Here is a 55843-nt window from a genome sequence, read left to right as displayed (position 1 = left end):
TTAGCTTGATCGCGTTCGATAAAGTTGTTATGTCTGTAGCTGCTGCTAAGAAAATTGAGGTAGAACTCGGATGAACAACGAACGTATCTATCAAGTCCTACAAGGACCTGTATTCTCAGAAAAAGCACAAGTTTTAGGTGAAACTGCTGGTGTTCAAGTTTTTAAAGTTGCACTTGATGCAAACAAACTTGAAATCAAAAAAGCGGTTGAGCAATTGTTTGGTGTTCAAGTTGTTAAAGTTAACACAACGATCACTAAAGGTAAGACTAAACGCTTTGGTAAAACATTAGGACGTCGTTCTGATGTTAAAAAAGCATACGTCACCCTGAAAGCTGGCCAAGATGTTGAAATGGCTGACTTGGGCGATACCGCTGAAAGCGCAGCGGAATAAGGACGAGAATTATGCCAATTCAAAAATGTAAGCCAACGTCTCCTGGACGTCGCTTTGTAGAGAAAGTCGTTCACGACCATCTTCACAAAGGCGCGCCTTATGCTCCGTTGGTTGAAGCTAAAAAACGTACTGGTGGTCGTAATAACAACGGTCACATCACGACTCGTCACGTTGGTGGCGGTCACAAGCAGCACTATCGTCTAGTTGACTTCAAACGTAACAAAGATGGTATTCCTGCAACTGTAGAGCGTATTGAATACGATCCTAACCGTACAGCACACATTGCACTAGTATTGTATGCTGATGGTGAGCGTCGCTACATCATCGCGCCTAAAGGCCTTCGCGCTGGCGATAAAGTTCAATCTGGTAACGATGCACCAATTCGTCCAGGTAACTGTTTACCGCTTCGCAACATGCCTATCGGTTCTACTCTTCACAACATTGAACTTAAAATTGGTAAAGGCGCGCAATTAGCTCGTTCTGCTGGTACTTCAGTTCAGTTGTTGGGTCGTGACGGTTCTTACGCCATCGTTCGTTTACGTTCTGGTGAAATGCGTAAAATTCACGTTGAGTGCCGTGCAGTTCTTGGTGAAGTTTCTAACCAAGAAAGCAACCTTCGTTCACTTGGTAAAGCAGGTGCAGCACGCTGGCGTGGCGTTCGTCCTACCGTTCGTGGTATGGCGATGAACCCAGTAGATCACCCGCACGGTGGTGGTGAAGGTCGTAGCAAAGGTATTCAACCTGTAAGCCCATGGGGTCAAAAAGCTAAAGGGTACAAAACACGTACCAATAAGCGTACGACTAAGATGATTATTCGCGACCGTCGCGTTAAGTAACAAGTAAAGGAATCTGACAATGCCTCGTTCTCTGAAAAAAGGCCCATTCGTCGATGCGCACTTGTTCGCTAAGGTTGAAGCGGCTATCGCGGCTAATAACCGTAAGCCGATCAAAACTTGGTCGCGTCGTTCGATGATCCTCCCAGATTTTGTTGGTTTAACAATTTCTGTACATAATGGCCGTAACCATGTTCCAGTGATCGTATCTGAACATATGGTTGGTCACAAACTTGGTGAATTCGCGCCAACTCGTACCTATCGTGGTCACGGTGTTGACAAGAAATCTAAACGTTAAGGTGCTATGATGGAAGTTACTGCTAAATTACGCGGTGCCGCTATCTCGGCACAAAAAACTCGTTTGGTTGCAGACCTAATCCGTGGCAAATCTGTTGCTCACGCGCTTAATATTCTTAACTTTAGCAACAAAAAAGCTGCAGTTTTGGTTAAAAAAGCATTGGAATCTGCGATTGCAAACGCTGAACACAATAACAGTTTAGATGTAGACGACCTTAAGGTTACTACGATTTACGTTGATGAAGGCACTAGCCTTAAGCGTATTATGCCACGTGCTAAAGGCCGTGCAGATCGTATTACTAAGCGTACTTGTCACATTACCGTTAAGGTAGGGGTTTGATATGGGTCAGAAGGTTCATCCAATCGGTATCCGCCTTGGTGTTGTAAAACGTCATAACGCCAACTGGTATGCGAGTCCGAAACAATACGCTGAATACTTGCTTAAAGATCTTCAAGTTCGTGAGTTTTTAACTAAAAAACTTAAGAATGCGATGATCAGCAATATTCTTATCGAACGTCCTACGGGCGCTGCTAAAGTAACAATTAGCACTGCACGTCCTGGTATCGTGATCGGTAAAAAAGGCGAAGATATTGAGAAATTACAGCGTGAACTTACTCAGATTATGGGTATTCCAGCGCAAGTAAGTATCAATGAAATTGATCGCCCAGACTTAGACGCTCGTTTAGTTGCTGAAGCAATCGCTTCTCAATTAGAAAAACGTGTAATGTTCCGTCGTGCTATGAAGCGTGCGGTTCAAAACACAATGCGTGCTGGTGCTAAAGGTATTAAAGTTGAAGTATCAGGCCGTTTAGGTGGTGCTGAGATTGCTCGTACTGAATGGTATCGTGAGGGTCGTGTACCTTTGCATACACTTCGTGCAGACATCGACTATGCAACTATGCGTGCTGAAACGACTTACGGTACCATTGGTGTTAAAGTTTGGATCTTCCGTGGTGAGATCTTGGGTGGCATGAAACAAGTCATGAACCCAGCTCCAGCTGAAGAACGTCCAGCTAAACGTGGTCGTGGTCGTGGTGAAGGTCAAGAGCGTCGTGGTCGTCGCAATGATCGTTCTGCTGAAAAAGGAGAATAATCCATGTTACAACCTAAACGTACTAAATTCCGTAAAGTGCAGAAAGGCCGTAACACTGGTCTAGCTCACCGCGGTAGCTCGGTATCTTTTGGTACAATCGCACTTAAATCTGTTGAGCGTGGTCAAATGACTGCTCGTCAAATTGAAGCAGCGCGTCGTACAATCAGCCGTCGTATTAAACGTGGTGGTAAGATCTTTATCCGTGTTTTCCCAGACAAGCCGATTACTTCTAAGCCTCTTGAAGTGCGTATGGGTAAAGGTAAAGGTTCTGTGGAATACTGGGTTTGCCAAATCAAACCAGGTAAAGTCTTGTACGAAATTGATGGTGTTAACGAAGAATTGGCTCGCGAAGCGTTTACGCTTGCAGCTGCTAAACTTCCGTTTAAAACCACTATCGTGACTCGGACGGTAATGTAATGAAAACTAAAGATCTACGTGAAAAGTCGGTAGAAGAGTTGACAGCTTTGCTTGATGAGCAACAGCTAAACCAATTCCGTCTTCGTATGGCAAAAGCAACTGGTCAATTGGGTAAATCGCATGAAGTTGCGCTTACTCGTAAGACAATTGCTCGTATCAAGACACTCCTTACCGAAAAACAGGGGAACGGACAATGAGTGAACAAACAGTTCGCACGTTAACCGGCAAAGTAGTAAGCGACAAGATGGACAAGTCTATCGTAGTACTTATCGAACGCCGCGTTCAACACCCGTTGTATGGCAAATCAATCCGCCGTTCAACTAAATTACACGCTCACGATGAGAACAACACAGCTAAAACTGGCGACGTTGTGACTATCAAAGAAAGCCGCCCAATTTCTAAAACTAAGTCTTGGACTCTAGTTGAAGTTGTTGAAGCTGCTGCTGAGTAATTAGACGTATCTGTTGCATCATCGGTTAATTTCGAGTACTCTTTGAGCCTTTCGAAATTGTGACCGGTGATGCTCGGTTTTGGAGTAGGGCAATGATTCAAACCGAAAGTATGCTAGACGTAGCAGACAATAGTGGTGCTCGCCGCGTACAATGTATTAAAGTACTTGGTGGTTCACATCGTCGTTATGCTTCTGTTGGCGACATTATTAAAGTTACTGTAAAAGAAGCTATTCCACGCGCACGTGTTAAAAAAGGTGACGTGATGAATGCTGTAGTTGTACGTACAAAATTCGGTATCCGTCGTCCAGACGGTTCAGTGATTCGTTTCGACGATAACGCTGCTGTTATTTTGAACAACAACAAAGCGCCGATTGCAACTCGTATTTTCGGACCAGTGACTCGTGAACTTCGTACTGAACAGTTCATGAAAATTATTTCACTGGCTCCTGAAGTTCTATAAGAGGCAATCATGGCTAAGATTAAAAAAGGCGATCAAGTAATTGTGATCGCAGGTAAAGAAAAAGGCAAACAGGGTACTGTTCTGTCTGTTTCAAATGACCGTGTTATGGTTGAAGGCCTTAACTTGGTTAAGAAGCATCAAAAGCCAAACCGTGCAACAGGTGCTGAAGGCGCTGTCGTTACACAGGAAGCTTCGCTTCATATTTCTAACGTGGCAATTTTTAATGCTACAACCCAAAAGGCTGACCGTGTTGGTTACCAAGTGATTGATGGCGCGAAAACTCGTGTTTATAAATCAAATGGTGAATCAGTGGCGGTAGCGAAGTAATAGGTTGAAAAGGCAATGGCCAGACTTAAAACGCGTTACAACGACGAACTTAAGGCTCAATTACAAGAGACTTTAGGCGTTAAAAATGTGATGGATATTCCTCGCATTACTAAAATCACGATCAACATGGGTGTTGGCGCAGCTGCTGCTGACAAAAAACTCCTTGATGGTGCTCTTGCTGATATGCAAGCTATCGCTGGTCAAAAACCAGTTCTTACATTAGCTCGTAAATCAATCGCGGGTTTCAAAATCCGTGATGGTTGGCCGATTGGTTGTAAAGTTACTTTACGCGGCGAACGTATGTACGAATTCTTAGACCGTTTGATCTCGATTGCGATCCCTCGTATCCGTGACTTCCGTGGTTTCTCTTCGAAATCATTTGATGGTCGTGGTAACTACTCAATGGGTCTTAAGGAACAAATTATGTTCCCTGAAATCGATTTTGATAAGATTGATCGTATTCGTGGTATGGATATTACCATCACTACGACTGCTCGCACCGATGACGAAGGCCGTGCGCTTATGCGTGCATTCGGCTTCCCGTTCAAATAAGAGGTCGATATGGCTAAGAAAAGTATGATTAATCGCGAATTGAAACGCGAAGCTACTGTTGCTAAATACGCTGCAAAACGTGCTGAATTAAAAGCTGTTATTGCAAACGTAAATGCAAGCGACGAAGAGCGTTTCGAAGCGATGATGAAATTACAAGCATTACCACGTAATGCATCTCCAGTACGTTTACGTAACCGTTGTGGTTTAACTGGTCGTCCTCATGGTTACTTCCGTAAGTTCGGTTTAAGCCGTAACAAATTACGCGATACAGTAATGCAAGGTGATGTACCGGGCGTTGTTAAGGCAAGCTGGTAAGGAGCACTATAGATGAGTATGCAAGATACCGTTGCCGACATGTTAACTCGTGTTCGTAACGCACAAATGGCGAAGAAGCAAACTGTTTCTATGCCAAACTCTAAGTTGAAGGTTGCAATTGCAAATGTTCTTCAACAAGAGGGTTACATTTCAAATGTAGAAGTTGCTGATGCTGAAGGCAAAGCGACGCTTACTTTGACTTTAAAGTATTTCGAAGGCAAACCAGTTATCGAAACTGTGAAACGCGTAAGCCGTCCTGGTCTACGTCAGTATCGCGGTAAAGATGCACTTCCAAGCGTTAAGCAAGGTTTAGGTATTGCAATTGTTTCTACAAGCAAAGGCATCATGACTGATCGCGCTGCACGTGCTGCAGGTATCGGTGGTGAAGTTATTGCTTTTGTTTCTTAATAGGTGATTCCTCATGTCTCGTGTGGCTAAAGCCCCAGTAACTGTACCTAACGGTGTAACAGTTACTCAGAACGGCCGGCAGGTCGAAGTGAAAGGTAGCAAAGGTACTTTGTCTTTCACCCTGCATGCGCTGGTCGAGCTTAAACAGGAAGACGGTATTCTAGCGATTGCTCCAAAAGCTGAGTCGAAAGACGCTTGGATGCAAGCTGGTACTGCTCGCGCTGTGCTTAACAACCTTGTAAAAGGTGTGAGCGAAGGCTTCGAACGTAAGTTACAACTTATCGGTGTTGGTTATAAAGCTGCGGTTAAAGGTAACATTGTTAACCTTAACCTTGGTTTCTCTCACCCGATCGACTATACGCTTCCTGAAGGTGTAACTGCTGAAACTCCTACAGCAACTGAAATTATTCTTAAATCTGCTGATAAAGCACGTTTAGGTCAAGTTGCTGCAGATATCCGTGGTTACCGTCCACCAGAGCCTTATAAAGGTAAAGGTGTTCGTTATTCTGACGAAGTTGTACTTCGTAAAGAAGCTAAGAAGAAATAAGGCGCGAGGTTCTTATGAACGAAAAGAAACAATCCCGTTTGCGTCGTGCGAAAAGCACACGCTTGCACATTCGTGCATTGGGTGCGACTCGTTTGTGTGTAAACCGCACTCCGCGTCACATCTATGCTCAAGTTATCTCAGCAGATGGTGGCAAAGTTTTAGCGCAAGCTTCAACTTTAGATGCTACTTTACGTGCTGGTACAACTGGTAACGTTGAAGCAGCTACTAAAGTAGGTGCTTTAATCGCAGAACGCGCTAAAGCAGCTGGTGTTACTAAAGTTGCATTTGACCGTTCTGGTTTCAAATATCATGGTCGTATCAAAGCCTTGGCTGATGCTGCTCGTGAAAACGGCTTGGAGTTCTAATCATGGCTAAAGTTGAACAAAACGAAGGTCTTGTTGAAAAGCTGGTTGCCGTTGATCGTGTAGCCAAAGTTGTTAAGGGTGGTCGTATCTTCTCTTTCACAGCACTAACTGTGGTAGGTGATGGTAATGGTCGTGTAGGTTTTGGTCGTGGTAAAGCACGTGAAGTTCCAGCTGCTATTTCTAAAGCACTTGAAGCTGCTCGTCGCAACATGATTACTGTTGACCTTGTTAACGGTACTGTACAACACCCTATTAACGCGCGTCACGGTGCAAGCCGTGTTTACATGCAGCCTGCTTCTGAAGGTACTGGTGTAATCGCTGGTGGTGCTATGCGTGCAGTTCTAGAAGCTGTTGGCGTACGTAACGTATTAACAAAATGTTATGGTTCTACTAACGCTGCGAACGTAGTAAACGCGACTTTTAATGGTCTGCGTGATATGACTTCTCCTGAGAAGGTTGCTGCGAAACGTGGTCTTACAGTAGAACAAATTCAAGGGTAATCAATCATGAAAACGATTAAAGTTACCCAGACTAAATCTTCATCGCATCGCTTGAAAAATCACAAGCTTAGCCTTAAAGGTTTAGGTCTGCGTCGTATTGGTCATACTGTAGAAGTGCAAGATACGCCTTCTAACCGTGGTATGATCAACCAAGTCTACTATATGGTTAGTGTAGAGGAATAAGCCATGACTCTGCGTTTAAATGAGCTTGCACCTGCTGAAGGTGCAAAACGTGAAAATCGTCGTCTAGGCCGTGGTATCGGTTCTGGCGTTGGTAAGACTGGTGGCCGTGGTGTCAAAGGTCAAAATTCACGTAAGAGCGGTGGTACTCGTCCGGGCTTTGAAGGTGGTCAAACTGCGTTATATCGTCGTTTACCTAAATTCGGTTTCACTAGCCAAATCGCTTTAAAAACTGCTGAAGTACGTTTATCTGAGCTTACTAAAGTTGAAGGCGACATCGTTAGCCTAGAAACTTTAAAAGCTGCAAACGTTGTACGTAAAGATATGTTACGTGCTCGTATCGTACTTTCTGGTGAAATTACTCGTGCATTCACTGTTCAAGGTGTTGCTGTGACTAAAGGCGCTAAAGCTGCTGTTGAAGCTGCTGGCGGTAAAGTCGAGGAGTAATCGCTAGTGTCTATGTCTCCTAGTTCTTCAGGTCATGTCAATATGATGAAAGGCCAGCCATTTCATGTGAAATACCGTGAAATTATACGCCGTATGATGTTTCTCATCGGTGCATTATTGGTTTTTCGACTAGGAGCACATATTCCAGTACCAGGCATTAATAATGCCGCACTTGAAAATCTTTTTAATGCAAACCAAGGCACGATCCTTGGTTTGTTTAACATGTTTTCAGGTGGTGCATTAGAGCGTATGTCCATTCTTGCTCTTGGGATCATGCCGTACATTTCTGCATCGATTATCGTGCAGTTAATGTCTACAGTTATTCCTTCGCTGGAAGCTTTAAAAAAAGAAGGCGAACAAGGCAAGCGTAAGATTAATCAGTATACGCGACAAGGTACATTGTTCCTTGCACTTGTGCAGGCAATTGGGATGTGTGCTGGTCTGATCAGTCAAGGCATTACCTTAACTGCAGGTCTGGCTTTCTACGTACCAGCTGTAACCTCTTTGGTTGCAGGTACAATGTTCTTGATGTGGTTGGGTGAGCAAATTACCGAACGTGGGGTGGGGAATGGTATTTCCATGATCATCTTCGCCGGTATTGTTGCAGGATTGCCGAATTTGATTCTGCAATCACTATCATCAGTAGATAATGGTCAAACCAGTCTAATTGGCTTGGTTATTTTTGGTGTGTTATCTCTGGCTGTATTAGCTGCAATTGTGTTTATTGAGAAGGCGCAACGTCGTATTCCAGTAAACTATGCTCAAAAACAACAAGGACGTCGTGTGTTTACTGCACAACAGTCGCATTTGCCATTAAAAATTAATATGGCGGGTGTGATCCCGGCGATTTTCGCAAGTTCATTGCTTTTGTTCCCTGCGAGCTTAGGGCAATGGGTGGGTAGTGCAGATCCGAATGCGGGTATTATCAAACGTAGTTTGCAAGATTTGGCATTGGTGCTTTCGCCTGGTCAGCCGTTGTATTTGGTGCTCTTTGGTGCGTTAATTATCTTTTTCTGTTACTTTTATACAGCGCTTGTATTTAGCCCGAAAGAAGTATCGGAAAACTTGAAACGCAGCGGGGCTTATGTACCTGGTATTCGTCCAGGTGAGCAAACTGCTCGTTACTTAGATCATATTCTTAACCGTTTGACATTTATTGGTGCGATTTATATCACCATCATTTGCTTAATGCCGATGATTTTACAAAGCTCATTTGGTATTCCATTTTCTTTAGGTGGAACATCTTTGCTGATTGTTGTGGTGGTAGTGATGGACTTTATGGCTCAGCTGCAAGCACATCTCACCTCGCATCAGTACGATAATCAAACGTTAATGAGAAAAACGACTGCTCATCCTAAGGGATAAGCGCACTTGAGGTTTCATCATGAAAGTACAAGCTTCTGTAAAGAAAATTTGTGGTAGCTGTAAAGTTATCCGTCGTAATGGGGTTATTCGCGTAATTTGTAGCGCAGAACCTCGTCATAAGCAGCGTCAAGGTTAATCTGATCAAGACCTGTTGATTTCAGTAGGCTAATTAGGTTATTATCCGCCCCTCAAGATTTTTGTGGGGCGGTTGATTGTCTTAACTGCCTTTTTGGAGAAAATTGAATGGCTCGTATTGCCGGTGTAAACATTCCGGATAACAAGCATGCTGTTATCTCTCTAACGTACATCTTTGGTATTGGTCGCCACACTGCTAAGAACATCTTAGCTGCTGCAGGCATCGCTACTACTACTAAGATCCGTGAATTAGATGACGCTCAGCTTGATGCGATTCGTGCAGAAGTTGCTAAGGTTCCAACCGAAGGTGATTTACGTCGCGAAATTTCCATGAACATTAAACGTTTAATGGATTTAGGCTGCTACCGCGGTCTTCGTCATCGTCGCAGCTTGCCTGTCCGTGGTCAACGCACCAAAACTAACGCACGTACCCGTAAAGGTCCGCGCAAACCTATTAAGAAATAAGATTTCTGGAAGCTAAAAGATGGCTAAAGATACTCGCGCACGCAAGAAGGTCACTCGTACCGTCTCTGAAGGTGTTGCACACATTCACGCTTCTTTTAATAACACCATTGTGACTATTACCGATCGTCAAGGTAATGCACTGGCTTGGGCTACTTCTGGTGGACAAGGCTTCCGTGGATCACGTAAATCAACTCCGTTTGCTGCTCAGGTAGCTGCTGAAGTTGCTGGTAAAGCTGCTTTAGATTACGGTTTGAAAAACTTGGACGTCCTTGTAAAAGGTCCTGGTCCTGGTCGTGAGTCTGCGGTTCGTGCTTTAGGTGCAGTGGGTTATAAAATTAACAGCATTACCGATGTGACGCCAATCCCGCACAACGGTTGCCGTCCACCTAAAAAACGTCGCGTGTAAGGAGAAACATTCATGGCTCGTTATATTGGTCCAAAATGCAAACTCTCTCGCCGCGAAGGGACAGACCTGCAATTAAAATCTGGCGTTAAACCATTTGACGTCAAAACTAAAAAAGCTGCTAAAGCTCCTGGCCAACATGGCGGAGCTCGTGGTGGTAAACAATCTGAGTATTCACTACAATTACGTGAAAAACAAAAAGTACGTCGTATGTACGGTGTTTTAGAGCGTCAATTTAGTAATTACTATAAAGAAGCTGCTCGTGTTAAAGGCGCAACAGGTGAAAACTTGTTGAAATTGCTTGAAAGCCGTCTTGATAACGTCGTTTATCGCATGGGTTTTGGTTCTACACGCGCAGAAGCTCGTCAGTTAGTATCTCACCGCTCAATCACTTTGAATGGCCGTCGTGTTAACATCGCGTCAATCCAAGTTAAAGCTGGTGATGTAATTGCTGTACATGAAGGTGCTAAACAACAATTGCGTATCAAAAACGCAGTTGAATTAGCTGCACAACGTGGTATCCCTGCTTGGATGGAAATTGACCATTCTAAGTTGGAAGGTACGTTCAAAGCTGCACCAGATCGTTCAGATTTACCTGCTGAAATCAACGAAAGCTTGATTGTAGAATTGTATTCTAAATAATCCTTGAGGTAGCAATAATGACGCGTACTGCAAATGAGTTTCTAACTCCGCAAGCGATCAAGGTCGAAGCGGTTAGCGGGACCTCGGCAAAAGTTATTCTAGAACCCTTAGAGCGTGGCTTTGGTCATACTCTGGGCAATGCTTTACGTCGCATCCTTCTTTCTTCTTTGCCTGGCGCTGCTGTGGTTGAAGTTGAGATTGAAGGTGTCGAGCACGAGTACAGTACTTTGGAAGGCTTGCAGCAGGACATCGTCGAGCTCTTGCTGAACCTAAAAGGATTGTCTATTAAGCTGTTCGATCAAAATGAAGCTTATTTGACATTAGAGAAACAAGGTCCTGGCGACGTAACTGCCGCTGACCTTCGTTTACCTCATAATGTTGAAGTGGTTAACCCTGAACATTTGATCGGTACTTTAAGTGCTTCAGGCTCATTAAAAATGCGCTTGAAAGTTTCTCAAGGTCGTGGTTATGAAACTTCTGACTCGCGTTTCCCGGAAGGCGAAACTCGCCCTGTAGGTCGCTTACAGTTAGATGCTTCTTATAGCCCAATCAAACGTGTGTCTTACACAGTGGAAAACGCTCGTGTAGAACAACGTACAGACCTTGATAAATTGGTCATTGATCTTGAGACCAATGGTACAGTTGATCCAGAAGAAGCGATCCGCAAAGCGGCAACAATCTTGCAACAACAAATTGCAATTTTTGTTGATCTTCAGAAAGATCAAGCTCCTGTTGCTCAAGAACCTCGTGAAGAAGTTGATCCAATTTTGCTTCGTCCAGTAGATGATCTAGAGCTTACTGTTCGTTCTGCTAACTGTTTGAAAGCAGAAAACATTTACTACATTGGTGATCTAGTACAGCGCACTGAGGTTGAGTTACTTAAAACTCCTAACCTTGGTAAAAAATCGCTTACTGAGATCAAAGATGTTCTGGCTTCAAAAGGCTTACAACTCGGCATGCGTTTAGAGAACTGGCCACCAGCTAGTCTCCGTATGGACGATCGTTTCGCCTATCGTAGCCGTTAATTAAGTAGGACTATCACCATGCGTCATCGTAATAGTGGTGTGAAATTAGGCCGTACCAGCAGCCATCGTAAAGCGATGTTTCAAAACATGGCTAACTCTTTGTTTGAGCACGAGTTGATCAAAACAACTGTGCCTAAAGCAAAAGAGTTACGTCGTGTAGCTGAGCCTTTAATCACTTTAGCTAAAAACGATACTGTTGCAAACCGTCGCTTAGCGTTTGCTCGTACTCGTTCAGCAGCAACTGTTGGTAAATTATTTACCGTTCTTGGCCCTCGTTACAAAGAACGTAACGGCGGTTATCTACGTGTTCTTAAAGCGGGCTTCCGTGCAGGTGATGCTGCGCCGATGGCTTACGTTGAACTAGTAGATCGCGAAGTTAAATAATTTCGTAGAACTATTCAGTTGTTCTTAAAAAAAGACCGGTGTTTCACCGGTCTTTTTTATGTCTTATTGTTTAACAATTTTTTTATTTTGACCCGTATTGACATATTTTGTGGGAAATATGCTTAAACTTGACATTGTGTATTGTCAGCTTTGTGGTTTAATAAGAACAGAATATAAGACAGGATAAAAACAACATGGATAAGCACGTCGATTTACTGATTGTAGGTGCTGGTATTTCTGGTATTGGTCTTGCCGCACATTTAACCAAGCATTGCCCACAACGTTCTTTTGAGATTATTGAACGTCGCGATAGCTTTGGTGGTACTTGGGATCTATTTAAGTACCCCGGAATTCGTTCTGATTCTGATATGTCGACCTTTGGTTTTAATTTTAAACCATGGCAGCAGGCGAGTGTACTGGCTGATGGTTCGTCGATTAAAGGCTATTTATCCGAAGTGATAGATGAACAAAAGCTCAAAGAAAAAATTCATTTTAAGCATCGTGTTTTAAGCGCCAATTATGATTCTGCACTAAAGAAATGGCAGGTGGTGATTGAGAATGCGAAAGGTAAAAAAGAGAACTGGATTGCAAACTTTGTGTTTGGTTGCACAGGCTATTATAACTATGATCATGGTTTCCAACCTGAGTTTCCAAATCAACAAGCATTCAAAGGGCAGTTTATTCATCCACAGTTATGGCCTGAAAACTTAGATTATCGCGGCAAAAAAGTAGTGATCATCGGTAGTGGCGCAACAGCAATTACGCTAGTACCTGCGATGGCCAAGGGTGGGGCTAGTCATGTGACCATGTTACAGCGTTCGCCAACCTATATTGCTTCAGTGCCATCTATTGATTTTGTATATGACAAAATGCGTAAAGTGTTACCTGAAGATGTAGCGTATAAACTGACTCGTGCGCGTAACATTGGGATGCAACGTGGAATTTATGCACTCGCGCAGAAACAACCGAAACTGCTACGCCGACTGCTGTTACAGTCGATTAAGATGCAGCTCAAAGGTAAAGTGGATATGAAACATTTTACCCCTGACTATAATCCGTGGGATCAGCGCTTATGTGTGGTGCCAGACGGTGATTTATTTAAAATTCTTCGTTCAGGTCAAGCCAGTGTTGAAACAGATCAGATTGAGCGCTTTACTGAAACGGGTATTCAATTAAAGTCTGGTCAGCATTTAGAGGCGGATATTGTTGTCTCAGCGACAGGTTTAGAAATTCAAATCTTGGGCGGCATTCAAGCAACGATTGATGGCGAACCTTTAGACACATCTAAACATATGTTGTATCAAGGCGTGATGGTCAGTGATGTGCCGAATATGGCGATGATTATTGGTTATATCAATGCCTCTTGGACTTTAAAGGTGGATATTGCCGCAGAATACATTTGTCGTTTACTCAACTATATGGATCAAAAACAATGGACTGAAGTGATTCCTCAAGGGGATGCGACTGAGCTAATGCAAGATACGGTGATGGGAAGTTTAAGTTCTGGTTATATCGCACGTGCAGCAGGTGTTATGCCAAAACAAGGCAAGCATGCACCTTGGAAAGTGTCGAATAACTATTTAGCTGATCGTAAAGCATTAAAGAATGCTTCTTTTGAGGATGGTATACTGAAATTTGCTAAACGTGAGCTAGCATTGGATCAGAAACCCAAACTAGTGTCCTAACTTGCAAAACGACATAGATATGAAAGGAGCTTAGGCTCCTTTTTTAATGACTTGAGCAGTTCTCTTTTGGGGCTTTCTTTCAGGTTTGAACTATTAGATGATTTTGAACACTGAGAAAACAAAGAATAGGAAATGCGTTGAAAATCTTAGAAGAAGTCCATCAAATTCAATATACAGAATATAGGATTCACGCCAAAAAGTGGCAAACTGATTCGGGCGATCTATCTTTGGCACCCATAATTTTAATGCATGATTCATTAGGCTCAGTGAGCTTATGGCGAGATTTTCCTGCACAGCTGGCTCAGGCAACAGGCCGTGTGATTTATGCTTATGATCGACTGGGTTTTGGTTTATCCGATGCTCATCCGACTTCACTGGCATATAGTTTTGTATCCACGGAAGCCACACAGTGCTTTAAAGCAGTTTTGGATTATTTCTCGATACAGGATTTTATTATCCTTGGGCACAGTGTCGGAGGTGGGATGTCGATTGCGATTGCAGCAATTTATGCAGAATGTTGCCACGCCTTAATTACTATCTCTGCACAGTATACCGTTGAAGAGCTGACTCTAGCAGGCATTCGAGAGGCAAAACTAGGCTTTCAACAAGCAGGGCAAATAGAGCGTTTAGCCAAATACCACCCGAACAAAGCACAGTGGGTGCTTGATGCATGGACTGAAACATGGTTGGCCCCCGCTTTTCAGGATTGGAGTCTGGCTGAGATAATAGGCGGTGTCTGTTGTCCGACGTTGGTTATTCATGGTGAACTAGATGAATATGCAACCACGGCACAACCACAACAAATTTTTTCAGGGGTCACAGGACAAGCCGAATTACAAATTTTAGAGGGACTGCATCATATGCCGCATAAAGAGCAACCCGATTTGGTGGTTGCGTTGATTGCGGACTTTCTTGAAGCAAATATATAAATGCAATAGCCCATCTAGAGATGGGCTATTTGAGTTAAAGAGAACGTGAGATGAGTTCTTTCATGATTTCATTGGTGCCTGCGTAAATACGATTGGCGCGATTATCTAAATAGGCACGTGCAATTGGATATTCCAACATATAGCCATAGCCGCCATGTAGTTGCAGACATTCATCCACAACTTTAGAAAACATCTCTGAAATTTTATATTTAGCTGCTGCTGCTGCGTCAACCCCCAAATTATCTTCGAGTTGTAATTGCATACAACGATCCAGATAAGCCCGGCAAAAGTCAATTTCTGTACGCAACTCTGCCAGTTTAAAGCGGGTATTTTGAAAGCTAGAGATACTTTTTCCAAAGGCTTTACGCTCTTTGGTGTACTGAACAGTATGTGCCAGTGCTGCTTCTGCACCCGCTTGGCAAATAATCGCCACTAGCATACGCTCCCAAGCCAATTCCTTCATTAACATCATAAAGCCCATGCCTTCCAAACCGAGCAGGTTCTCTTTAGGGACTCGGACATGATCAAAAAATAATTCGCAGGTGTCTTGTCCTTTCATTCCAATTTTATTGAGAGGTTTGCCTTTACTGAAACCTACACGATCAGCTTCAACGATGATTAATGAGAGATTAGCTGAACCTTTCTCACTGTCACCCGTCTTACAGACCACAATCGCCATATCGCAGAGATAGCCATTGGTAATGAAGATTTTAGAGCCATTGATAATATAGTCATCTCCCTCTAAAACAGCCGTTGTTCGTACCGCTTGTAAGTCTGAGCCTGTGCCAGGTTCAGTCATCGCGATGGCTGTGACGGTTTCACCCGAAGCCATCCGCGTTAACCAATAGTGTTTTTGTGCTTCACTGCCAAAGTTATTGATATAGTTCGCGACAATGTCAGAGTGTAGTGAAAACCCTGTCGAGGAATCCATGGCATAGGCTTGTTCTTCAATCAAAATCATACTGTATAAACGGTCTACACCCGAACCACCATAAGCTTCAGGCATGGTGGCACACAGTAGTCCCATGGCGCCTGCTTTATTCCATAGCTCACGATCGACATGTTGTTGTTGTTCATATTTTTCAATATTGGGAACAACTTCTTTGGCATAAAACTTTCGCACAGTTTCTCGAAATGCCTCATGTTCAGCATTAAATAAATTACGCGGCAGCATATTGGTTAACGGGCGAATCGCGCCTGATTGCATGGAAGCTCATCCTGATGTTGTTATTTTGCTAGAAGATTAGTGAAAAGCAGGACATGCGACAATGGACTGAATGCTCAAATGCGGTTGATTTTTTGATGGGTTTTGCCAGTTGAAAAAATTGCGACATTTAACTAGTGGCGAGGGAGGTGTGATCGGTTAAACTAAGCCGTTGTAATTCATCTGGGGAATGTAATGACTGAAGAAATGAGCTTGGAAGAGCGTAAAGTAATCTACCGTGCACGTCGTGGTTTAAAAGAAATTGATGTGTACTTTGATCCTTATGTGAAAAATTATTATCTTCAGGCGGATCCTGCGGAAAAGGCCATGTTTGCAGCATTGGTTGAACAAGAAGACCCAGATTTATTGGACTGGTTCATGGAAGTGTCTGAACCACCGTACCCTGAAATGAAAACCTTGATTCAAAAGTTAAAGCATTATGTACATGGATAAGTGTAATGGATAATCGTCATTTTCAACTGAAACCTAGCCGTTTGGCTTATGTATTTCAGTTGTCAATTTATGCCATTTTAATGTTTGTACTCTATCAGCTATTGCCTTTGTGGTTATGGCTGATTGCTTTGGTCGCAGGTTTTATCTTATATCTGTTTTTTCTACGAGGGCCGCAACACTTTCAATTACAGTATTTGGATGGTCGAGATTGGTCCTTGTCGCATAAAACGCAAAGCGATGTGCAGCGTGTGCAGATCAGTCATATTATCGACCATCGTGCGTATATCGTGATCTATTTTCAACATTTCCGTGCCAAACCGATGTTGGTCTGGTGTGATCAGTTATCCTTGAGACAGTGGAAAGCGTTGAAAATACTCACCAAAATGCAGTAATTGTTGGACAATATTAGCTTTTATACTCTAACCAAACTATTGAAAAATAATAAATATAAACTGATTTCATCTCTCTTTGTCTGACAGTTCGGAACAAATTTAACGCTATTTTCAAATTGTCAGACAACATTCTTATAGTTTGTTGTTCTTAAAATGTACATTCAAATCACCAACAGCAAACAAGGATAATCTTATGATGATTCCAACTTGGATGTTTCTAGTAGTAGCAATTGTGTTAGCGATTGTTATAGGACGAGTAGGAACTGTGCTGAAGGAACGATTTGCACCAAACAAAGCCTAGCTAGGCTTCTCAGTTCATAAGTAGCATGTGCCGAACCGTCGCTATGCTACTTTTTTTTGCCTGAAAAAAAATATGGGTGTCATTTAAGTCAATTTTCCGCTTTTTATTTCATGGCAGAGTAGTAGTCGGATTTAGAGTAAATACTCTTTTCTTCGGAAATTGCTTCTGCTATGTTTGTCAGCACGGACGCATACAATTATACAAATAGAGGACAGGAAAATGTCGCAAGTCCAAAAAATAGGCCAAGGTATGGCTGTTGTAGCGATTACAAGTTTATTATTTTCGGGTTGTTCACAAGTGGTTAAAACAGGTGCTAATGTTGCACTTGGGTTTAGTGAAAAACATATTGTTCCGCCTATATTGGCTATGGAAGATGCAGAGATGGTCTGCAATTCAGGCAATGCTTTGACGCCTGCGATTATGTCGACCAAAGATATGGGCGCAGACCCAACACGTATTGCGGTTTTACTCTATTCGGCTTCAGGCATTTGTGCGGAGAATCAGGCGCTAGAGTCTGAGCTTCGTTATTTACGTGCCTCTAAAGCAGGTAATGTTTCTGAAGCACAGGATGCGCGTATTGAACAAAAACGTTGGGCTGCTATTGCTGCACAGCGTCAATATACAGGCTATCAATTGTTCCAAAACCGTTGGGAAAAAAAGTATAAAAAGCCACTGGGCGAAGGTTGCCCAAAAATGAACAGCGATTTAGATCAAACTGTATATATGCTGGGGATGTTGAGCGGTCTACAAGCGATGACCAATGATATTAACTCAGGTGGTGCAGTCAATGTTCCTAAAGACATTGCGGCTATTGTCGAGCGTGGCATGGTGTGTCTAGACAATGAAAAGTTTTGGGGTGCACCGAATGCAACACGTGCGGTGATTTGGACCTTGTTACCAGGTGCGGGTGAAGGTAAGCCTGATCCATATCAGACTTTAAAACAATCTATGCAAATCGGCGAGCAAAAAGGGGTGCGTTTAGCCCATGCGATGTATGCTATTGCAGCGCAAGCCAGTGGTGATGATGCGAAAATTCGTGATGCCTTGAAAAGTTATGCGGCTTCACATAGTGATGAAAAACAGACTAATCCACAGTTTAAGCTGATTGATAGTATGGCTTCGAGTATGGTACAAGGCATTTCTGATCGTTATTGGACTGAACATACAGGGACACGAACAGGTGATGGTGGTATGGCGCATTTCTGGGATGAAAAAGAAGATCGTTCAGAGTTGGATGAACTGTTTAATGAAAGTTAACCAATTTTAAACTGAGCCATGTAGTCAAAAAAATAACAATAAATAAATGAGTCACAGCATAAGGGCATGCGATGCAAGATCAATTTCTATATAGAAAAATCATTTTGATTGCGTTCGTCGTATCAATTTCGGCATGCCTACAGATTTTTAAAGATCAATTTATTTATTGGCGTGTGGATATTTTTCCTGAAGTTTGGCGTTTGTGGACTGCGCACTGGGTGCATGTGGGATGGATTCATTTTGCCCTTAATATGTTGGCATTTATGTGTCTGCCTTTTATTTTCCCACGCGTGCGTGTCTGGCATTTTGTGGCGTTATTGCTGATTTTACCGCCATTAATTAGTCTCAGTTTTTATTATTTTTTGGCGGATATTGAAGCCTATGCTGGGCTGTCAGGTGTATTGCATGGGATGTTCACTGCGATTGCCATCGTCCATTTGCTTTACCGTAAAGAGCGGATGTTTGCGAGTTTGGTGTTGTTTCTCATTTTAGGCAAACTGATTTGGGAAAATACCCTTGGGGCGAGTGCTACGGCTGAACTGATCGGGAGTCCAGTCTTAGTCGAAGCACATTTATTGGGTGTGATCTGGGGAATTGTGATTGCAGCTATGTATTTAATCGGGGTGAATCTATTTGATGAGTAATCTATTGACCTAAATTCTAAAAAGAAAATCCAGATTGTCATATTCAAAAATATAAATTTGATGCAAAGATAAACAAAACAAAAATCTAAAGGCATCGAGAAAGGACAAGCTCAAGCCGACAAAACGACAGGTTCTACAGCGTATTACGCCGAATAGAACTGCAAATAAAAATAGGAAACAACATGCAGAATCATGGACAGAGCAGATCAGGACTCGATCTGCTGAAGTATATATGGACGGAGTGGATTTCCACTTTCTTAATTCTGATTTTACTGTTACTTACGCTATTAATAGGTACAGGTGAAATGATTCATGGTCAGTTACTCCGTGTAGGTGAGCGTCTCTATGGTAGTGAAACGGCTGGAATGCAGTATTCTTTTTTAAGAGCTGAGCCTGTAAAGCCTGAGTGTAACCGCCATCCGAATATTGATTTACTAGTTCAGCAGCAAATGAAGTCTAATGCTGCCGATGAGTTTGCGGACATCTTTGGCACAGCTTCAGAAGCTGATGTACGTGCTTCTGTGATGGCTGGGCTACAACAGTGTGAGGAAAAGTATCAATTTTATGATAAAGCTACTCAATATTTGGACGAGCATCCAAGTATCCGAACTTATCGCACAATTGAAACCACCTTCTTCGGTATCTTTAAGTTTGGCTCTGAAAACCGTGTTTTAATTCTTTTGTTGATGGTATTGGTTGCAGCAATCACAGCTTCAGTCAAATATCACCATATTGGTTTACGTGCGCCGACAACTAAACTTGATTTCCGTGTGTATTCAATCTTTATGGCATTGGGCAATGGCTTGTTGACGTATTCAGTCTATAGTCAGTTCCAATCTGTACTGAACTCTGGAGTTGAGTCCACTTTTGAAACGCTGACCGTATATTGGCTCTGGATTATTCTATTTTCCAGTGTGACTGTAATTAGTATTCTTCAATTTTTTAGAACGCCTGAGCCGAAACAAGCAGGTACGGGCAATATTGGCTTAGCATTTTTAAGTGTACCGCTTTATGCTTATATGGCTTTAGTGACAGGCATTGCGTTTACCTTCTTTATGGATTACCCAATGGGGCAAGGTATTTATCTTGGTCAGTTGGTTGAGTTCTCTGGTATTTTCCTCAATTTAGCATTGTTTATTTGGGCGGGGATGTTACTGACCCAAACGCGTGTTATGGATTTATTCCTAGGTATTTTACGTCCTTGGAATTTGGCTCCTGAAACATTAACGTGGTTGATTCTAATTGCAGCAGCTATCCCAACTGCTTATACGGGAGCATCAGGAATCTTCGTAGTTGCAGCAGGTGCTATTATTTATAAGGAAGTATGGAACTCTGGGTCAAGACGTCAGTTTGCGCTTGCCGTGTCTGCAATGTCAGGCTCTTTAGGGGTTGTGATTCGGCCTTGTTTACTCATTATTTTAATTTCGATGTTAGATAGTCGGCATGTCACGTCTGATGAATTATTTGATCACGGTATTTATGTATTCTGGCTCACGGCATTTGTATTTTTAGGGATCTCTCTATACCTGGCTGAAACACGTTTCCGAGTCAACTCTCCACGTGTTGCGATACCGGGTATGTTGCGTGCCTTTGTACCAGTGATTCCATATATTGTGATTACGCTAGTGGTGATTGCTTTTTATAAATATGGTCTAGATACGCAAATGGATGAATTCACAGCACCTGTGGTTCTGCCGATTATTTTGATTGCCTATATTATGTTTGACCGTTGGTGGAGTGATCGCTTTAATCCTACACCTATAGATGCACATAGTGTATTAGCCTTAGAGCATGAAAAACACTCAGAGTTTTTACGCGAGCATGGTGGTCAGACCAAGCGCCGCGGTTTTGGAGGTTCAATTTGGTTTGCATCATCAGAGACAGTGGGACATATTGGAGCCTTAATTATTCTAATGGCCTTATCTGCGAGTGTAGGAGGCTTGATTGAACGAACGGAAGTTGTTGAATTATTGCCAACTCATTTAGGTAATATTTACATTTCATTGGCATTTATTGCTTTATTGTTGGCAATCATTGGAATGACCACGGATCCATTTGGTGCAGTTATTTTAGTTGCTGCAACGATCGCTCCCGTCGCTTACGAAAATGGTATTCACCCAATCCATTTCTGGATGATTGTGTTGGTCGCATTTGAGCTGGGTTATGTCACACCACCAGTGGCATTGAACCATTTGCTAACTCGGCTTTCAGTTGGGGATGACGAAGTTCGTGCAGCCGATGCGGAAGCCAAAGAAATGTACACTTCGTTTTACTATCGTTATGAACGTTGGATTTTACCGATTTTAGTCTTATTTCCCTCTTTGTTGATTGTGACTTATGCACCTTATATCTTTAAGTTATTCGGTTGGTATCACTAAGATTTAAATAAACTTGGAACATTAAAAAAGCATCTTCGGATGCTTTTTTATGCTTTGGATTTATTGGAGAGCTTGCTAGGGACGTAGTCGTCTTTGCAACAGAGGGCTACAAACCACAATTGCCAATAAAATCAGGGCAAAGCCAATCAAACTATAAAAATCAGGAGTTTCTCGCCAAAATAAATAACCCCAGAGGCCTGCAAAAATAATTGCGACATAATTTACAGGCCCAATTTGACCTGCAGGCGCCAGTCGATAGGCATGAGACATCACCAGTTGGCTGATATTGGCAAGTAGGCCCGCTCCAATCAGGAAGCTTAGTTCTGTCCATGTGTAAGGACGGATATGCCAAAACATGGGAATCATGGAAATCAGGGTACCAATAGAGCAGAAATAAAAGACAATGCGCTCAGGCGGTTCGGTTGCAGTAAGTGCACGTACTGTGACAAAAGCCATGGCCGCTAAAAAACTAGCACTGAGGCCAATGAAGGACAACTGATTCCATAAGCCAGCATCAGGTTTCGCCACACATAGGACGCCTAAAAGCCCAATCAACGCGGCAATCAGCATTGAGCGCGTGATTTTTTCTTTTAAAAATAGCCAAGCAATCAAAGGAATAAAAATAGGAGACGAATAAGTAAAGACCATGGCGTTTGACAGTTTTAAGTGAGCAATCGCGTAGAAAAAACCATACATCGCGACAAGCCCAACCATGGAGCGCCAAGTGTGCATCCACAGACGTTCTGTTTTAAAAAAGCCCAGTCCTCGCTGTAAAATCAGCGGTAAAAAAATAAATAAACCCACGAAGTTTCTGAAAAAAACAATGCTGGCATTATCCACTGTATGTGAAGCATAGCGAATACAAACCCCCATCAAAGAAAACAGCAGTGCTGAAATAATGAGTAGGGCTATGGCTTTAAGCACGCTAGATGAGGTGGTCTGAGTAGACATGATAAAAATACACTAGAGTATCGGTTGATATTCTAGCGTATTTAAAAAGTGCAAAGGGGGATTACTGTGTTGCCAGTTGGGCTTCTAACAGTTTAATTTGTTCTTCTTTGAGTTTCATTAATTCATCAGCATCTTTATGCTGCGCTTGCAAGGTAGTTTCTTGTTCTTTGAGTTGAGTTTGAATGTCGTCCAGTTTGGCTACTTCTTCTTTGGCTAAAGATGAATTTTCAGGCACAGGGGATGTTAAAATATCCTCTTCAACCAATTTTACTGTATTTTCTGCTGCTGCCTTTGATGCCGCATTTTGCACTTCTGGAATGGCTTTCACAGTGGGTTGAATCAATTCTGCTTGATGAGGGGGTGTTTCAGGTTCTTGTGAGGCAAAAATCCATTGATACAGCGCAAAAATCGCAATGATTGCGACCAGACCTGCTGTAATTCCCCAGAGCAATTTAGGATTGTTGTGTTGTACGGGTGACATTCGACTCGACCTTTTATTCTTTGGATTGACGCGGTTTAAATTGAATGACCCCAACTTCGTCTGGGGTAGCTGGGATCTGAGGCTCGTCTACATGGGTAGGTCGGTTCTCAGAATAACCACAGTCGATACATTCAATCCATTCATCGTCATTCGAGGTAAGCATAACGACACGATCCATTGCCTGACATTTAGGACATTTTGCACCTGCAATGAAACGGCGTTTAAGAGTCATTAGACTTACCTTCTGAACAATTTAGGCGCTTAGTTTACTCACATTTTTAGCGGTTCGTCCAACCTTGATGACGAAGTAAAGCATCTATTTTTGGCTCACGTCCACGGAAATTGATAAATGCATCAAGTGCAGTATCTTTTCCGCCAACTGCTAGAATAAATTGGCGAAATTCTTTGCCAGTGGCAGTATTAAAAATTCCTTCATTTTCGAAACGATCGAAGGCATCACTCGCCAAAACTTCCGCCCATTTATAAGAATAATAACCCGCCGCGTAGCCACCTGCGAAAATATGGCTGAAACTATGTTGAAAGCGGTTATAAGGCGTGGTTTCTAAAACAGCATACTGTGCACGGATCTCATTTAAGGTGGCTTGGATTTGATCCGCTTTTAAAGCAGGGGCTGTTTTATGAATGCTGAGGTCGAACAGGGCAAACTCAATTTGACGTAGACTTTGCATGCCAGACTGGAAGAAACGTGCATCCAGCAAGGCTTTGAGTAGATTTTCTGGTAAGGTTTCTTGGGTGTCAATATGAGCACTGAGTAAGTCTAAGCTTTCGGTGTCCCATGCCCAAAACTCCATGAATTGGCTTGGTAGTTCAACTGCATCCCATGCTACGCCGTGTGTGCCCGCAACTGCAATATTGTCGACTTCGGTTAACATATGATGTAAACCATGTCCAAATTCATGGAACAAGGTAATGACTTCATCATGAGTCAATAGTGCGGCTTGATTACCGACAGGTGGGGTAAAGTTACATACCATATAGCAAATCGGTTTTTGTAGGCCTTGCGTTGTTTGGGTGCGAGAGCGGAAACCACTCATCCATGCGCCACCACGTTTGCCCTGACGTGCATAAAGGTCAAAATAGAATCCACCAACCACAGTGCCTTGATCTTCGAGTTCAAAATAGCGTGCATCCGGATGCCACACTGGGGCTTCACGCTCCACAATTTGAATCCCATAAAGACGGTTCACAATACTAAATAAGCCCTGCAAAATTTTAGGTGCAGGGAAGTAAGGCTTGAGCGCTTCTTGAGATAAATTGAACTGTTGGACTTTCAATTTTTCCGAATAATACGTGCTGTCCCACGGTTTTAACTCTTCAAGGCCATCTTCAGCGGCAATAGCTTTTAGCTCTGCTACTTCTTTGAGCGCAGGGGCACGTGAATGTTCAGCCAAATCACGTAAGAATTGATCGACTGTGGCTACATTTGGCGCCATCTTGCTGGCCAATGAAAGCTCGGCATAATTGTTGAAACCTAACAGTGCTGCCATTTCCTGACGCAAACTTAAAATCTCTTCCATCACCGCGGTATTATCAAACTCAGCATGTTCAGACTGGTCAGATGCACGTGTAGTGTAAGCGCGATACAACTCTTCGCGTAAAGGGCGATTTTCCGCGTAGGTCATAATTGCCAAATATGACGGAAAGTCTAAAGTGGCAACGGGTTGATCAAGTTCGCGTTGTTGACCATATTGTTTTAAAAGTTCAACACTGCTTTGGGGGAGGCCTGCCAGTTCATCTTCCGTTAATGGTTTGAAGTAGGCTTGTGTTGCATCCAAAACATGGTTAGAAAAGTCCGATGACAGTTGTGATAAGCGAGCTGAGATTTCTGCATAACGTTTTTTCGCTTCACCTTCTAAAGCTACGCCCGACAGTTTAAAGTCGCGCAGTGCAAGTTTAATCGCACTTTGTTGGGCTTCTGAGAGGTGATCAAATTGTGCAGCATCATGAATGTGCTGATAGGTTTGATACAGTACGGTGTGCTGACCCAGTTCGGTATAGTACTCACTTAATGCAGGTAATAAAGACTGATAGAGCTCGCGGGTTTCAGTATTGTTCATCACGGCATTGAGGTGAGACAGTACGCCCCACGTTTCGCTCATATTGTTTTCTAGAGTATCGACTTGTTCTAAGACCGCAAGCTGTGCCTGAACCGATTCAGGGACTTCACTCAGGTCTTTTAAAAAACTTTGCCCCTGTTGAATGGCTTGTTCAATCTGTTGTTGGAGTTGTACTAAGGTGATTTGATCAAACTGTGGAACAGGCAAGGTTGCTTTTTCTAATGTCATGCGTTTAAGCCAAATTAAATGTTCAGATATCACTAGATGTAAGGGTGATGCCGTGGGAAATCAAGTTTTAATTGGTTTTGATGTTCTGCGCCGTTTGAAATTCAGTCCATGATGCATAGTGCAGGTCAATGTGTGAGGGCTGATAAAGCACTTTGGCAAAGTTACGGGTCATACATTCGGTTGTTAAGATTTCACCACTTTTATATTTTTCTTTACGGTGTCGCCATATTTCGTTTTGACGATAGTAATCCGTCCCGATTTTAAGAAAAGCATGCTGTTGTTCAAACACATGGTAGACATAGCCTAAATCGGCGGAACAGCGCAGTTCACCTTCTAGGCATTTCTCACTAAACCAAAGCCGAATTTGAAAGCTATGCGGAGTGGGGTTGTAAAATTGATAATCAATATAGTTATAAAAAATTGCAGCGCCGCTCCCAAAAGGGAGCACTCGACCATGATCTGGAAAAGGGTCAAAGGAATGCTGTGAACGTTGTACCACTTGTAACGGGCTATGCAAGACAAGCCAGTGGATGAGGTTGGCAATTTGGCAAATACCACCACCAATACCACCACGAGCCTGCCCAAAGCTGAGTTCCATTCCCTCGACATAGCCTTTTTGAGTTGTTGGTTGTCCTACCAACTGACAAAAAGAAAACGTTTGTTGTGGATGGACTAAAATCCCAGAAATACATGGACTGGCAATTTTGAGATTGATGACTTTATTGTGTTGCCAGTGTTGATCACTGTCGCCTAATTTACGAATCAGAACGGACTGATGCTTTTTGACGCGAAAAGCCAAAGGGACGTTAGAAAATGAATGTGCATAGTCTTTCCCATCTGTTTTCCACTGCCAATAGCGCATCATACGTCGGCTACGTGTAGCCATGAAATAAAGCAAGGGATGATATTGGCTGATGGGTTTGCTTAAAAATAAACGCAAAAAATTCATGTTGGTCCTATGAAAAAAGGTGCTAGAACATGAAGCCCTAGCACCTTTTACATCATTTACTCAGTTTTCGCTTTTGCGTTGGATTTTTTCTTTTTAGGTTTCGACTTTTTCTTCACTTTATCTTTAACCTTTGTTTCAGACTTTGATGAAGATTTTTTACCAGGCTTTTTGCTGTAGGAGCTAGGTTGGGATTTATCTTTTTTGCGTCGTATGGGCTGGTCTCCGCTGTTACTGGGAGAGGCGTTTGTCGACTCGCTAAAGACTTCTTCTTTACTTTCGCTTCGTGCTGTTTTGGCTTTGCCAACACGGGGTGCTCGACTTCGTATGGGCCGACCACCATGTGAGAGTTGTTGCAATAATTCAAAATCAATTTTTCGATCTTCTAAATTCACTGCTGCAACTTTGATTTTTACTTCATCGCCCAAACTAAAGCTTTGACCGCGTGCCTGCCCAATCAAGCTCTGACTTGGTTGGTCATAGACAAAGTAGTCATCGCCCAGTTGGCTGACATGGATCATGCCGTCAACATATAAATCTTTGAGCGTTACAAACAGACCAAATTCTGCTACGGCAGAAATGGTGCCGACAAACTCTTCACCCAAATGCTGCTGCATATAATGACATTTCAACCATGTGGTGACAGAACGGGACGCTTCATCTGCACGACGTTCAGTTGCGGAGAAATGTTGACCCGCATCATCCAAAGCAGCCCCTGAAAGAGGTGCAGGTTTATGTTTTAACTTGGCTTTAATGGCACGGTGTAACAACAAGTCTGGGTAACGACGAATTGGAGAAGTGAAGTGCGTATACGCTTCATAAGCCAAGCCAAAGTGACCTGCGTTATTCGCACCGTAGTAGGCTTGCATCATCGAACGTAACAGCACGGCATGGATACTAGGCGCATCAATCCGGTCTTTGGTTGCATCAATTACGGCCTGATAGTCTTTCTGAGTCGGCTGTTCTGGGAACGGTAGACCTAGTAGTTTGACAAAGTCACGTACCTTTTGAATGCGTGAGAACTCAGGTGGCTCATGAATACGGTATAGCATTGGCACGTCATGTTCGAGTGCATATTCAGCCGCGGCCACATTTGCCAATAACATACATTCTTCAATCAGCTTGTGAGCATCATTACGCGTACGCGGTAAAATTTCCTTAATCCCACCTAGCTCATCAAAGGTCATGTAGGTTTCAACGGTTTCAAATTCCATAGCATGACGTTCTGCACGTAAACCTTTGAGGACTTGATAAAGTTGGAACAGGGTGTTTAAGGATTTGCGCACATCACGGTCTTCTGGGATGGCACTGCTGTCACCTTCAAAGTATTGAGCAACGTTGGTATAGGTTAAACGTGCCTTTGAATGCATGACTGATGGATAGAACTCAAACTTGGTGACGCGACCTGCACGGGACAGGTTTAAATCACAGACCATACACAGACGGTCAACATGTGGATTGAGTGAACATAAGCCATTCGACAGGGCTTCAGGTAACATAGGTAAAACAAAGTGCGGGAAATACACCGATGTACCGCGTTCCTGGGCTTCATCATCCAACGGTTTGCCTGAACGGACATAATGGCTGACGTCCGCAATGGCTACCACGACACGATAACCTCCACCTGGACGTTTTTCTGCATAAACAGCATCGTCAAAGTCGCGTGCATCTTCACCATCAATAGTGACTAAGGCTAAATCACGTAGGTCAATACGACCTTCACGGTCTTGCGCTGATGGCTCTTTAAAACTTTCTGCTTCTTTAAGTACCTCTTCAGGAAACTCATACGGCAGACCAAACTCTAAAATGGTTTGTGGGATGATGATTTCGGTGTCTGCCTTATCCGCCATAGATTGTACAATATGACCAGTGGCGAGCTCTTCTTTGGTTGGGTAGTCATCAATTGCCACACGAACCGAATCGCCCACTTTGACTTGTGCGTGTTCGATTAACTCTTTTTCTAAGGTAATTGGTTGGTGCGCATTGGGATTTGCTGGCTGAATAAAGTATTCACCGTCATGTATCGACACTTTACCAATGATTTGCTTCACACGGTGTTGCACTACCTCGGTAATAAAGCCCCAAGCTTTACCTTTACGATCTACTGAGGTTTGGCGCACTTTAACACGATCACCATTAAAGACTTGACGAAGTTCACGCTCAGGGAGAAGAAGGTCTTCATGCCCTGTGATATTCGCCGTACCAAAGCCTTTACTATTAATGTAGACCGTTGCTTCATGTTCAGGTTGTTCTTCCGCAAGAAGGAACTTGAAACCATCTTTCATGAGTTGGCCATCACGAACCATTGCAATCAGGCGGTGGCTGAGCGCATCAATACTTTTTTGATCTGCAATTTCAAAAATCTCAACCAGATCCGCATGTGAAAGCGCCGTCTTTTTTTCTTCGATGGTTTCTAAAATGAGCGTGCGACTCGGAATAGGATTGTCATAACGTTCAGCTTCAGCTTTTGCTTCAGGATCGACCCAATTTTTCATAATGTCTTTGGCTGTATCTCAGTAGATAGGATTAGCATAAGTCATGCGAAGACAGACTGCACGCAAATGATTGCAATATTGTGTTTTATGTCGGCAATTTAGGATATTTGCTGTTTTATTCAGCACAGCGATGCGTTGAAAAGAAGAAATTGTGATGAATCAGCACTAAATTGTTTAAAAAGTATTTAATTGAACGAAAATATGCAAAAAAGGCAGCGTCTGTGCTTGCAGTGCTAGCATGAAGTTTGTATTATGGCGGCACGTTACGGTGAGATGGGTGAGTGGCTGAAACCACATCCCTGCTAAGGATGCGTACGGGTAACTGTACCGAGGGTTCGAATCCCTCTCTCACCGCCAACTTTACTTATGTCGCGCTCATAGCTCAGCTGGATAGAGCACTTGGCTACGAACTAAGGGGTCGGGAGTTCGAATCTCTCTGAGCGCACCAATAAGTAAACTGTATGTAACGTAACGCCTGAATTGGCACACAAGTAATGCGCTCATAGCTCAGCTGGATAGAGCACTTGGCTACGAACTAAGGGGTCGGGAGTTCGAATCTCTCTGAGCGCACCAACTTGAACAATCAACCGCACATGTTGCGGTTTTTTTGTGTCTGTAAAAAGTGAAATGCTTTGCTTGAGAAAGTGATTTATCAAGAAAGATTTGATATCAATAAAGCTTTAGTCTTGCATGATTGCCTATCTATTCTGCTATGGAACCTCAATTTGTTGATTTATACAGCATCTCGCACCTTTTGTGCTTAATAAGTGGGCGGTTGATCGACTTTTATGGAAATAAGACTTAACAAAAAATAGGATTCACGTATAATGCACCCCATCAAGACGTCGCGCTCATAGCTCAGCTGGATAGAGCACTTGGCTACGAACTAAGGGGTCGGGAGTTCGAATCTCTCTGAGCGCACCAACTTGATCAATATTGAAAAAACCGCTTAATTGCGGTTTTTTTGTGCCTATTGTTTTTGTTCACTTTAATATGCAAAACATAGGTTTCATTTCGCTACATTTTCTCTATTGTACGTGTGCGTATTGGTGCTTTTTATATTCATTCAGATTCTTTTTTAGAGTTAACCGCGTACTGCATGTGTACAACCAGCTCATTCAGCTGCGTGTATGAAAGTCCTAAGAAAATGCCAAATAGTGTTGTAGTATTGAGATCAATATTTTTAGTAATTTGATCTAGCCTTATGTCAGAGAACAAACCTGCATTATCGACACGTTATTTTCTCACTTTAGAAGAGTCGCAAGATGGTTTTGCTTTAGCGACCTTTGGTAAAAAGCAAATTACGCGCTTTATTACACCTCTGATTAGTATCGGGATTATTGTGTGGGGCTTTATGCTCGGCTTTACAGGTGTCGGGCGTTATTATGTGGCATTGGGTGTATTTTTCTTGGTTTTACAAATTCTCATGCGTTATTGGTTTCTTCCAATGATGTTTAAGCGTCAGTTTGTGAAATATCAGTTTGGTAAAAGTGAGCAGGGCATAGATTTATATCAAGATTATGCGGAAATTTATGCCAATGGCCGCAAGCAGGTGGTCCATTATAATGAAGTACAGAAATTTGCCATCGGCAAGTTAACTTATATGTTAGAGCTGAAAAACCGTACTGTGGTGATTGTGCCTAAGCGCGCACTCATAGAGAGTGCAGATCAAACGAAGTTTGAGAATACCTTTAAAAAATAAGCGTATTGACCGTAACACGATAAAATTATTCGCCAAGCAAGAGGAAGATCATGAGTACACGTCCATCTAAAATTGTCTGTGTCGGTCGTAGTTATGCAGACCATGCCAAAGAATTAGGCAATGCGATTCCTGATCGTCCCGTTTTATTTATCAAACCACCAAGTAGTCTGCTCAGTTTAGATGCGGGTATTTCTTGGAATCCTGCGTGGGGCAGTTGTCACTATGAATGTGAACTGGTTTTACGTATAGATCAACGTTTAACTCAAGAAGCTGACCCTCTCAAGGCTATTCAAGCGGTAGGTGCAGTGACCTTAGGCTTAGACTTAACCTTACGTGATTTGCAAGATGATTTGAAAGGCAAAGGTCAACCGTGGGAGCGTGCTAAAGCCTTTGATGGTTCGTGTGTACTGGCAGATTGGGTTGCTGTTTCCGATGTAGTACAAGATTGGAATGATGTGCACTATACCTTTCATGTTAATAATGAGCTGCGTCAAGCAGGTAATACGGCACATCTAATTTTTGATATTGGTACCTTGTTGGCTGATATTAGCCAAGTCTTCACTTTGGAAGCAGGCGATGTGGTTATGACGGGCACACCAGCAGGGGTTGCAGCATTGCAGCCGGGTGAACAGTTACAAATGACTTTGAACGGTAAATCTCAAGATTATACATGGACGACTTTTGTCAAAGCCTAATTGGTTTTAAGTGAAATATCTTAAAAAAAGATCACCACGGTGGTCTTTTTTTAGCGTTGTTGGTGGCTATGATACAGTTTTCGAAATTGATCGGGTGTATACACCATCCAGCGCTTAAACATGTTGATAAAGGCCGATGCATTGGCATAGCCCAAATCTAATGCAATACTTTCCACTTTTTTCCCTTCGGTTAGCATGCTCATGGCTTTCATGACTTTTAAGCGCTGCCGCCATTCATTCAAAGACATGCCGAGTTCTTTTTGGCTATAACGCGCAAGTGTGCGTTCAGTCATATTGTGCTGAACTGCCAGTTGTTGCAAAGCACTGTTGTCGGCAGGGTGTAAATGTAAAAAATCTAAAATACTCTTGAGCACAGGATGTTCGGAGTGTGGTAAATAACTACTCACCAATTCTGCATGGTGTAGTTGGTCAAGCAAGACATAAAGTAAGCGCAAATGCTCAGCTGAATCATCTGCCAAGTGGTACTGTTTTAAATGTTTAAAGAGCGCGGTGACTAAAGGTGAGCTCAGCATAATACCGGCTTGCTGTGGTAAGTGGCTGCATAAGCTTTCATGGATATAGAGCGTACCGTGAGAAACATCGGTACGGTTTAAACCGCTATGTGCGACATGGGGTGGTAGCCAAATTCCGTATGGCGGTGGAGTGAGATAGTCAACTTGATTAATATGGACTTCCATGACTCCATTAAATGCATAGACAAATTCACCCCATGCATGTCCATGTACGGGATAAACCGACTGAGCGGGATCATCGCGAAAATGAATCCACAATAATTTATCAATATGATCATTGGTCGGTAGTTGTTTGAGTGGCGCACTGTTTTTTTGTTGTTTGTAGGGCATGGCTGAAATTGCCTGAATAAGAAGATATCTTGTCTGTTTTAGATTATATATTTTATTTCAGACAAATTTATAGTATGGGTTCATCTTTTTTAGTGGAGCAGATCGTGAGCAGTCGTCAGGCGCTAGACGGAAAAGCCTCAGGTATTATGCTGGGGCTTTGCGTGTTATGGGGCTTACAACAAGTGGTGTTAAAACTTGCAGCCCCTGATATTTCTACAGTGATGCAAATCGCGCTTCGATCAGGTCTATCTGCATTGATGGTTTATCCCATGATTAAGCTAGCAAAGGGGGCTTCATTATGGGGGAGTGATTATTTGCCTGCAGGTATTTTGGTGGGGGTATTATTTGCAGCCGAATTTTTTTTAGTGGCACAGGCTTTACGTTTTACCTCTGCTTCGCATACCGTGGTTTTATTGTATACCGCCCCTATTTTTGTGGCATTGGGTTTACACTGGAAACTGCCGTCTGAGCGTTTGTCGGTCATACAGTGGTTAGGAATTGGATTAGCATTTTTTGGAATTGTAATCGCCTTTTTATTTCATCCTTCTGATTCTCAAGCTTTAGTGACATCGGCTTTATGGGGGGATGTATTGGCACTTTTAGCAGGGATTTTATGGGCAGCCACCACGATCGCTGTTCGGCTGACCAAATTGGCTGAAGCACCTGCGACACAAACCTTGTTTTATCAGTTGTTTATCGCATTTTTATTGCTCTTGCCGCTTTCTTTCTTTATGAGGCAGGCCACCATTCACTGGTCCGCACTGTCGATCAGTAGTTTACTGTTTCATACCGTGGTGGTGTCATTTGGTAGTTATCTGATTTGGTTTTGGCTATTAAGAAAGTATTTGGCTTCACAGTTGGGCGTATTTTCTTTTCTAACCCCGATTTTTGGGATGTGCTTTGGGGTGATGTTCTTAAAAGAACAGTTGGAGCTGAATTTCTTATTGGGTACGGGTTTTGTCTTGATGGGGGTAATGGTGGTGAGTCTACATCACAAGATTAAACAATACTTACAGGCCTTTAAAGCGGCTTTGCAGTAAAAAAATCATGTATATTTTGGACTAAGGTTAGGCTTTACCTGTGATGTATAAAAACCGTGTCTTATCTATATAGAAGAGATAAGACACGGTTTTATTAGGATTTATCATCAAAAATTTTGGAAAGTGGAATGGCGAGTTTGGCCGCCAAGTAATCATCTGACTCCACCAAGGCAGGACCAATTTTTTGCATCCAGACATCGTCAGGATGTACATTGCCTAAGTCCTGACGCTGTGGCAGTGGATAGGGAAGCCTGCTATAAAAACTCCAAAAATCAACGTGAGACAGATTGCGTACAAGAACATATTGATTGTCATCAGTACGTTTAACTAAATTCTGTGTTTCAAGCATGAGGACGTAACTTGGCCAGCGACCCAATTCATCTCGCCCCAAGATATCAAGCGCTTCATCGTCTGAAACACTTAAGCCTTGTTGCTGCTTTTTATAAAATAGTTCCAGTAAATCCATCAACATAATAACAGGATGGCGCTTTTGTTCTTTATGAGAGGTAAATGCAGTAAGTGCATAACTAATTTCAACCCCAATCAGGACGATATTCCATGATAGAAAAATCCACAGCAGGAAAATGGGAATTGCGGCAAACGCACCATAAATAATTTCATAACTGGTAAAGTTCGACATAATAAAACCGAACAAATGTTTCAGTAATTCAAAGACAATAGCACTAAATAAACCAGCAATGAGAGCCGATTTAATCGGCACACTTCGGTTTGGAATGGTCCAATTTAAAATAAAAAAACCAAGTACCGTTAAGGCGAATGAAATTAACCAAAATATAAAAGCACCATCTAACTCATAGCCTGCAAAATTATTGCTTAAGACATTTAAAGAGGCGACAGTAGAAGAAATAACAAAGGCACTACCGAGGAGAATTGGTCCTAAAGAAATAATGGTCCAGTAGCGCATAAAGCCAATAATGCCACCACGGGTTTCGCGCACTCGCCAAATTCGGTTAAAGACAGTTTCAATACTGGTCAGCATCATGACCGTTGTAACGAAGAGAAATAAGATTCCGATAATGGTCAAATTACTCGATTTATCGGTAAAAGCATTGAGAGCCTTATCAAAAGCAATGGTGGTTTTAGGTAAAAAATTACTATAAATCAATTGCTGTAATTGCTGACGTGCAGGTTCCAGTGCTTTGATGGACGAGATGATGACCAAGAAAACTGTCAGCATTGGTACGACTGCAAACAAGGTAGTGTAGGTCAGTGAACCTGCTTGTTCACGACAACGGTCGGCCTCAAAGCGCCGTACTACAAATAAGACGAACTGAAACCAAGTTTTCTTATAGAAAGGAAGTTTTTTTAAGTACTGTTCTAACATAGGCAAAGTATCTCTTTGTTTTCTTCATCTTTTCTACATTTTTCACTATAAGCTTAACCAAAAAATAGAAAAAATACCGTATAGTTTTATTTTTTCTGTCACCGAACTCTATTCATGCAAACCTATGTTTTAGTTTTATATTACAGCAAATATGGCAGTACCCGTGAAATGGCGCATTTGATTGCAAATGGAATTGAGGCGAGTGGTATAGCTGTAAAAATTCGAACTGTTCCAAATATTTCAACTGTGGTGAAAGAAGCAGAAGCCAGTATTCCTGCCGACGGTGATATTTATTGTAGCGTAGAGGATTTGGAAAACTGTGCAGGTTTGGCACTAGGCTCACCTACGCGTTTTGGCAATATGGCGTCTGAAATGAAATATTTTCTCGATCAAACCACCAGTCTTTGGCTCAATGGTGCTTTGCATGGCAAGCCTGCTTGTGTATTTACCTCATCAGGTTCGATGCATGGTGGGCAAGAAAGCACCTTGTTGACCATGCTTCCCCCGTTATTTCATCATGGCATGATGATTCTTGGTTTAAACAATGCTGTTCCAGCACTGTCGAATACAAAAACAGGCGGGACGCCTTATGGGGCGAGTCATGTCAGTGGTCCTCGGCATGACCAGAGTTTAAGCCAAGATGAAAAAGTGTTGTGCGAAGCACAAGGAAAACGTCTTGGCGAAGTTGTAAAGAAATTGCAAGCCTAGTTATTGCGACATGAAAAAGTCCATGAATGATGGGCTTTTTTATTATTCAATTGGTGTTAGGTGTTGTTCTTTAAATTTGGCACCACAGTTTAGGCATTTATAGTCGAGAAACACATTTTTATCGACAATCACACCTGCTTTTTTACCAAAGCGATGCCCTAAAAAACCACCTGTGACCCCAATACTGACTGCACCGACGAAGGTGCCAATGGTACCGCCCATAATGACTCCTAAAGGCCCAGCCGCTGCACCGATCGCTGCGCCTATAGAGGCTCCAGATGCTGCTCCCCCAACAGTACCTGCGGTTGCACCTGCAGAACTGAGCAATACGCCTCCAATTTTTGTCAGTTGTTGCTCATGATTTCTTTTTTCGATATCACTTGAGCCACACTTTGGGCAGAGAATTGTTTTTTCCATAGCTTATTTGACCTATAAGGGCTAGCTGTACTTAAAATATATAGCCTGATTATGGTGTTCATGACGCATGACAACCGTGTTACCTCAGATCTAAGATTTCTAAACATCTGAATCTAGAGTAAATACTAGCTGAATTTGAGTTGAGAATATTTATTAGACTTGTAATTTTCTGGGAATATCTACGCTGTTTCTGTAGAGTCTTACTCCATTGTTCTCGGCATTCAAGTTCATGGCTTAACTTAGTTGGCAAAGTGAATCCGATTTCGTCCCGCTTCTTTTGCACAGTAGAGGGCTTTATCTGCTCGTTTAAATACATCTTCGGCATCGGTATCTTGTTTGCCGACCTCTGCAACGCCTATGCTAACTGTAAAACATAGTATTTCCTGTTCATAACTGACTTCCATCGCTTCGATGGTTGAACAAATCCGTCGAAAGATTCGCATAGCCTCATCACCTAAGCAGGCAGGTAGAATAATGGCAAACTCTTCGCCACCAATACGGGCTAAAAAGTCTTCATCACGCAGTATGCTTCGTATTTTTTTCACCATTTTTTTGAGTACATAGTCACCCGCAGTATGCCCATAGCAATCATTTAGCTGTTTAAAGTGATCAATATCTAAAATGCCAATGCTAAACGGTACACGGGATTTGCTAAAATGCAGCATGGTTTGATGGCTTTCTTGTACAAATACTCTTCGGTTAAAAGTGCCTGTCAGTTCATCGGTAGAGGCTAAAATAGCCATCTCTTGAACTTGTAAATGTAGTTTGATGTTTAACGCTAACCATTTTGCAAGGGTTTGTAACAGGATGGCTTGCTGTAGGGTGTAATGATGTTTACGCACATCGGCCACATTGAGTGTACCAATACAAATATCATTATGAATCATTGGGGCATCCATACAGCTACCCATACCATGTTCAGAAAGCATTTGACAGTCGAGTTCATCCGACAGGCTTAAGTCATCGCAAATGATCAGTTGTGACTCAGCAAAAACTCGGCCTACAAAAGTTTGTCCAATTGGAATTTTAAAATCCATCGGAATTGCATGATTGCCCGAAATTGAGTATAGCTTGAGATAATCTTCAGTATCTTGCAGGGTGATGCTGGCCCGATCTGCATCGAAAACGTATGAAATCCAGTAGGCAATTGTATCTAATACTACCTGTAAAGAGCTGGCTTTACTTAGGTCGTGAATAAAGTCGACGGGAAGTTGAATGGAGTGAGCTCCATCAAATCCTGATAATTGATTTGGATCAAACGATCGTTCACTCGTTTCTTTCTTCTTTATCATTTGTGCGGCTTTCTCAATAAAAAAGTATTTCGTTTAATCGCTGTTTATTTTTAGTCTTAGAAAGTGGTTATGACCATTTAAATTTGATCATGCTATATAAATCATGTTTCTCCAACTTAAAAATGTAATTAAATTGATAAAAGACGATATATTTTTTACTTTAAATTAAAAGTAATCTACCGCGCAAATATGGCGCTTGTGTGTGGATGACCTGCGGGTCATGAATGTCATAAAAAAAGAGCATTTTAAAATGCTCTTTTTTTATGGAGGGTTCTGTGATTAGTCTCGTACAAACTCTACAGTGCCTTTTGCTAGTGACTTAACTCGAGCTAGAGATTCGATGCGATATCCCTTTTCAAGCAAAATATCGCGACCAGGCTGAAATGATTTTTCAATCACAATACCTACACCCACGACTTCTGCTTTGGCTTGATGAATTAGATCTATTAGACCAAGAGCAGCCTGACCATTAGCCAGAAAGTCATCAATCACAAGTACTTTGTCTAATGAGCTGATGTGTTTATTTGAAATGGCAATGGTGCTTTCTGTTTGCTTGGTAAATGAAAATACCTTTGAACGATAAAGCTCATCTTTTAAGGTTAAAGATTGGTATTTCCGCGCAAAAATAACAGATACGCCTAGTTCTAAACCTGTCATGATTGCAGGTGCAATCCCTGATGCTTCAATCGTGATGATTTTTGTGATGCCAGCATCTTTGAAACGGCGAGCAAATTCTTTGCCGATCAATTGCATCATCACTGGATCAATTTGGTGGTTTAAGAAAGCATCAACTTTCAGAACTTCATCAGATAGAACGATACCTTCGCTTAAGATTTTCTGTTCTAGTGCGTACACGGGAGAATCCTCTAAGGGCAGGTGCTTTTTCAAGCAAATGCGTATTTTAGGAAGCACCTGAAAAAATGCAAGTAAAATTCGTCAAAATGACTAATTGCTTGCACCTTTATAGCTCGTTAAGAGCAATCCATAAGATGTTTTCTTATCAACATGGCTGACTTTAACAGGAAGATAGTCTAATTTCGGAGCTAGCCAGAAAATGGTTTCACGGCCGGGCTTATCATGTTTCATGACTACTTTAATGGTCTCGAAAGTTCCATAATCTGTTTTGATAGATTCAGTACCTTGCTTCACAAATTTACGTGCTTCAACCTCTTTAGCATCGGCCAAATAGTAAGTTGATTTTAAACCACCATTTTTAATGTCTTCACGAATTTGCAATTCTGCATTGAGCTCATCTAAGACACCCGCTTTCCATGCAAATGAACGCGTTTCGTTGTCTTTCTTGGTATTGATGGTTTTTGCTGCTGGATTGAAGTTAATACTCATGGTGTTGTTATGCACCAAAATTTTACTGCTACGGCTAAAGCTATTGGACTGAATTTGTTTGCCATTTAAACTAAAGCGGCTACTTTCGGTTGCTGAGGCAATACCGCCTGCTTTGGCTGCAAAAACATAGTTCCAGTTATTACCTGACTTTGATAAAGTCCGAGTTGCAGAGCCTAAATTTTTGCCATTATAGTTAAATTGATAACTGGCTTGAAATGGACTCATGGCAAAGGTTTGGCTTGAGAACCCGACAAATAGCAAAGCGCTCATACTTGTCGCGATTGTGGCTGTTTTCAATTTTGATTTAGCCATAAGAAAAAGCTTCCTATTTAGTTGTAGGCACAAAATTTTTGCATATAACTATTATGCACATTGATTATGAAGAAAAAATTCGAAACATAAGGGGAACTGTAGTTTTATGTTTCATTTACATATTTGAAATTACGGTTTTGTCACCAAATGATCAGCTATTTTTGTCGAATGGGAGAGACTGTACTTTCATCCAAATTGGGTTCAATCAAATCATCAATCGAGGTTTGAGAGAATTTATTAAATAGTGCAGTTAAATTGACGTTACCAATCACGACCAATTCGGCTTCACGTAGCACAGCATGATTAACATGGACTTTGCCTAGCGTGTCGATGATTGAACGGTTTTTGCCTAACCAACGGTTCAAATTTAAATGTAGTAACTCATCTTTAACCTTAATCACATTCAGCTTTTCTAAAATCATACCTAAAGGATCTTGGTTCAGGATTTTTTGATAAAAAAACAGGGCACAGCGTACGCCCATTTTATGAAATACCGTTGGGTATTCAGCATCTAGCACACTGGTATCGCTGATTTGTTCGAACACAATCAATTGCGTTTTTTTATTCAACTCCATTTGCACCAATTTCAAGTCAACAGAGAGAGTCAGTTTGAGACCGTTATAATCGAGTGTGGCATATAAGCGTAACCAGTCATCATGTAAGTCTGCATGTAAGTCTTTTAACATTCTCACATTGTCGGTCACAAATCGTTGAAAGGTGGCGTTTAAAAAGACTTGAGACATTGGAAACTCGCGCTCATCCTCAATAAATCCTTCCGCCTTTTGATAAACTTGGCGTAAACGATTAGAAATACTGGAAATAAGCGTTTGCATAAGAGGCGTCCTAGCTAATCAGTGTTTTTGAGCGATCAGATCTCTGGTTGAAATGTTTGAAAAATACTGCTCATGAAGCTTGCAGTTTAGCAAAATTAATTGCACCATTTTCATGATTTTATGAAACAGTGAATCTACAGGGTACAGTGCCTCATTCTAAGCAATAAAATGAAAACTGTGTCTATTTTATACTGCGTACATACGCTTAGGGGAACAAGACAAATTGTCGGTTTGAAGTGATGTTCAAAAAAATAAATGTAATGCCTTTGGCGCATAATTGGTGGAAAGACCCAATTTTTACAGCAACCGTTGTGCTTGCAGCTTTTTTGCATCTGGTGATTTTGACTGTACAGTTTGCCATGCCTCAAGAAAATGATGCCGCAGTGAAAGAAATTGCAGTGACTTTACGCCCTTCAGATCAAAAAATTGAAGATGCGGATTTCTTGGCGCAAGCGGATCAACAGGGTTCTGGCACCTTTCGCGAGTCCCACCGGATGTCGAGTGATATGCCCGTGCCGATGCTTGAGCAAAGTGCTGGGGAACAACAGCGAGAAGCTTTAGAACAGGTCCAGCAAAAGCGTGAATTAAATTTTGAAGAAAAGTTGTTAATGACGACACTTAGCTGGCAAAAACAAGCGGAAGATAATCAGCGCAAAAAAGCCATGGAAGAAATGAACAGCCAGTTTCAGGCCAAAGCAGCCATGGTGGCAAGCCTTGAAGCGCAATATTTGCAACGTCAACAAAACTTTAGCCGTCAGCAAAAAATCAAAACAGTTGATGGTATTCAAGCCAAGCAAGATATTTCTGCTGCCTATCTTGAAAAGTTCCGTCAGAAAGTGGAATTTTATGGTAACCGTTACTACCCAGAAGTGGCTAAGCAGCAGCGACTGGCGGGTGAAGTGCGTTTAATGGTGATTTTAAATGCTTCAGGTGGTATCCGCGCCATTCGCTTGATTGACAGCTCAGGGCATGAGATGTTGGATGAAGCAGCAAAGGCATCAGTACGCAAAGCAGCCCCGTTCGGCGCTTTCGATACCAAAATGAAGGATATTTCTGAGTTACGCATTGTACGCACATGGCGTTTTGACCCAGCAGAGGCAGAGTTTGAAGTTCATTGATATTCTTGCTTCTTTATGGGAAATTATAATGATTAAATTAATTTATAAAAAAAACATGTAAAACAATGTCTTAACTTTTTATTCTGAGATTTATTTATTTTTTTTCAATAAAAACATAATCTTATATTTAAAGGTGAAAACTTGAATTGATAATAAAAATAATTATCATTTGCAGTATGTTTTTTGTTAAATATTTTAAAGCATTCGTAAATCTTTCTTAAAGCAAGTTAATGGGGAGGATGCATGCATGTTTTTTTAATATTTGATCCCTGTTATAAGGATATAGTTTCATGTATTACTCCCCAACTTTAAAGCGCTTCAAAGTCAGTCCACTGATATTGGCTATGGCAGCAGCCACAGTATTTCTCCCAACTTTGGGGTCTGCAGCACCCACTACGAGCGATGAAAGTGCACAACTTGAAACGATTACGAGTCAAGCCGAGGAAGAGAATCCATCTGTAACGGAAGGGACAAAGAGTTATACGGCGAAGAGTGCCAGTACCTCTACCAAATTAAATTTGTCACTTCGCGAAACACCGCAGTCGGTTAAAGTTTTAACCCGTGAATATTTAGATGATACCAATACAAATTCTTTGCAAGAAATGCTCAATAACGTGACTGGTATTACCACCAACCGTTGGGATGAACGTCAATATCCGACAGCACGCGGGTTTGATGTGGATTATTATTTATTTGATGGTGTACCAAGTACAGCCGAAGCAGATATTGCTAACGATCCAGACCTGAGCATGTATGATCGCGTGGAAGTGGTCAAAGGCGCTAATGGGCTAATGACGGGGGCGGGCAATCCTGCAGTTGCTATCAATATGGTACGTAAACATGCAAATTCTAAAGAATTAACAGGGACATTAAGCAGTTCTTATGGTTCGTGGAATGCATGGAACAGCATGGCAGATATTTCTGCACCCTTAAATGCTGATGGGAGTGTACGTGGACGAATTGTTGTCAAACATGAAAGTACAGACTCTTTTGCCGATTTGTATGAAAAAGAAAATAACTTATTTTATGGTGTGCTTGATGCAGATTTAACAGACAGCACTTATCTGTCAGTGGGTGCTAGTTATCAGAATTTAGAACGTTCTGGTATCAAATGGGGAGGCTTGCCAGCATTTTATACTGATGGTTCGTTAACGCATTTTGATCGTGATTTAACAGTGACCAGTGATTGGACATATTGGAATACTAATACAACTACTGCCTTTGCTCAGCTTAAGCAGAAGTTATTTAATGATATCACGCTGAATGTTAATTATGATTACCGCCAAATAGATGCAGAGACAGCATTGTTGTACTTATGGTCAGGATCAGTAGATAAAGCGACCAATAGTAGTGCTGGTTTATACCCATATACCGATACGTCAAAGACCACTCAAAATAATGCGGATATTTATTTTTCTGCGCCTTTTACTTTGGCTGGCTTACAACAAGAAGTTGTCGCTGGGTTTATGTATAATCAGAGTGAAAAAACTGATCGCTATTATGGAACGCCTACTCTAGATAACTATACGATTGATTTTGACAATTTCACACCATCAAAACTTCTCGGCTCTATTAATAATAATGTTGCAAGCCCATCTAATAAAACTACACAAACAGGTGCGTATCTAGCAGGTAAGTTCACTTTATTAGATCCTCTAAAACTTGTAGCAGGTGTACGAGTATCTAACTGGGAGTATGAAAGTGCTGATGGAGATGGTAATCGTAAGTTTAATAATAAAGTGACACCTTATGCTGGATTAATCTATGATTTCTTAGAAGATTATTCATGGTATGCCAGCTATACTGGCATTTTTAAACCAGAAGATAAGCAGAATGCGGATGGTCAATATCTTGATCCACGTGAGGGTAAAAGTTATGAAACTGGCCTGAAAGGAGAGTTTTTTGACAAACAACTTAATGCGTCGATGTCGGTATTTTTAACCAAGCAAGATAATGTAGCCGAGATCATAGGCACAGTTATGGATGGTGATGAAGTCAAAAATATTTATGGCAGCGCAGATGGTGTTGAGAGTAAAGGCTTCGAAATAGAATTAGATGGTAAATTGACTGACAAGTGGGATATGAGCTTCGGACTTGCTCATTTTAATGCAAAAGATGCTGACGGTAACAAAGTACAGACAACTGCAGCGAGAACGTCGGCCAATCTATTTACAAAATATACAATAAATAAGTGGAGCGTGGGTGGTGGCTTAAACTATAAGAGCAAAGCATATAAAGACGAGACTGCAGGGCGTATTACTCAAGATGCTTATGTGTTGGCGAATTTAATGGCTGCTTATCAAGTTGATCAAAATATTAAACTTCAACTGAATGTGAACAATTTATTTGATGAAAAATATTACGAAGGTTTAGGTGTGAATAGTATGGTGTATGGCGCACCACGCAATGCAACATTAACTTTCCGCTATCAATTCTAAAAAATCTTGAAAAATAAAAAACGGCTTATTAAAAGCCGTTTTTTTGTTGGAAATGTGGATAAGTCTAGGCTTATTCACATGCAATCTTGACTTGAGTAAGCGCGTTCAAAGTTTCAGACTTTAACTTTAAATGGCTGTATCATTGTTTTTCAGTTGTTATGCTATGTGGTCTTTGACCCAGCAGAGGCAGAGTTTGAAGTGCGTTGAGCTGTGCATTTCTAATCAGGTTTTGATTATGTGGGTGAACTCAGTTTATTGAGTTGCACGGACATAGGCGCCGTCTTGATGTCCACCCATCCAAGTTACGCTTAAATGAGACTCCTCTTCATCTAAGCGGATAGGAAAAATTTCTAAATGCTTGCTATATTTAGGCAAAGCTTTTAAACCAATACAGTTGCCATTTTTCCACCATGACCCTTCGGCATATTGGTCTAAAGAGCCAACAGCTAAATACCATTTAAATTTGCCGTCAGGTTCTAGTAGAAGCTCAGAACCAACCTCCATAACGCCCTGCAAATAATAATGTCCAGCCCAAGCCTGAGCTGAATCTAGAAACTTTACTTCCTGACAGGATGTTTGATTTTCATCATTGCTCTTGGCATAAAGTGGCGTGGTGCAGGATAGGGCGATCATGCAGAGTAGTTTTGAAATTGGTGTATGCATTTTTATAATCTCTTCATCTATTTTTTCATCTTGCTTTATTTTTAGCATAAATAAACCCGATACATCGAAATGAATCGGGTAAGTTTTTTCAAATCTAATAGTTACTGTGCTAAATAAGGGTTTTCAAAACCGAGTTTAGCCAAAATTTCAATTTCGATGCCTTCCATTTCTTCAGCATCTGCTTCTGATGTTTCATGGTCATAGCCCATAAGGTGCAAAGTGCCATGGACCAGCATATGAGTGAAATGCGTCAGTGGCGCTTTGTTTTGTTCTTTTGCTTCCGACAACACCACAGGAATACAAATGACCAAATCGCCAATGGGAAATGAGTCAAGAATCTGCGCCATTTCATCGGGCAAATCACTAGGGAAAGACAACACATTGGTTGATTTATCTTTGCCACGATATTCCAAATTCAATTTATGACTTTCATCATGGTCAACACAAGCAATACCAATTTCACAGTTACTCTGTGTGCCAATATGACGTAAAACAGTTTCTACAACTTTTTTGAGATAGCCACGTTTCAAGACCAATTCAGGGGCTTGAAAGTCCTGTTGTAGAGAAAGACTCAGTTTCAAAATAGATCCTTAAATAATGACATCTGCGGGCATTTTAAAATGCCCGCAGGCTTTAACTTAATGCTGAGCATCAGCAGCGGCATCATTTTCAGCCACTAAGGCTTCTTGACGCGCTTTGCGTTCAGCACGTGCTTCAGCGGTTAGGCGATGTTGTTCTGCATCCCATCCCTCATAAGCTTCAACAATTTTTTGCACCAGTTGGTGACGTACCACGTCACGTGAGTGGAAACGGGTGATGTGAATTTCTTTGATCTTGTCGATGATGCGCAAAGCATGTGCTAGACCAGATTGCTGGCCACGTGGTAAGTCGACCTGTGTGATATCTCCAGTAATCACTGCACGTGAACCAAAGCCTAAACGTGTGAGGAACATTTTCATTTGTTCAGGTGTGGTATTTTGCGCTTCGTCTAAAATCACAAAAGAGTGGTTTAAGGTTCGACCACGCATATAAGCCAGTGGTGCGACTTCAATCACCTGACGTTCAATCAGTTTGGCCACTTTTTCAAAACCAAGCATTTCATACAAGGCATCGTAGAGCGGACGTAAATAGGGATCAATTTTCTGGCTTAAATCACCTGGTAGGAAACCCAATTTTTCACCTGCTTCAACGGCAGGGCGAACCAATAAAATCCTTTGAATTTCATTGCGTTCTAGCATGTCAACTGCTGCTGCAACGGCGAGATAGGTTTTACCTGTACCCGCAGGTCCAATACCAAAAGAAATATCGCTTTGTAGAATACGCTGCACATAACGCTTTTGGTTGGCACCGCGTGGATTGATACGACCTTTACGGGTTTGGAGCCACACTTCATCTAAACCAGTGTGCTCTTGCCCATCAAGGTCTTCTTGCAATTCACGGTCAGTCTGACTGCCTTGAATCATGAGGTGTAAGGTGTCGGCACTGATTTGTACCGTATTTTCTGCTTCTTCATGCAGGCGATGGAGCAGACCTTCTGCTCTCTCAACTGCATCCATTTCACCATCGACATAAAATGCATCACCTCGATGGGAAATAGTGACATCTAAACGCTGTTCGATTTGTTTCAAATGACCGTTATAAGCACCGAGCATGCTCTTTAAACGTTCAATTGAAACCCCAGGAAAAGTTACTGTACGTCGAATCGCTGCAGTCAAGAGAATTCCTTTAAGTAGTCAGAATCTATTCTCTTACATTACGCCACGTCAGGCTCAAGATTCAAGAGTTCGCCATAAACAAAATTCAAAGTTTTAATCTCTGTCACTTCGATTTCTGCGAAACGTCCGACCCATGCTGCATCACCAATAAAACTCACATAACGAGTGTTATCCGCCGTACCAATCAGTAGGTTTGGATCTTTATCCGAAACTTTCTCGACCAAAACGCGTTGAATCGTGCCGAGCATGGCATCGGTCTTTTCAATACTCGATTGTTTAATCCACTTTTGGACTTTGGATAAACGTTCTTTTTTCACGTCTTCAGAAGTGGTGTCTTCAAGCTCAGATGCAGGTGTACCCGGACGTTTTGAGTAAACAAAACTATAGGAATGGTCGAAGTCCATGTCTTTGATAAATTGATAGGTTTCTTCAAAGTGTGCATCGGTTTCACCTGGGAAACCAATGATAAAGTCACTCGATAAATGCATGTCTGGGCGAACTTTGCGTAACTTGGCAATTTTGTCGATATAGACGTCAATGGTGTGGTTACGTTTCATGGCTTGCAACACATCATTTGAACCGCTTTGTACAGGCAAATGTAGATGCGATACCATTTGTGGTAAATCACGGTAGCACTGAATCAAGTCATCATTAAACTCAAGCGGGTGTGATGTGGTATAACGCAAACGACCAATCCCTGGGATTTCTGCAACAAGACGTAACAAGTCTGCAAAAGTACAGATATTGCCTTCGAATGTTTCACCGCGGTAACCATTCACGTTTTGACCTAATAGCGAAATCTCACGGACGCCTTTTTCGGCTAAGGTGGCAATTTCAGCTAAAACGTCATCCAGTGGACGAGAAACTTCTTCACCACGGGTGTAGGGCACCACACAGAATGAACAATATTTTGAACAACCTTCCATAATTGAAACAAAAGCCTTGTAACCTTCCACACGCGGTTCAGGTAAAAAGTCGAATTTTTCAATGTCAGGGAAAGAAATATCTACCAATTTGATTTTTTCTTTCTTGGGTTTTTCGATTTGATCAAAGTGCTGATCGAGCATTTGTGGTAAACGGTGCAAGGTTTGTGGACCGAAAATCATGTCCACATAGTTGGCACGTTTTTGAATGTTGTCGCCCTCTTGAGAGGCTACACAACCACCGACACCAATGATCAGGTCAGGGTTTTTGTCTTTCAGCTTGCGCCAACGACCCAGCTCAGAGAACACTTTTTCTTGGGCTTTTTCGCGAATCGAACAGGTATTCATCAGTAGAATATCGGCTTCTTTCGGGTCTTGGGTCAGCACATAACCGTGCGAGTCGCCCAGTAAGTCTGCCATACGGTGACTGTCATACTCATTCATCTGACACCCTTGCGTTTCGATATACAGTTTTTTAACTGATCCATCGGTGGCTGGGGTGTGCTGTGGCTGGGTGACAGTGTTTTCTGAGGCAGCTTGGGCACCATTTGGAATGAAGGTTTGAACCGTCATGTAGGCTCCTAAGGGGGGATAAATCTAGGTTTTTTGTGTCTGATCGGTATCTGTGGCGGCGAAAGCAGGGCTTGGCTAGCTACAAAAATGCTCGATCAAGCACCATTTGAAATCTACGAAAGGCGCATATTTTAGCAGGAAATCTGAATAAACTTATAGCTTTAAATCTGAAGCTAAAAAGATTGATTTGTGAAGTGAAAATACAGGAAAATTAATATTGTCTAATCATAAGGTTACATAAGAGAACAATAGAGTCTGTTATGAGTTATTAAACTAATCAAAATGATGAGACGAGACTAGGCTATACAAAGATGACAGAAGGCACACCCATGTTAAAACGATTACAGAATAAATATTATCAAGTGTTTGCGTTGGGTGTAGCTGCCTTGGGTTTATCTGCAGCGACACATGCCGCAGATGAACAATTCAATGATGCTTTACGCGCAGCCAATACGGGCAATGTCAGCTTGTTGCAAGAATATCAAAGCAGTATGCAGGGTGATGTCTTGGGCTATTACCCTGAATATTGGCTATTAAACAGTAATTTAGCGTTGCAACCAGCGGCCAATATCGTGGGCTTTGCACAGCGCTATCCTCAGTCCGCGATGGCTGAAAAATTGGCAGCAGACTATATTGAAGAAAAAGTCAAAATGGCTGACTTTACTTCCGCACAGCCAGTATTGGCGTATGTGTCTAATGCAGACCAAGCAGAAAGCTGTGCTATGGCGCAAGTCCGCGCCAAGTCGGGCGACCCTTTGGTTTTCGCCGAATATAAAGATGTTTGGCTCGCGACCAATTCACAACCTGAATCATGTACTGGGCTGGGACGCATGATGCTATCGAGCCCTCTCATGACGGAACAAGACAAGCAACAACGTCTATGGGCGCAGCTACGTGCAGGGCAGTCAGGTCAAGCGATTGCAACTGCACAAACCATCGGTATGAATTTGTCTTTGGCGCAGCTGAATAGCATTCAAGCTGATCCACTGAACTATCTATGGTCAGCACCGAAAGCATCGGCTGTAGATCAAGCATATTTAATTTATGCCATTGGCCGCTTAGCCGATAGTGATCTAAATACTGCATTGGCTTCGGTAAAGCGTGCTGCTGAGGGTACCCCTGAGTCGGTGCAAAAAGCGTTGTACCGTGCTGTGGGGTATATCGGTGGCACAACTGTCATGAAAAATAATTTTAATGTGGAGGTATTACAAGCCTTCGATCGGAGTTATGGTTTAGCACTGAGTGAAGAAGAAGCCGAAATTTATGCACGCCAAGCCATTCGCTTTGGTGCATGGGAGAGCGTGATTCGTGCTGTTGATGGTATGAGTGTGACGCAAAAACAAGAAGATCGCTGGCAATATTGGTTAGCCCGAGCTTCAGAACAACGAGGTGATGCAAAGTCAAAAGCCTTGGCGCGTGAGATCTTCAAAAAATTGTCAGTAGGTGACGATTATCATAACTTATTGGCAAAAGATCGTATTGGACAACGTTATCAGACCATTCCTGCGAATACCCAACCGAGCAATGCTGACATACAACGTTTGAATCAGGATATTCATTTTAGCCGTGCTTTTACACTGCGCAATGTCAACGCACCAGACAATTATGTCAACCGTGAGTGGAATTGGGCGGTCAGACAAGCTTATTTAAAACAAGATGATGGTTTAATTTTAGCTGCAGCAAAACGGGCAACGGAGATGGGGTGGTATGACCGAGCAATCTATGCGGCCGATCGAACAGTCAAGCAACATAACTATAGTTATCGCTATGCCATGCCACACCAAAGTTATGTGGTGAGTCACAGTCGTAATGCAGGCATAGATCCTGCATGGGCGTATGGGCTAATGCGCCAAGAAAGCCGCTTTGTCACCCATGCTCGCTCGCATGTCGGGGCAGGTGGCTTGATGCAAATCATGCCAGATACGGCAAAATTAGTCGCAAGACAAATGGGTGAAACCTATAATCCAGCCGCACTGAGTGATATGAATACCAATGTACGTTATGGCACTTTCTATCTGTCCATGATCCAAAGTCAGTTAAGCAATAATCCAGTGTTGGCGACAGCAGGTTATAATGCGGGTCCGAACCGTGCACGTCGTTGGCAGCCTGAAAATCAGGCCATTGCAGCGGATCAATACACGGAAAGTATTCCACTGACTGAAACCCGAGATTACGTCAAGCATGTGATGAGTAATGCCACGCATTATGGTGTTTTGCTTGGCCAAGGACCGCAGTCCATTACTCAGCGCATGCAAAATATTCCTTTTAAAAGTCAATAATAAAGGTCTAGACATTTTATGGTTTTGATGTCACTCCCATCAGTCTTAACGCAAAAACTACTGCAGATGATTGGTAGTAGTCTTGTTTTGGGATTTTTTACGACATCTGCTCATGCAGCACCGACGGTATTTGGTTATGTGATGGAAATTCAAATGACACCCGCCGTGTGTATGTTCGATAACCAAGGCTCGAAAAAACGGAAGTGTCTAGAGGGTTATTCACTCAATATTACGGGTTTATATCCTGAAACCACCACACGGGAGTGTCAGACCAATTCTTCTGCGGTCCTTTCTCCGCTTCAAACCAAAGTCGTGGCGAGAGTCATGCCTGATGAACATGCGCGCCGCCAGTTATGGGCAGAAATTGGCGGTTGTGTGCCGATGAATGCCAGTCAGTATTTCCGTAATGTGATTAATTATGCAGAGCGTTTAAAAATTCCTGCAGATTTGACTTCTTCTGAAAATAAAACCGCACAGCTCAATACACTGCGAGGGCAATTTCAACGTTTAAACCCAGGGCTACCTGCAAGTGGGCTACGTTTTAGCTGTCGGACACAACGACAAACCAACATTTTGACCGAAGTCAAGGTCTGTTATAAACCCAACGGTCAGTACAAAGCTTGTGCAGAGAATATTCAAGAAAACTGCCCAAGTTCCTTTGCGATCAAAGGTTCTTACTAATCTCTTTTTCTAAATTAATTTATATTTCCTATCATACTTTTGTTGGAATTCATTCTCTTTTACATGCATCTGCCAAAGTATTGGAGTACAATCTTTGCCGTTTATGATTATTAAGATTAGATAGAACAGCTATTTAATCATATCTAACGTTCCTCAAATGGAGATAAGTACATGAAGCAACCTGTTCGCGTTGCCGTTACTGGCGCAGCTGGTCAAATTGGTTACAGCCTATTATTCCGTATCGCTAGTGGCGAAATGTTAGGTAAAGACCAACCAGTTATTCTGCAATTGTTAGAAGTTCCTTTTGAGAAAGCTCAAGCTGCGCTTAAAGGCGTAATGATGGAATTAGACGACTGTGCTTTCCCATTATTGGCTGGCATGATCGGTACTGATGATCCTAAAGTTGCATTTAAAGATGCTGACTACGCGTTATTGGTTGGTTCACGTCCACGTGGTCCAGGTATGGAACGTGCTGACTTATTGAAAGTGAACGGTGAAATCTTCATTGGTCAAGGTCAAGCACTAAACGAAGTTGCTAGCCGTGACGTTAAAGTACTTGTTGTGGGTAACCCAGCAAACACCAATGCTTACATCGCAATGAAATCTGCTCCAGATCTTCCAGCGAAAAACTTCACAGCAATGTTACGTCTTGACCACAACCGTGCCTTGACTCAACTTGCTCAAAAAGCAGGTGTTGCAGTTTCTGACATCGAAGACATGACTGTTTGGGGCAACCACTCTCCAACAATGTATGCTGACTACCGTTTTGCAACTGTGAATGGCGAAAGCTTAAAAGACAAAATCAACGATGCAGCTTGGAACAAAGATGTGTTCCTTCCAACTGTTGGTAAACGTGGTGCTGCGATCATCGAAGCACGTGGTTTGTCTTCTGCTGCGTCTGCTGCAAATGCTGCAATCGACCATATGCGCGATTGGGCTCTTGGTACAAACGGCAAATGGGTAACAATGGGTATTCCTTCTGACGGTTCTTATGGTATTCCAGAAGGCGTAATGTTCGGTTTCCCTGTAACAACTGAAAATGGCGAATACAAAATCGTTGAAGGTCTTGAGATCGACGAATTCAGCCGTGAGCGTATCAACTTCACTCTGAACGAGTTAGAAGAAGAACGTGCAGCAGTTGCTGACATGGTTAAATAATTTAATCGAACTGATTAAGTTGAAAAAGCACTCCATTTCGGGGTGCTTTTTTTATACAAATGCTTTATTGAACAAAAAATAACATGCTGAGATATAGACACAACTGACTAAAAAATAAGCATACCTTAATCTGTAAAGGTATGATCAAGGGCTTGAGGAGAACAATGATGTTTGATCAACAACCGACTTTAGAACTTTTATTTGAGCAATTGGGGCTTGATGCAAGTGCGGATGCGATAAATCAGTTTATTGACACACATCAACTCACTTCAGATGTTCCATTGCATAAAGCACCTTTTTGGTCTAAAGCACAGCATGATTTTATTATCAGCAATTGGAAAAAAGATGATGAATGGTCATTGGTCGTTGACCAGTTAAACGAGCAATTACACACAGAAAATAAACTTTCGGGTTCGTGTCATTTATAATCACAAATTGAAACAACAAACCTAGTTTTAAGACTAGGTTTTTTTTAAAAATACATATAAGTTAATTCAATAATAATTGACAATAGTATTGATAAGGAGGGCGAGATGCTCAATCAACACAAACCATCCTTAGAGCTTTTATTTTCTCAACTGGGACTTGCTAATAGTGCAGCTGCCATTGAGTTATATATTCGTACGCATCAACTACCCGCTCATCAATCTTTACATGATGCAGCGTTTTGGAATCCAGCACAGCGTGCATTACTCATCAGCCATTTGGTGCAAGATGATGACTGGGCGATTATGGTCGATGAACTCAATCAACAACTGCACTTAGATGCTTATAAGCTTCAAACAGCTTAAATGAATGATCACAACTGAAAGCAACACGGTCTTTGAACTATAAAAAACGCCTGATCACAGGCGTTTTTTATTCTTTAGATGTATAACTTGGATGCCCACATTTTAGTGCAATTTACTTTGTATGAGTTTGATAAACCAATCTTCTTGATGGAAGCTGATAAAAGCGGCATGTTCACGCAGTAAAATGAAATCAAACTCTGTACTTTTTGCATATTTTCCAAGCCAGTGTCGTGCCAATGCAGATTCTTTTCTACTCACAGAGGCGTAGGCCAAAAACAGGTAAATATCACCCTGACCATAGCTGGTCAGTGGTTTTAAAATTTGCTGTGTAATCAACGCAAAGCGATCTTCTTTGGTGATTTCAAAGTACAGCATATATGCCTTAGCAAGATGCAAAGACAAATTGAGGTACAAAGACAGAGGCATTTCCTCAAACTCAATTCGACCTTGCTCAAGTAATACCACCGCTTCTTGTAAGAAGTGGACTTGCTCTTGGCGCAGTTGGCTCAGTGTGACTAACTGTAAGCGCAAATCAGCACGCTCAAGTGCTAATTCAGGGCTATTGCCTTGTAAGTAGAGTTGGTCTGTTTCACCAATACGCTGAATAATGTGTTGACTGTTGGCACGCATCGGTTACATCCTCCTCAATGAATGTTCAGTATATGAGGATGCTTTTTACAATTTAAAGTCTTATTGCCTGAATCACAGAATTGTACTGTCACTACGTAACCATGCGGTAATTGATAAACGCTGATGTTTGGCTTTTAAAACCTCATGTAGCAAGTCACTTTGAAACAGTGCGATACGATTTGGTTTGGGTTGCAGTACATGCCAAATGTTATTTTTATCTTGTAGATGAAGCTCACCTCCCCAGCTGTCTTGCCAGTCTTCATGTAAGTAGTAAACTGCAGAAATCATACGACCATTTTTACCTTGAGGATTATCACGGTGTAGTGCATAAAACTCGCCGGCGTTATAGCAAGCAAAATGCGCTTCGACGTCCCGAATACCAAGATAAAAAGCACGGTTGAGCTCATGACCTAAGCTAAAAAGGGACTGTACATGTCGATTGGAAATGTGGAGTTCGGGATGTAACCATAAAATGTGATCACTACGGATCTTACTGATGACACCGTTTTGAATAGCGGCTTCACGAAAGCGGTTTAAGTTCGAAGTGCATTCTTCAATGAGTTGATGTACATAGTCATCAGAGTAGGCGTCATCAATGATGGCAAAACCATGTTGATCTAAATCATCTAGGATTTGATCAACATTCCAAGACTTTGGGAGAAGAACTGCTTCCATAACATAAAACCTAAAAGACAAAGAAAAGCCGCTGTTATTCTAGTGTAAGAAAGCTGTCTGAACGAAACTATTTTTCATGCTAAAATACTCATTGATTTTAGGAATAATACAAACATGAATTACCGTCACCATTTCCATGCAGGCAACTTTGCCGATGTCATGAAGCATGTTCTTTTGCTTCAGATTTTGACTCGCCTCAATCAAAAAGATAAACCGTATCGTTATATTGATACGCATGGCGGTGCTGGTAAATATGATTTATCGACTTCAGAAGCACAAAAGTCAGGTGAGTTTTTAAATGGCATCCATCGTTTAGTGAAACTAGATGATTCAATTAAGCGTAATGCGCCTGAAGGCGTTCAGCAGTATTTAAAAATTGTTGAAAAAATGCGTGAAGGTTCAGGTAAAGGTGCCTATCCTGGTTCGCCGTGGTTTGCATTAGAAGGCATGCGTGAAATCGACAAAGCCACTATTTTTGAAATGCAGCGTGATGTATTCCAACAGTTGTATTACAACGTTCGTGATAAACGCGCGGGTTTGCATGAGCGCGATGCGTATGAAGGCTTACTCGGTGTCATTCCGCCTAAAGAAAAACGCGGTTTGGTGATGATTGACCCACCTTATGAAGTTGAACGTAAAGATTTTCCACAGTTAGTTGACCTGATTGCAGCAGCACATAAAAAATGGTCAACAGGGGTCTTTGCGATTTGGTATCCGATTAAAGACCGCGCGATGATTGAACGTTTTGAAAAGAAAATGATTAAAACGGGTATTCGTCGTCAGTTGATCTGTGAAGTATGTGTTTGGCCAGATGACACTCCAGTGGGCTTAAACGGCTGTGGTCTATTGGTGATTAACCCGCCTTGGAAGTTCTCCGAAGATGCTGATGAGGCGTTACAGTGGTTATTCCCGCATTTACGTATGAGTGAAAATGGTGGTCATGCTGCTGTTCGTTGGTTAGTTGGCGAATAAAGACAGACCTAAAGAGAAAAAGGCTACATTAGGATCGACAGAAAATGACAAATATAAATAAACCTGAAAGCGAATCTACTCCACGCAGTGTTCCCAGCTTTGATGGGATCACTTTCGAGGTGGAAGAAGAAGAGCATACACAGGAAGGTCAAAAAGTAAAACGTCGAGGTATTTATTTGTGGCCGAACCTGATTACAACGGCAGCGTTGTTGTCAGGCTTTTATTCCATTATCGCTAGTATGAATGGTAATTTCCAACAAGCGATTTATGCTATTTTCTTAGCAGCATTGTTGGATGGCCTAGACGGCCGTGTGGCACGTGCAATCGGTGCGCAGAGTGCTTTTGGTGAGCAGTATGACTCTTTGTCTGATTTACTTGCCTTTGGTGTTGCGCCAGCGATTTTAATGTATAGCTGGAGTTTGGATTCGCTGGGTCGTATCGGTCTAGCGTGCTGTTTTGTCTATACCGCATGTGCTGCGTTCCGTTTAGCGCGTTTTAATGTGCAAATTGGTGTAGTCGATAAGCGTTACTTTATTGGTGTGGCTAGTCCGCTTGCAGCCATTATCATTATTTCATTGGTTTGGGTCGGGCTCGATTTTCCTGAAATTTTTGATATTCGTGAGCGCGGTATCCAAGCAATCAGCGCTGTAGTGATTGTTTCTGTTGGTCTATTGATGATTTCGAATATTAAGTATTATTCATTTAAAACAGTAGATCGCAAGCGCGTTCCATTTTTTGTTCTGCCGATTGCAGTCTTTATTTTTGCAGCAATGACCTACAATATTCCTGTGGGTATTTTGGTGATTTCCTTGATTTATGCGTTATCTGGATTTGTTACGACATTTTTAGCACGAAGCCAACAAAACCCATGATGAGTTAATAATATGTAGAAGGAGTGCGATATGTGGTTGTTCCAAGATTTTCTCGATCAGTCTAAACAACTTAATCAAACTCCTTCACGGTCTTTGCCTGCCTACCATCCGCCCAATAAGAAATACAAAATCATTCATCAGGCTGTAACCATTCCTAACCTTCCTGCACCATTACATTACTTAAATTTTTTGAGTATGATCGGGCAGCCCAACACGCCTATGCTTCGGAATAACAGTGCGATTCGAACCACAGCACTAGACACAGCAACGGTTCTAGCCAGTAGCAGTCCGCATATGGCAGGTCAACTGAGTCGCTATTCTATTTCTGCTGAATGTGCTTTTGAAAAACAACAATTTAAATTTGCAAACAAAGAACACGTTATAGGTGCATTTCCTAAATTTCAGATTCAACGAAAAGATAGTGAACTAAGCTTTGAGATAGAAGTTATCACCACACCCTTGATTTCTCATTTTACCAAGTTACGTTTTGGCTTAGCTGAACATTGGTCGGTGATGTGTCAGTGTCATGGCGAGGTAAAATACAAAGGACAACACTATGACATAGATCAACTCGGCGCATTTGAATATGGGCGCAGTGTTGACTTTAGTTATGTCCCTTTAGCTTTTTTTACATATCAAATCATTAATCTAGCAGATCAACGTCAGCTCTTATTAGAGCAAATTCGGGATTCATTTAATCGAGTCGTTCAGTCACGGATTTATTTACGTGATTTAAAAAAGCAGCAGACTTCCATGTTTGACCAAATGGTACGCTTTCAAGTTCATCGTGTTTATCCTGCTGTGAAAACGCCAAATGGGCAAAAAATGTATTTACCACGAGAGTTTGAATGGTGTTATCAAGGTGAGCAGGGATATCGGATACATATTTGCGCACAGAGCCGTGGAGACTTTAAGTTTGGCTTAGCAGCAGGTTATGTAGGAAGCTTTAAATATCAAGTCAAAATTGATAACTATGAGGAAAATGGTGAAAGTGGCTACTGTGAATATGTCGACTGTCGTGCTTTAAAGTGGCAAGAACATAACTCACAAGAAAAAATACGCAATGAAATTGAAGAAATTGTTCCCTTTTCACTCAAGAAATAAGAAAAAAGTAATATTTTGCCGAATAAATAAACAAGTAGAAGTTTTTTTATAAATAATTGAGAGAAGGGGGTTGCAAGGGGATAGAAATGCTGTAGAATGCACATCCATCGGCGGTGATGAAGATTAAAACTTCTGATAAAACAGCAACTTAGTTAAAATTGATTGAGTTGGGTTTTAGAAGGAGAGTTTAAAATAATTTAAATTACCAGTTGACTTTTAAGAGATTGAGAGTAATATAGCCGACCTAGCTTGATGGTGACGAACCATTGAGAAG

The 55843-nt window shown here is 41.9% G+C and carries 66 protein-coding genes, 4 tRNA genes and 1 pseudogene (1 of these 71 cut by a window edge); 51 read left to right on the top strand and 20 right to left on the bottom strand.

What is annotated here, in order from left to right; all coding sequences use genetic code 11:
• From rplD to B9T36_RS07705, 28 genes and pseudogenes are all read left to right on the top strand, one after another.
• A protein-coding gene (rplD, locus tag B9T36_RS07840; protein WP_086208953.1) for a 50S ribosomal protein L4 crosses the window boundary here: on the top strand, nt 1–74 show its final stretch. 529 nt of this gene lie to the left of the window's left edge; the window shows 74 of its 603 coding nt (coding positions 530–603); its start codon lies beyond the left edge, outside the window; its stop codon occupies nt 72–74.
• On the top strand, nt 71–391 hold the full coding sequence (gene rplW, locus B9T36_RS07835) for a 50S ribosomal protein L23 (RefSeq protein ID WP_004691323.1): 321 nt from the start codon (nt 71–73) through the stop codon (nt 389–391). The genes rplD and rplW overlap by 4 nt, the downstream gene beginning before the upstream one ends.
• 11 nt (nt 392–402) lie before the next feature.
• Entirely contained in the window at nt 403–1227 is an 825-nt protein-coding gene (gene rplB / locus B9T36_RS07830; protein ID WP_004691322.1) for a 50S ribosomal protein L2, read from the top strand.
• 19 nt (nt 1228–1246) lie between these two features.
• Nucleotides 1247–1522, top strand: a complete 276-nt coding sequence (rpsS, locus tag B9T36_RS07825; RefSeq protein ID WP_004281508.1) for a 30S ribosomal protein S19 — start codon at nt 1247–1249, stop codon at nt 1520–1522.
• Between the two features lie 9 nt (nt 1523–1531).
• Entirely contained in the window at nt 1532–1861 is a 330-nt protein-coding gene (gene rplV, locus B9T36_RS07820; RefSeq protein WP_004691320.1) for a 50S ribosomal protein L22, read from the top strand.
• A 1-nt stretch (nt 1862) separates the two neighbouring features.
• Nucleotides 1863–2679 (top strand): annotated as a pseudogene (rpsC, locus tag B9T36_RS07815) (30S ribosomal protein S3).
• Nucleotides 2619–3032: a 50S ribosomal protein L16 gene (rplP, locus tag B9T36_RS07810; protein ID WP_004691317.1), complete on the top strand. Its 414-nt coding sequence runs from the start codon at nt 2619–2621 to the stop codon at nt 3030–3032. The pseudogene rpsC and the gene rplP overlap by 61 nt, the downstream one beginning before the upstream one ends.
• Complete coding sequence (rpmC, locus tag B9T36_RS07805) at nt 3032–3229, top strand: 50S ribosomal protein L29 (protein WP_004650482.1); 198 nt, start codon at nt 3032–3034, stop codon at nt 3227–3229. Before rplP ends, rpmC begins: the two co-directional genes overlap by 1 nt.
• The gene (rpsQ, locus tag B9T36_RS07800) at nt 3226–3483 is read left to right on the top strand and encodes a 30S ribosomal protein S17 (protein WP_004691314.1); all 258 of its coding nucleotides are present in this window, start codon (nt 3226–3228) and stop codon (nt 3481–3483) included. The genes rpmC and rpsQ overlap by 4 nt, the downstream gene beginning before the upstream one ends.
• Nucleotides 3484–3575: 92 nt before the next feature.
• A complete protein-coding gene (gene rplN, locus B9T36_RS07795; RefSeq protein ID WP_004657680.1) occupies nt 3576–3944 on the top strand; it encodes a 50S ribosomal protein L14 in 369 nt (122 codons plus the stop codon).
• 9 nt (nt 3945–3953) lie between these two features.
• Nucleotides 3954–4271, top strand: coding sequence for a 50S ribosomal protein L24 (gene rplX, locus B9T36_RS07790; RefSeq protein ID WP_086208951.1), 318 nt, complete (start codon nt 3954–3956; stop codon nt 4269–4271).
• A 15-nt stretch (nt 4272–4286) separates the two neighbouring features.
• The gene (gene rplE / locus B9T36_RS07785; RefSeq protein ID WP_086208950.1) at nt 4287–4823 is read left to right on the top strand and encodes a 50S ribosomal protein L5; all 537 of its coding nucleotides are present in this window, start codon (nt 4287–4289) and stop codon (nt 4821–4823) included.
• A 9-nt stretch (nt 4824–4832) separates the two neighbouring features.
• Nucleotides 4833–5138 (top strand): 30S ribosomal protein S14, encoded by a 306-nt coding sequence (gene rpsN / locus B9T36_RS07780; RefSeq protein WP_005180266.1) that lies wholly within the window; start codon nt 4833–4835, stop codon nt 5136–5138.
• A gap of 12 nt (nt 5139–5150) precedes the next feature.
• Nucleotides 5151–5546 (top strand): 30S ribosomal protein S8, encoded by a 396-nt coding sequence (gene rpsH / locus B9T36_RS07775; protein WP_004691308.1) that lies wholly within the window; start codon nt 5151–5153, stop codon nt 5544–5546.
• 13 nt (nt 5547–5559) lie between these two features.
• Nucleotides 5560–6093: a 50S ribosomal protein L6 gene (gene rplF, locus B9T36_RS07770; RefSeq protein WP_086208949.1), complete on the top strand. Its 534-nt coding sequence runs from the start codon at nt 5560–5562 to the stop codon at nt 6091–6093.
• A 14-nt stretch (nt 6094–6107) separates the two neighbouring features.
• Nucleotides 6108–6458, top strand: a complete 351-nt coding sequence (rplR, locus tag B9T36_RS07765; protein WP_004650473.1) for a 50S ribosomal protein L18 — start codon at nt 6108–6110, stop codon at nt 6456–6458.
• Nucleotides 6459–6460: 2 nt separating this feature from the next.
• Entirely contained in the window at nt 6461–6958 is a 498-nt protein-coding gene (rpsE, locus tag B9T36_RS07760; RefSeq protein ID WP_004691304.1) for a 30S ribosomal protein S5, read from the top strand.
• A gap of 6 nt (nt 6959–6964) precedes the next feature.
• Nucleotides 6965–7141, top strand: coding sequence for a 50S ribosomal protein L30 (rpmD, locus tag B9T36_RS07755; protein WP_005012961.1), 177 nt, complete (start codon nt 6965–6967; stop codon nt 7139–7141).
• Between the two features lie 3 nt (nt 7142–7144).
• Nucleotides 7145–7585, top strand: coding sequence for a 50S ribosomal protein L15 (gene rplO / locus B9T36_RS07750; protein ID WP_004691300.1), 441 nt, complete (start codon nt 7145–7147; stop codon nt 7583–7585).
• Between the two features lie 45 nt (nt 7586–7630).
• Nucleotides 7631–8950: a preprotein translocase subunit SecY gene (secY, locus tag B9T36_RS07745; protein ID WP_171264445.1), complete on the top strand. Its 1320-nt coding sequence runs from the start codon at nt 7631–7633 to the stop codon at nt 8948–8950.
• Nucleotides 8951–8969: 19 nt separating this feature from the next.
• Complete coding sequence (rpmJ, locus tag B9T36_RS07740; RefSeq protein ID WP_000867907.1) at nt 8970–9086, top strand: 50S ribosomal protein L36; 117 nt, start codon at nt 8970–8972, stop codon at nt 9084–9086.
• A 107-nt stretch (nt 9087–9193) separates the two neighbouring features.
• A complete protein-coding gene (rpsM, locus tag B9T36_RS07735) occupies nt 9194–9550 on the top strand; it encodes a 30S ribosomal protein S13 (RefSeq protein ID WP_005012957.1) in 357 nt (118 codons plus the stop codon).
• A gap of 19 nt (nt 9551–9569) precedes the next feature.
• Entirely contained in the window at nt 9570–9956 is a 387-nt protein-coding gene (gene rpsK / locus B9T36_RS07730) for a 30S ribosomal protein S11 (protein WP_004281491.1), read from the top strand.
• A gap of 12 nt (nt 9957–9968) precedes the next feature.
• Nucleotides 9969–10595, top strand: coding sequence for a 30S ribosomal protein S4 (gene rpsD, locus B9T36_RS07725; RefSeq protein ID WP_086208947.1), 627 nt, complete (start codon nt 9969–9971; stop codon nt 10593–10595).
• Nucleotides 10596–10612: 17 nt separating this feature from the next.
• Nucleotides 10613–11620: a DNA-directed RNA polymerase subunit alpha gene (locus tag B9T36_RS07720; RefSeq protein WP_004691292.1), complete on the top strand. Its 1008-nt coding sequence runs from the start codon at nt 10613–10615 to the stop codon at nt 11618–11620.
• Nucleotides 11621–11638: 18 nt separating this feature from the next.
• Nucleotides 11639–12004, top strand: a complete 366-nt coding sequence (gene rplQ, locus B9T36_RS07715; protein WP_004691290.1) for a 50S ribosomal protein L17 — start codon at nt 11639–11641, stop codon at nt 12002–12004.
• Nucleotides 12005–12198: 194 nt separating this feature from the next.
• Nucleotides 12199–13689 (top strand): flavin-containing monooxygenase, encoded by a 1491-nt coding sequence (locus tag B9T36_RS07710; protein WP_086208946.1) that lies wholly within the window; start codon nt 12199–12201, stop codon nt 13687–13689.
• 137 nt (nt 13690–13826) lie between these two features.
• Entirely contained in the window at nt 13827–14618 is a 792-nt protein-coding gene (locus B9T36_RS07705) for an alpha/beta fold hydrolase (protein WP_086208945.1), read from the top strand.
• Nucleotides 14619–14652: 34 nt separating this feature from the next.
• Here B9T36_RS07705 and B9T36_RS07700 read toward each other — a convergent pair whose 3' ends face one another.
• The gene (locus B9T36_RS07700; protein WP_086208944.1) at nt 14653–15825 is read right to left on the bottom strand and encodes an acyl-CoA dehydrogenase family protein; all 1173 of its coding nucleotides are present in this window, start codon (nt 15823–15825) and stop codon (nt 14653–14655) included.
• A 192-nt stretch (nt 15826–16017) separates the two neighbouring features.
• On the opposite strand from B9T36_RS07700, the gene B9T36_RS07695 reads away from it, so the two are divergent.
• From B9T36_RS07695 to B9T36_RS07675, 5 genes are all read left to right on the top strand, one after another.
• Nucleotides 16018–16275: a succinate dehydrogenase assembly factor 2 gene (locus B9T36_RS07695; RefSeq protein ID WP_086208943.1), complete on the top strand. Its 258-nt coding sequence runs from the start codon at nt 16018–16020 to the stop codon at nt 16273–16275.
• Between the two features lie 5 nt (nt 16276–16280).
• On the top strand, nt 16281–16667 hold the full coding sequence (locus tag B9T36_RS07690; RefSeq protein ID WP_086208942.1) for a protein YgfX: 387 nt from the start codon (nt 16281–16283) through the stop codon (nt 16665–16667).
• 520 nt (nt 16668–17187) lie between these two features.
• Nucleotides 17188–18225, top strand: a complete 1038-nt coding sequence (locus B9T36_RS07685) for a hypothetical protein (protein WP_086208941.1) — start codon at nt 17188–17190, stop codon at nt 18223–18225.
• A 71-nt stretch (nt 18226–18296) separates the two neighbouring features.
• The gene (gene rrtA / locus B9T36_RS07680) at nt 18297–18869 is read left to right on the top strand and encodes a rhombosortase (protein WP_086208940.1); all 573 of its coding nucleotides are present in this window, start codon (nt 18297–18299) and stop codon (nt 18867–18869) included.
• 182 nt (nt 18870–19051) lie between these two features.
• Entirely contained in the window at nt 19052–21247 is a 2196-nt protein-coding gene (locus B9T36_RS07675) for a TRAP transporter large permease subunit (protein ID WP_086208939.1), read from the top strand.
• A gap of 75 nt (nt 21248–21322) precedes the next feature.
• On the opposite strand, the gene B9T36_RS07670 is transcribed toward B9T36_RS07675, so the two are convergent.
• The 6 genes from B9T36_RS07670 to rnr all read right to left on the bottom strand — a co-directional run bounded on the left by B9T36_RS07670 (nt 21323) and on the right by rnr (nt 28429).
• Entirely contained in the window at nt 21323–22198 is an 876-nt protein-coding gene (locus tag B9T36_RS07670) for a DMT family transporter (protein ID WP_086208938.1), read from the bottom strand.
• A 61-nt stretch (nt 22199–22259) separates the two neighbouring features.
• Nucleotides 22260–22679 (bottom strand): hypothetical protein, encoded by a 420-nt coding sequence (locus B9T36_RS07665; RefSeq protein ID WP_086208937.1) that lies wholly within the window; start codon nt 22677–22679, stop codon nt 22260–22262.
• 13 nt (nt 22680–22692) lie between these two features.
• Nucleotides 22693–22911 carry a YheV family putative zinc ribbon protein gene (locus B9T36_RS07660; protein ID WP_086208936.1) on the bottom strand — a complete coding sequence of 73 codons (219 nt, stop codon included), beginning with the start codon at nt 22909–22911 and terminating at the stop codon, nt 22693–22695.
• A gap of 46 nt (nt 22912–22957) precedes the next feature.
• Nucleotides 22958–25000, bottom strand: coding sequence for a M3 family metallopeptidase (locus B9T36_RS07655; RefSeq protein ID WP_171264443.1), 2043 nt, complete (start codon nt 24998–25000; stop codon nt 22958–22960).
• Between the two features lie 52 nt (nt 25001–25052).
• Nucleotides 25053–25934, bottom strand: coding sequence for a VanW family protein (locus B9T36_RS07650; protein ID WP_086208934.1), 882 nt, complete (start codon nt 25932–25934; stop codon nt 25053–25055).
• A gap of 56 nt (nt 25935–25990) precedes the next feature.
• Entirely contained in the window at nt 25991–28429 is a 2439-nt protein-coding gene (gene rnr, locus B9T36_RS07645) for a ribonuclease R (protein ID WP_213033325.1), read from the bottom strand.
• 264 nt (nt 28430–28693) lie between these two features.
• Here rnr and B9T36_RS07640 point away from each other — a divergent pair.
• The 6 genes from B9T36_RS07640 to B9T36_RS07615 all read left to right on the top strand — a co-directional run bounded on the left by B9T36_RS07640 (nt 28694) and on the right by B9T36_RS07615 (nt 30823).
• Nucleotides 28694–28783, top strand: a tRNA-Ser gene (locus tag B9T36_RS07640).
• 14 nt (nt 28784–28797) lie between these two features.
• Nucleotides 28798–28874, top strand: a tRNA-Arg gene (locus B9T36_RS07635).
• 48 nt (nt 28875–28922) lie between these two features.
• Nucleotides 28923–28999, top strand: a tRNA-Arg gene (locus tag B9T36_RS07630).
• A 274-nt stretch (nt 29000–29273) separates the two neighbouring features.
• Nucleotides 29274–29350 (top strand) — tRNA-Arg (locus B9T36_RS07625).
• Nucleotides 29351–29630: 280 nt separating this feature from the next.
• Nucleotides 29631–30128, top strand: coding sequence for a YcxB family protein (locus B9T36_RS07620; RefSeq protein WP_086208932.1), 498 nt, complete (start codon nt 29631–29633; stop codon nt 30126–30128).
• Between the two features lie 50 nt (nt 30129–30178).
• A complete protein-coding gene (locus B9T36_RS07615) occupies nt 30179–30823 on the top strand; it encodes a fumarylacetoacetate hydrolase family protein (RefSeq protein ID WP_086208931.1) in 645 nt (214 codons plus the stop codon).
• A 50-nt stretch (nt 30824–30873) separates the two neighbouring features.
• On the opposite strand, the gene B9T36_RS07610 is transcribed toward B9T36_RS07615, so the two are convergent.
• Complete coding sequence (locus tag B9T36_RS07610; protein ID WP_086208930.1) at nt 30874–31686, bottom strand: AraC family transcriptional regulator; 813 nt, start codon at nt 31684–31686, stop codon at nt 30874–30876.
• Between the two features lie 104 nt (nt 31687–31790).
• On the opposite strand from B9T36_RS07610, the gene B9T36_RS07605 reads away from it, so the two are divergent.
• Entirely contained in the window at nt 31791–32726 is a 936-nt protein-coding gene (locus tag B9T36_RS07605; protein ID WP_086209185.1) for a DMT family transporter, read from the top strand.
• Nucleotides 32727–32820: 94 nt separating this feature from the next.
• Here B9T36_RS07605 and B9T36_RS07600 read toward each other — a convergent pair whose 3' ends face one another.
• Nucleotides 32821–34071 (bottom strand): YihY family inner membrane protein, encoded by a 1251-nt coding sequence (locus tag B9T36_RS07600; RefSeq protein WP_086208929.1) that lies wholly within the window; start codon nt 34069–34071, stop codon nt 32821–32823.
• A 114-nt stretch (nt 34072–34185) separates the two neighbouring features.
• Between B9T36_RS07600 and wrbA the strand changes: the two genes are divergently transcribed.
• Nucleotides 34186–34779 carry an NAD(P)H:quinone oxidoreductase gene (gene wrbA, locus B9T36_RS07595; RefSeq protein WP_086208928.1) on the top strand — a complete coding sequence of 198 codons (594 nt, stop codon included), beginning with the start codon at nt 34186–34188 and terminating at the stop codon, nt 34777–34779.
• Nucleotides 34780–34821: 42 nt separating this feature from the next.
• Here the strand turns inward: wrbA and B9T36_RS07590 are convergent, their stop codons facing one another.
• The 5 genes from B9T36_RS07590 to B9T36_RS07570 all read right to left on the bottom strand — a co-directional run bounded on the left by B9T36_RS07590 (nt 34822) and on the right by B9T36_RS07570 (nt 38977).
• Complete coding sequence (locus B9T36_RS07590; protein WP_086208927.1) at nt 34822–35196, bottom strand: hypothetical protein; 375 nt, start codon at nt 35194–35196, stop codon at nt 34822–34824.
• 239 nt (nt 35197–35435) lie between these two features.
• Complete coding sequence (locus B9T36_RS07585; protein WP_086208926.1) at nt 35436–36488, bottom strand: sensor domain-containing diguanylate cyclase; 1053 nt, start codon at nt 36486–36488, stop codon at nt 35436–35438.
• Nucleotides 36489–36767: 279 nt separating this feature from the next.
• Entirely contained in the window at nt 36768–37343 is a 576-nt protein-coding gene (locus B9T36_RS07580; protein ID WP_086208925.1) for a xanthine phosphoribosyltransferase, read from the bottom strand.
• 90 nt (nt 37344–37433) lie between these two features.
• On the bottom strand, nt 37434–38144 hold the full coding sequence (locus B9T36_RS07575; protein WP_086208924.1) for a DUF3108 domain-containing protein: 711 nt from the start codon (nt 38142–38144) through the stop codon (nt 37434–37436).
• Nucleotides 38145–38299: 155 nt separating this feature from the next.
• The gene (locus B9T36_RS07570; RefSeq protein ID WP_086208923.1) at nt 38300–38977 is read right to left on the bottom strand and encodes a hypothetical protein; all 678 of its coding nucleotides are present in this window, start codon (nt 38975–38977) and stop codon (nt 38300–38302) included.
• A gap of 260 nt (nt 38978–39237) precedes the next feature.
• Here B9T36_RS07570 and B9T36_RS07565 point away from each other — a divergent pair, with 260 nt between their 5' ends.
• Both B9T36_RS07565 and B9T36_RS07560 read left to right on the top strand, forming a co-directional pair.
• Complete coding sequence (locus tag B9T36_RS07565; protein WP_086209184.1) at nt 39238–40095, top strand: energy transducer TonB; 858 nt, start codon at nt 39238–39240, stop codon at nt 40093–40095.
• Between the two features lie 290 nt (nt 40096–40385).
• A complete protein-coding gene (locus B9T36_RS07560; RefSeq protein ID WP_086208922.1) occupies nt 40386–42533 on the top strand; it encodes a TonB-dependent siderophore receptor in 2148 nt (715 codons plus the stop codon).
• A 252-nt stretch (nt 42534–42785) separates the two neighbouring features.
• On the opposite strand, the gene B9T36_RS07555 is transcribed toward B9T36_RS07560, so the two are convergent.
• The 4 genes from B9T36_RS07555 to miaB all read right to left on the bottom strand — a co-directional run bounded on the left by B9T36_RS07555 (nt 42786) and on the right by miaB (nt 46407).
• Nucleotides 42786–43196: a hypothetical protein gene (locus B9T36_RS07555; RefSeq protein WP_086209183.1), complete on the bottom strand. Its 411-nt coding sequence runs from the start codon at nt 43194–43196 to the stop codon at nt 42786–42788.
• 101 nt (nt 43197–43297) lie between these two features.
• Nucleotides 43298–43777: an rRNA maturation RNase YbeY gene (gene ybeY / locus B9T36_RS07550; protein ID WP_086208921.1), complete on the bottom strand. Its 480-nt coding sequence runs from the start codon at nt 43775–43777 to the stop codon at nt 43298–43300.
• A gap of 57 nt (nt 43778–43834) precedes the next feature.
• Entirely contained in the window at nt 43835–44911 is a 1077-nt protein-coding gene (locus B9T36_RS07545) for a PhoH family protein (protein ID WP_062032459.1), read from the bottom strand.
• Nucleotides 44912–44949: 38 nt separating this feature from the next.
• On the bottom strand, nt 44950–46407 hold the full coding sequence (miaB, locus tag B9T36_RS07540; RefSeq protein ID WP_086208920.1) for a tRNA (N6-isopentenyl adenosine(37)-C2)-methylthiotransferase MiaB: 1458 nt from the start codon (nt 46405–46407) through the stop codon (nt 44950–44952).
• A 311-nt stretch (nt 46408–46718) separates the two neighbouring features.
• Between miaB and B9T36_RS07535 the strand changes: the two genes are divergently transcribed.
• The 5 genes from B9T36_RS07535 (at nt 46719) to B9T36_RS07515 (ending at nt 51316) form a co-directional block, all read left to right on the top strand.
• Nucleotides 46719–48686 (top strand): lytic transglycosylase domain-containing protein, encoded by a 1968-nt coding sequence (locus B9T36_RS07535; protein WP_086208919.1) that lies wholly within the window; start codon nt 46719–46721, stop codon nt 48684–48686.
• 66 nt (nt 48687–48752) lie between these two features.
• Complete coding sequence (locus B9T36_RS07530; RefSeq protein WP_228146990.1) at nt 48753–49367, top strand: ribonuclease I; 615 nt, start codon at nt 48753–48755, stop codon at nt 49365–49367.
• Nucleotides 49368–49538: 171 nt separating this feature from the next.
• Complete coding sequence (locus tag B9T36_RS07525; RefSeq protein ID WP_086208917.1) at nt 49539–50525, top strand: malate dehydrogenase; 987 nt, start codon at nt 49539–49541, stop codon at nt 50523–50525.
• A 167-nt stretch (nt 50526–50692) separates the two neighbouring features.
• Nucleotides 50693–50953 (top strand): DUF2789 family protein, encoded by a 261-nt coding sequence (locus B9T36_RS07520; RefSeq protein WP_086208916.1) that lies wholly within the window; start codon nt 50693–50695, stop codon nt 50951–50953.
• Between the two features lie 105 nt (nt 50954–51058).
• Nucleotides 51059–51316 (top strand): DUF2789 family protein, encoded by a 258-nt coding sequence (locus B9T36_RS07515; RefSeq protein ID WP_086208915.1) that lies wholly within the window; start codon nt 51059–51061, stop codon nt 51314–51316.
• Between the two features lie 102 nt (nt 51317–51418).
• Here B9T36_RS07515 and B9T36_RS07510 read toward each other — a convergent pair whose 3' ends face one another.
• Together B9T36_RS07510 and B9T36_RS07505 are read right to left on the bottom strand one after the other, a co-directional pair.
• Nucleotides 51419–51946, bottom strand: coding sequence for a hypothetical protein (locus tag B9T36_RS07510; RefSeq protein WP_086208914.1), 528 nt, complete (start codon nt 51944–51946; stop codon nt 51419–51421).
• 72 nt (nt 51947–52018) lie between these two features.
• Nucleotides 52019–52621 (bottom strand): 2OG-Fe(II) oxygenase, encoded by a 603-nt coding sequence (locus tag B9T36_RS07505; RefSeq protein WP_086208913.1) that lies wholly within the window; start codon nt 52619–52621, stop codon nt 52019–52021.
• Nucleotides 52622–52735: 114 nt separating this feature from the next.
• On the opposite strand from B9T36_RS07505, the gene B9T36_RS07500 reads away from it, so the two are divergent.
• From B9T36_RS07500 to B9T36_RS07490, 3 genes are read left to right on the top strand one after another with little or no spacing between them, the layout of a single operon-like run.
• A complete protein-coding gene (locus B9T36_RS07500) occupies nt 52736–53593 on the top strand; it encodes a 23S rRNA (adenine(2030)-N(6))-methyltransferase RlmJ (protein WP_086208912.1) in 858 nt (285 codons plus the stop codon).
• Between the two features lie 44 nt (nt 53594–53637).
• On the top strand, nt 53638–54465 hold the full coding sequence (pssA, locus tag B9T36_RS07495; protein ID WP_086208911.1) for a CDP-diacylglycerol--serine O-phosphatidyltransferase: 828 nt from the start codon (nt 53638–53640) through the stop codon (nt 54463–54465).
• Between the two features lie 30 nt (nt 54466–54495).
• On the top strand, nt 54496–55569 hold the full coding sequence (locus tag B9T36_RS07490; protein WP_086208910.1) for a DUF6670 family protein: 1074 nt from the start codon (nt 54496–54498) through the stop codon (nt 55567–55569).
• Nucleotides 55570–55843 lie beyond the last annotated feature (274 nt).

Source organism: Acinetobacter sp. ANC 4204 (genome assembly GCF_002135205.1).
Classification (GTDB): Bacteria; Pseudomonadota; Gammaproteobacteria; order Pseudomonadales; family Moraxellaceae; genus Acinetobacter.
This window is presented reverse-complemented; position numbering and strand designations above follow the sequence as displayed.

Bases quoted from the DNA above. Each gene is read 5' to 3' on its own strand.
- rplF (WP_086208949.1), top strand. From the start codon at position 5,560: ATGTCTCGTGTGGCTAAAGCCCCAGTAACTGTACCTAACGGTGTAACA.
- B9T36_RS07665 (WP_086208937.1), bottom strand. From the start codon at position 22,679: ATGTCACCCGTACAACACAACAATCCTAAATTGCTCTGGGGAATTACA.
- B9T36_RS07670 (WP_086208938.1), bottom strand. From the start codon at position 22,198: ATGTCTACTCAGACCACCTCATCTAGCGTGCTTAAAGCCATAGCCCTA.
- pssA (WP_086208911.1), top strand. From the start codon at position 53,638: ATGACAAATATAAATAAACCTGAAAGCGAATCTACTCCACGCAGTGTT.
- B9T36_RS07695 (WP_086208943.1), top strand. From the start codon at position 16,018: ATGACTGAAGAAATGAGCTTGGAAGAGCGTAAAGTAATCTACCGTGCA.
- rplP (WP_004691317.1), top strand. From the start codon at position 2,619: ATGTTACAACCTAAACGTACTAAATTCCGTAAAGTGCAGAAAGGCCGT.
- rpsQ (WP_004691314.1), top strand. From the start codon at position 3,226: ATGAGTGAACAAACAGTTCGCACGTTAACCGGCAAAGTAGTAAGCGAC.
- B9T36_RS07710 (WP_086208946.1), top strand. From the start codon at position 12,199: ATGGATAAGCACGTCGATTTACTGATTGTAGGTGCTGGTATTTCTGGT.
- B9T36_RS07570 (WP_086208923.1), bottom strand. From the start codon at position 38,977: ATGCAAACGCTTATTTCCAGTATTTCTAATCGTTTACGCCAAGTTTAT.
- B9T36_RS07535 (WP_086208919.1), top strand. From the start codon at position 46,719: ATGACAGAAGGCACACCCATGTTAAAACGATTACAGAATAAATATTAT.
- B9T36_RS07510 (WP_086208914.1), bottom strand. From the start codon at position 51,946: ATGCGTGCCAACAGTCAACACATTATTCAGCGTATTGGTGAAACAGAC.
- rpsK (WP_004281491.1), top strand. From the start codon at position 9,570: ATGGCTAAAGATACTCGCGCACGCAAGAAGGTCACTCGTACCGTCTCT.
- B9T36_RS07490 (WP_086208910.1), top strand. From the start codon at position 54,496: ATGTGGTTGTTCCAAGATTTTCTCGATCAGTCTAAACAACTTAATCAA.
- rpsS (WP_004281508.1), top strand. From the start codon at position 1,247: ATGCCTCGTTCTCTGAAAAAAGGCCCATTCGTCGATGCGCACTTGTTC.
- B9T36_RS07685 (WP_086208941.1), top strand. From the start codon at position 17,188: ATGTCGCAAGTCCAAAAAATAGGCCAAGGTATGGCTGTTGTAGCGATT.
- rplN (WP_004657680.1), top strand. From the start codon at position 3,576: ATGATTCAAACCGAAAGTATGCTAGACGTAGCAGACAATAGTGGTGCT.
- B9T36_RS07660 (WP_086208936.1), bottom strand. From the start codon at position 22,911: ATGACTCTTAAACGCCGTTTCATTGCAGGTGCAAAATGTCCTAAATGT.
- B9T36_RS07650 (WP_086208934.1), bottom strand. From the start codon at position 25,934: ATGAATTTTTTGCGTTTATTTTTAAGCAAACCCATCAGCCAATATCAT.
- rpsN (WP_005180266.1), top strand. From the start codon at position 4,833: ATGGCTAAGAAAAGTATGATTAATCGCGAATTGAAACGCGAAGCTACT.
- B9T36_RS07590 (WP_086208927.1), bottom strand. From the start codon at position 35,196: ATGGAAAAAACAATTCTCTGCCCAAAGTGTGGCTCAAGTGATATCGAA.
- wrbA (WP_086208928.1), top strand. From the start codon at position 34,186: ATGCAAACCTATGTTTTAGTTTTATATTACAGCAAATATGGCAGTACC.
- rpsD (WP_086208947.1), top strand. From the start codon at position 9,969: ATGGCTCGTTATATTGGTCCAAAATGCAAACTCTCTCGCCGCGAAGGG.
- rpsH (WP_004691308.1), top strand. From the start codon at position 5,151: ATGAGTATGCAAGATACCGTTGCCGACATGTTAACTCGTGTTCGTAAC.
- rrtA (WP_086208940.1), top strand. From the start codon at position 18,297: ATGCAAGATCAATTTCTATATAGAAAAATCATTTTGATTGCGTTCGTC.
- rplR (WP_004650473.1), top strand. From the start codon at position 6,108: ATGAACGAAAAGAAACAATCCCGTTTGCGTCGTGCGAAAAGCACACGC.
- B9T36_RS07620 (WP_086208932.1), top strand. From the start codon at position 29,631: ATGTCAGAGAACAAACCTGCATTATCGACACGTTATTTTCTCACTTTA.
- B9T36_RS07615 (WP_086208931.1), top strand. From the start codon at position 30,179: ATGAGTACACGTCCATCTAAAATTGTCTGTGTCGGTCGTAGTTATGCA.
- B9T36_RS07530 (WP_228146990.1), top strand. From the start codon at position 48,753: ATGATTGGTAGTAGTCTTGTTTTGGGATTTTTTACGACATCTGCTCAT.
- secY (WP_171264445.1), top strand. From the start codon at position 7,631: ATGAAAGGCCAGCCATTTCATGTGAAATACCGTGAAATTATACGCCGT.
- B9T36_RS07555 (WP_086209183.1), bottom strand. From the start codon at position 43,196: ATGCATACACCAATTTCAAAACTACTCTGCATGATCGCCCTATCCTGC.
- rplE (WP_086208950.1), top strand. From the start codon at position 4,287: ATGGCCAGACTTAAAACGCGTTACAACGACGAACTTAAGGCTCAATTA.
- rplQ (WP_004691290.1), top strand. From the start codon at position 11,639: ATGCGTCATCGTAATAGTGGTGTGAAATTAGGCCGTACCAGCAGCCAT.
- B9T36_RS07505 (WP_086208913.1), bottom strand. From the start codon at position 52,621: ATGGAAGCAGTTCTTCTCCCAAAGTCTTGGAATGTTGATCAAATCCTA.
- rpmD (WP_005012961.1), top strand. From the start codon at position 6,965: ATGAAAACGATTAAAGTTACCCAGACTAAATCTTCATCGCATCGCTTG.
- B9T36_RS07575 (WP_086208924.1), bottom strand. From the start codon at position 38,144: ATGGCTAAATCAAAATTGAAAACAGCCACAATCGCGACAAGTATGAGC.
- miaB (WP_086208920.1), bottom strand. From the start codon at position 46,407: ATGACGGTTCAAACCTTCATTCCAAATGGTGCCCAAGCTGCCTCAGAA.
- rpmJ (WP_000867907.1), top strand. From the start codon at position 8,970: ATGAAAGTACAAGCTTCTGTAAAGAAAATTTGTGGTAGCTGTAAAGTT.
- B9T36_RS07515 (WP_086208915.1), top strand. From the start codon at position 51,059: ATGCTCAATCAACACAAACCATCCTTAGAGCTTTTATTTTCTCAACTG.
- B9T36_RS07520 (WP_086208916.1), top strand. From the start codon at position 50,693: ATGTTTGATCAACAACCGACTTTAGAACTTTTATTTGAGCAATTGGGG.
- B9T36_RS07585 (WP_086208926.1), bottom strand. From the start codon at position 36,488: ATGATAAAGAAGAAAGAAACGAGTGAACGATCGTTTGATCCAAATCAA.
- rplW (WP_004691323.1), top strand. From the start codon at position 71: ATGAACAACGAACGTATCTATCAAGTCCTACAAGGACCTGTATTCTCA.
- B9T36_RS07700 (WP_086208944.1), bottom strand. From the start codon at position 15,825: ATGCAATCAGGCGCGATTCGCCCGTTAACCAATATGCTGCCGCGTAAT.
- rplX (WP_086208951.1), top strand. From the start codon at position 3,954: ATGGCTAAGATTAAAAAAGGCGATCAAGTAATTGTGATCGCAGGTAAA.
- B9T36_RS07600 (WP_086208929.1), bottom strand. From the start codon at position 34,071: ATGTTAGAACAGTACTTAAAAAAACTTCCTTTCTATAAGAAAACTTGG.
- rplO (WP_004691300.1), top strand. From the start codon at position 7,145: ATGACTCTGCGTTTAAATGAGCTTGCACCTGCTGAAGGTGCAAAACGT.
- B9T36_RS07500 (WP_086208912.1), top strand. From the start codon at position 52,736: ATGAATTACCGTCACCATTTCCATGCAGGCAACTTTGCCGATGTCATG.
- rplV (WP_004691320.1), top strand. From the start codon at position 1,532: ATGGAAGTTACTGCTAAATTACGCGGTGCCGCTATCTCGGCACAAAAA.
- B9T36_RS07565 (WP_086209184.1), top strand. From the start codon at position 39,238: ATGCCTTTGGCGCATAATTGGTGGAAAGACCCAATTTTTACAGCAACC.
- B9T36_RS07560 (WP_086208922.1), top strand. From the start codon at position 40,386: ATGTATTACTCCCCAACTTTAAAGCGCTTCAAAGTCAGTCCACTGATA.
- B9T36_RS07675 (WP_086208939.1), top strand. From the start codon at position 19,052: ATGCAGAATCATGGACAGAGCAGATCAGGACTCGATCTGCTGAAGTAT.
- B9T36_RS07610 (WP_086208930.1), bottom strand. From the start codon at position 31,686: ATGCCCTACAAACAACAAAAAAACAGTGCGCCACTCAAACAACTACCG.
- B9T36_RS07690 (WP_086208942.1), top strand. From the start codon at position 16,281: ATGGATAATCGTCATTTTCAACTGAAACCTAGCCGTTTGGCTTATGTA.
- B9T36_RS07720 (WP_004691292.1), top strand. From the start codon at position 10,613: ATGACGCGTACTGCAAATGAGTTTCTAACTCCGCAAGCGATCAAGGTC.
- rpsE (WP_004691304.1), top strand. From the start codon at position 6,461: ATGGCTAAAGTTGAACAAAACGAAGGTCTTGTTGAAAAGCTGGTTGCC.
- rplB (WP_004691322.1), top strand. From the start codon at position 403: ATGCCAATTCAAAAATGTAAGCCAACGTCTCCTGGACGTCGCTTTGTA.
- rpmC (WP_004650482.1), top strand. From the start codon at position 3,032: ATGAAAACTAAAGATCTACGTGAAAAGTCGGTAGAAGAGTTGACAGCT.
- rpsM (WP_005012957.1), top strand. From the start codon at position 9,194: ATGGCTCGTATTGCCGGTGTAAACATTCCGGATAACAAGCATGCTGTT.
- B9T36_RS07525 (WP_086208917.1), top strand. From the start codon at position 49,539: ATGAAGCAACCTGTTCGCGTTGCCGTTACTGGCGCAGCTGGTCAAATT.